Source organism: Pseudomonas sp. BAY1663, assembly GCF_000582595.1.
GTDB classification, from domain to species: domain Bacteria; phylum Pseudomonadota; class Gammaproteobacteria; order Pseudomonadales; family Pseudomonadaceae; genus Stutzerimonas; species Stutzerimonas stutzeri_AF.
In genome coordinates, this window is sequence record NZ_AZSV01000033.1 from 1 (window position 1) to 43,779 (window position 43,779).

The 43,779-nt window shown below is 64.8% G+C and carries 42 protein-coding genes and 9 pseudogenes; 3 read left to right on the top strand and 48 right to left on the bottom strand.

The features are described 5' to 3' along the window. The 30 genes and pseudogenes from BAY1663_RS25220 to BAY1663_RS11455 all read right to left on the bottom strand — a co-directional run. Window positions 1-80: pseudogene (locus BAY1663_RS25220) on the bottom strand (lytic transglycosylase domain-containing protein); the annotation flags it as partial. Further along, entirely contained in the window at window positions 65-784 is a 720-nt protein-coding gene (locus BAY1663_RS11315; RefSeq protein WP_037040754.1) for a TIGR03759 family integrating conjugative element protein, read from the bottom strand. The gene BAY1663_RS11315 and the pseudogene BAY1663_RS25220, both read right to left, overlap by 16 nt. An 86-nt stretch (window positions 785-870) precedes the next feature. Beyond that, a complete protein-coding gene (locus tag BAY1663_RS11320) occupies window positions 871-1,518 on the bottom strand; it encodes a hypothetical protein (RefSeq protein WP_037040756.1) in 648 nt (215 codons plus the stop codon). After that, a complete protein-coding gene (locus BAY1663_RS11325) occupies window positions 1,515-2,081 on the bottom strand; it encodes a PilL N-terminal domain-containing protein (protein ID WP_037040759.1) in 567 nt (188 codons plus the stop codon). The genes BAY1663_RS11320 and BAY1663_RS11325 overlap by 4 nt, the downstream gene beginning before the upstream one ends. A gap of 127 nt (window positions 2,082-2,208) precedes the next feature. Further along, entirely contained in the window at window positions 2,209-3,417 is a 1,209-nt protein-coding gene (locus BAY1663_RS11330) for an SIR2 family protein (protein WP_023657724.1), read from the bottom strand. Between the two features lie 105 nt (window positions 3,418-3,522). After that, window positions 3,523-5,793: pseudogene (locus BAY1663_RS11335) on the bottom strand (helicase-related protein). Between the two features lie 99 nt (window positions 5,794-5,892). Next, window positions 5,893-6,198: a hypothetical protein gene (locus tag BAY1663_RS11340; RefSeq protein WP_017462937.1), complete on the bottom strand. Its 306-nt coding sequence runs from the start codon at window positions 6,196-6,198 to the stop codon at window positions 5,893-5,895. A gap of 102 nt (window positions 6,199-6,300) precedes the next feature. Beyond that, window positions 6,301-7,410, bottom strand: coding sequence for a DUF6094 domain-containing protein (locus BAY1663_RS11345; RefSeq protein WP_037040771.1), 1,110 nt, complete (start codon window positions 7,408-7,410; stop codon window positions 6,301-6,303). A 65-nt stretch (window positions 7,411-7,475) separates the two neighbouring features. Further along, the gene (locus tag BAY1663_RS11350; RefSeq protein ID WP_037040773.1) at window positions 7,476-8,126 is read right to left on the bottom strand and encodes a hypothetical protein; all 651 of its coding nucleotides are present in this window, start codon (window positions 8,124-8,126) and stop codon (window positions 7,476-7,478) included. Between the two features lie 84 nt (window positions 8,127-8,210). After that, on the bottom strand, window positions 8,211-8,576 hold the full coding sequence (locus BAY1663_RS11355; RefSeq protein WP_013721853.1) for a hypothetical protein: 366 nt from the start codon (window positions 8,574-8,576) through the stop codon (window positions 8,211-8,213). A gap of 88 nt (window positions 8,577-8,664) precedes the next feature. Beyond that, a complete protein-coding gene (locus BAY1663_RS11360) occupies window positions 8,665-9,276 on the bottom strand; it encodes a DUF3275 family protein (protein WP_023124351.1) in 612 nt (203 codons plus the stop codon). A 55-nt stretch (window positions 9,277-9,331) separates the two neighbouring features. Continuing rightward, window positions 9,332-9,883, bottom strand: a complete 552-nt coding sequence (locus tag BAY1663_RS11365; RefSeq protein WP_010792166.1) for an STY4534 family ICE replication protein — start codon at window positions 9,881-9,883, stop codon at window positions 9,332-9,334. Between the two features lie 343 nt (window positions 9,884-10,226). Next, window positions 10,227-10,592 (bottom strand): DUF3085 domain-containing protein, encoded by a 366-nt coding sequence (locus BAY1663_RS11370; RefSeq protein WP_023124353.1) that lies wholly within the window; start codon window positions 10,590-10,592, stop codon window positions 10,227-10,229. A 66-nt stretch (window positions 10,593-10,658) separates the two neighbouring features. Continuing rightward, the gene (locus BAY1663_RS11375) at window positions 10,659-11,459 is read right to left on the bottom strand and encodes a hypothetical protein (protein ID WP_023124354.1); all 801 of its coding nucleotides are present in this window, start codon (window positions 11,457-11,459) and stop codon (window positions 10,659-10,661) included. Between the two features lie 283 nt (window positions 11,460-11,742). Continuing rightward, window positions 11,743-12,459: a hypothetical protein gene (locus BAY1663_RS11380; protein ID WP_033986204.1), complete on the bottom strand. Its 717-nt coding sequence runs from the start codon at window positions 12,457-12,459 to the stop codon at window positions 11,743-11,745. Between the two features lie 250 nt (window positions 12,460-12,709). After that, a complete protein-coding gene (locus tag BAY1663_RS11385) occupies window positions 12,710-13,102 on the bottom strand; it encodes a hypothetical protein (RefSeq protein ID WP_011829941.1) in 393 nt (130 codons plus the stop codon). 26 nt (window positions 13,103-13,128) lie between these two features. Next, the gene (locus BAY1663_RS11390; RefSeq protein ID WP_011829940.1) at window positions 13,129-13,365 is read right to left on the bottom strand and encodes a hypothetical protein; all 237 of its coding nucleotides are present in this window, start codon (window positions 13,363-13,365) and stop codon (window positions 13,129-13,131) included. 779 nt (window positions 13,366-14,144) lie between these two features. Continuing rightward, window positions 14,145-16,160 (bottom strand): DNA topoisomerase III, encoded by a 2,016-nt coding sequence (locus tag BAY1663_RS11395; RefSeq protein WP_037040786.1) that lies wholly within the window; start codon window positions 16,158-16,160, stop codon window positions 14,145-14,147. Window positions 16,161-16,454: 294 nt separating this feature from the next. Then, window positions 16,455-16,838 carry a single-stranded DNA-binding protein gene (locus tag BAY1663_RS11400; protein ID WP_004362284.1) on the bottom strand — a complete coding sequence of 128 codons (384 nt, stop codon included), beginning with the start codon at window positions 16,836-16,838 and terminating at the stop codon, window positions 16,455-16,457. Further along, on the bottom strand, window positions 16,835-17,383 hold the full coding sequence (locus BAY1663_RS11405; RefSeq protein ID WP_004362273.1) for a DUF3158 family protein: 549 nt from the start codon (window positions 17,381-17,383) through the stop codon (window positions 16,835-16,837). Before BAY1663_RS11405 ends, BAY1663_RS11400 begins: the two co-directional genes overlap by 4 nt. Next, window positions 17,380-18,168 (bottom strand): PFL_4669 family integrating conjugative element protein, encoded by a 789-nt coding sequence (locus BAY1663_RS11410; protein WP_023657733.1) that lies wholly within the window; start codon window positions 18,166-18,168, stop codon window positions 17,380-17,382. Before BAY1663_RS11410 ends, BAY1663_RS11405 begins: the two co-directional genes overlap by 4 nt. A 188-nt stretch (window positions 18,169-18,356) precedes the next feature. Next, on the bottom strand, window positions 18,357-19,217 hold the full coding sequence (locus BAY1663_RS11415) for an OST-HTH/LOTUS domain-containing protein (protein ID WP_256206697.1): 861 nt from the start codon (window positions 19,215-19,217) through the stop codon (window positions 18,357-18,359). Window positions 19,218-19,347: 130 nt separating this feature from the next. Further along, complete coding sequence (locus tag BAY1663_RS11420) at window positions 19,348-20,541, bottom strand: STY4528 family pathogenicity island replication protein (protein ID WP_014819580.1); 1,194 nt, start codon at window positions 20,539-20,541, stop codon at window positions 19,348-19,350. 3 nt (window positions 20,542-20,544) lie between these two features. Continuing rightward, window positions 20,545-21,104: pseudogene (locus BAY1663_RS11425) on the bottom strand (DUF2857 domain-containing protein). A gap of 17 nt (window positions 21,105-21,121) precedes the next feature. Further along, window positions 21,122-22,765: a ParB family protein gene (locus BAY1663_RS11430; protein WP_037040813.1), complete on the bottom strand. Its 1,644-nt coding sequence runs from the start codon at window positions 22,763-22,765 to the stop codon at window positions 21,122-21,124. Next, complete coding sequence (locus tag BAY1663_RS11435; protein ID WP_003294162.1) at window positions 22,758-22,994, bottom strand: hypothetical protein; 237 nt, start codon at window positions 22,992-22,994, stop codon at window positions 22,758-22,760. The genes BAY1663_RS11430 and BAY1663_RS11435 overlap by 8 nt, the downstream gene beginning before the upstream one ends. Continuing rightward, complete coding sequence (locus BAY1663_RS11440) at window positions 22,978-23,844, bottom strand: ParA family protein (protein ID WP_014819578.1); 867 nt, start codon at window positions 23,842-23,844, stop codon at window positions 22,978-22,980. Before BAY1663_RS11440 ends, BAY1663_RS11435 begins: the two co-directional genes overlap by 17 nt. Window positions 23,845-23,884: 40 nt before the next feature. Continuing rightward, window positions 23,885-24,103 (bottom strand): AlpA family transcriptional regulator, encoded by a 219-nt coding sequence (locus BAY1663_RS11445; RefSeq protein ID WP_010792181.1) that lies wholly within the window; start codon window positions 24,101-24,103, stop codon window positions 23,885-23,887. Between the two features lie 124 nt (window positions 24,104-24,227). Beyond that, window positions 24,228-24,983 carry a hypothetical protein gene (locus tag BAY1663_RS11450; RefSeq protein ID WP_010792182.1) on the bottom strand — a complete coding sequence of 252 codons (756 nt, stop codon included), beginning with the start codon at window positions 24,981-24,983 and terminating at the stop codon, window positions 24,228-24,230. Window positions 24,984-25,537: 554 nt separating this feature from the next. Next, entirely contained in the window at window positions 25,538-26,449 is a 912-nt protein-coding gene (locus BAY1663_RS11455; RefSeq protein WP_010792183.1) for a LysR family transcriptional regulator, read from the bottom strand. A gap of 467 nt (window positions 26,450-26,916) precedes the next feature. Here BAY1663_RS11455 and BAY1663_RS11465 point away from each other — a divergent pair, with 467 nt between their 5' ends. After that, entirely contained in the window at window positions 26,917-27,351 is a 435-nt protein-coding gene (locus BAY1663_RS11465; RefSeq protein ID WP_014819576.1) for a LysR substrate-binding domain-containing protein, read from the top strand. A 111-nt stretch (window positions 27,352-27,462) separates the two neighbouring features. Here the strand turns inward: BAY1663_RS11465 and BAY1663_RS11470 are convergent, their stop codons facing one another. The 12 genes and pseudogenes from BAY1663_RS11470 to BAY1663_RS11525 all read right to left on the bottom strand — a co-directional run bounded on the left by BAY1663_RS11470 (window position 27,463) and on the right by BAY1663_RS11525 (window position 39,574). Continuing rightward, entirely contained in the window at window positions 27,463-27,816 is a 354-nt protein-coding gene (locus BAY1663_RS11470; protein ID WP_128576250.1) for a cytochrome c, read from the bottom strand. Between the two features lie 167 nt (window positions 27,817-27,983). Continuing rightward, a complete protein-coding gene (locus tag BAY1663_RS11475; protein WP_010792185.1) occupies window positions 27,984-29,183 on the bottom strand; it encodes a lipid A deacylase LpxR family protein in 1,200 nt (399 codons plus the stop codon). Then, window positions 29,180-30,046, bottom strand: a complete 867-nt coding sequence (locus tag BAY1663_RS11480) for a TIGR00730 family Rossman fold protein (protein ID WP_037040798.1) — start codon at window positions 30,044-30,046, stop codon at window positions 29,180-29,182. The genes BAY1663_RS11475 and BAY1663_RS11480 overlap by 4 nt, the downstream gene beginning before the upstream one ends. After that, complete coding sequence (locus BAY1663_RS11485; protein WP_037040801.1) at window positions 30,046-31,455, bottom strand: MBL fold metallo-hydrolase RNA specificity domain-containing protein; 1,410 nt, start codon at window positions 31,453-31,455, stop codon at window positions 30,046-30,048. The genes BAY1663_RS11480 and BAY1663_RS11485 overlap by 1 nt, the downstream gene beginning before the upstream one ends. A 7-nt stretch (window positions 31,456-31,462) precedes the next feature. Further along, window positions 31,463-31,672 (bottom strand): DUF2892 domain-containing protein, encoded by a 210-nt coding sequence (locus tag BAY1663_RS11490; protein ID WP_015476688.1) that lies wholly within the window; start codon window positions 31,670-31,672, stop codon window positions 31,463-31,465. A gap of 20 nt (window positions 31,673-31,692) precedes the next feature. Then, window positions 31,693-33,231 (bottom strand): efflux transporter outer membrane subunit, encoded by a 1,539-nt coding sequence (locus BAY1663_RS11495; protein WP_037040804.1) that lies wholly within the window; start codon window positions 33,229-33,231, stop codon window positions 31,693-31,695. Further along, a pseudogene (locus BAY1663_RS11500) lies at window positions 33,228-34,345 on the bottom strand (ABC transporter permease). Before BAY1663_RS11500 ends, BAY1663_RS11495 begins: the two are co-directional and overlap by 4 nt. 4 nt (window positions 34,346-34,349) lie before the next feature. Beyond that, window positions 34,350-35,519, bottom strand: a complete 1,170-nt coding sequence (locus tag BAY1663_RS11505; RefSeq protein WP_014819570.1) for an ABC transporter permease — start codon at window positions 35,517-35,519, stop codon at window positions 34,350-34,352. Beyond that, on the bottom strand, window positions 35,516-37,288 hold the full coding sequence (locus BAY1663_RS11510; protein WP_037040806.1) for an ATP-binding cassette domain-containing protein: 1,773 nt from the start codon (window positions 37,286-37,288) through the stop codon (window positions 35,516-35,518). Before BAY1663_RS11510 ends, BAY1663_RS11505 begins: the two co-directional genes overlap by 4 nt. 1 nt (window position 37,289) lies before the next feature. Then, on the bottom strand, window positions 37,290-38,330 hold the full coding sequence (gene hlyD / locus BAY1663_RS11515) for a secretion protein HlyD (RefSeq protein ID WP_010792193.1): 1,041 nt from the start codon (window positions 38,328-38,330) through the stop codon (window positions 37,290-37,292). Between the two features lie 27 nt (window positions 38,331-38,357). Further along, complete coding sequence (locus BAY1663_RS11520) at window positions 38,358-38,783, bottom strand: hypothetical protein (RefSeq protein ID WP_014819567.1); 426 nt, start codon at window positions 38,781-38,783, stop codon at window positions 38,358-38,360. Between the two features lie 184 nt (window positions 38,784-38,967). Further along, a pseudogene (locus BAY1663_RS11525) lies at window positions 38,968-39,574 on the bottom strand (TetR/AcrR family transcriptional regulator). Between the two features lie 283 nt (window positions 39,575-39,857). Here BAY1663_RS11525 and BAY1663_RS11530 point away from each other — a divergent pair. Beyond that, window positions 39,858-40,753, top strand: a pseudogene (locus BAY1663_RS11530) (LysR family transcriptional regulator). A 369-nt stretch (window positions 40,754-41,122) separates the two neighbouring features. Here BAY1663_RS11530 and BAY1663_RS23765 read toward each other — a convergent pair. The 6 genes and pseudogenes from BAY1663_RS23765 to BAY1663_RS11550 all read right to left on the bottom strand — a co-directional run bounded on the left by BAY1663_RS23765 (window position 41,123) and on the right by BAY1663_RS11550 (window position 43,225). After that, window positions 41,123-41,776: a hypothetical protein gene (locus BAY1663_RS23765; RefSeq protein WP_218186661.1), complete on the bottom strand. Its 654-nt coding sequence runs from the start codon at window positions 41,774-41,776 to the stop codon at window positions 41,123-41,125. 62 nt (window positions 41,777-41,838) lie between these two features. Continuing rightward, window positions 41,839-42,128, bottom strand: a pseudogene (locus BAY1663_RS11535) (helix-turn-helix domain-containing protein). Window positions 42,129-42,133: 5 nt separating this feature from the next. Further along, complete coding sequence (locus BAY1663_RS11540) at window positions 42,134-42,448, bottom strand: type II toxin-antitoxin system RelE/ParE family toxin (protein WP_037040809.1); 315 nt, start codon at window positions 42,446-42,448, stop codon at window positions 42,134-42,136. Window positions 42,449-42,492: 44 nt separating this feature from the next. Beyond that, a pseudogene (locus tag BAY1663_RS25230) lies at window positions 42,493-42,627 on the bottom strand (integrase); the annotation flags it as partial. Window positions 42,628-42,632: 5 nt separating this feature from the next. Beyond that, window positions 42,633-42,971 carry a DUF5447 family protein gene (locus BAY1663_RS11545; protein ID WP_037040811.1) on the bottom strand — a complete coding sequence of 113 codons (339 nt, stop codon included), beginning with the start codon at window positions 42,969-42,971 and terminating at the stop codon, window positions 42,633-42,635. 39 nt (window positions 42,972-43,010) lie between these two features. Next, window positions 43,011-43,225: pseudogene (locus BAY1663_RS11550) on the bottom strand (DNA-binding protein). A 206-nt stretch (window positions 43,226-43,431) separates the two neighbouring features. On the opposite strand from BAY1663_RS11550, the gene BAY1663_RS23775 reads away from it, so the two are divergent. Then, window positions 43,432-43,614 (top strand): hypothetical protein, encoded by a 183-nt coding sequence (locus tag BAY1663_RS23775; protein ID WP_256206702.1) that lies wholly within the window; start codon window positions 43,432-43,434, stop codon window positions 43,612-43,614. The last annotated feature ends 165 nt before the right edge of the window (window positions 43,615-43,779 follow it).

Consider the following 43,779-nt stretch of genomic DNA (forward strand, 5'->3'; position numbering starts at 1 on the left):
AGCAGCGCGGCGCTGGCGCAGCGGATGGCGACGCGGGATGGCCGACGCGCCCGGCCCGGAGTACCTATTGCCGCTGCCATTGACCGTTCACCTCGCGCACCACGGCCGGCAGCTCGCCGGGCAGGCCCAGCGACAGCCAGCGCCCCGCATCGTGGTTGAGCGTGATGGTGCGAGCGCGCACCCTGGCCGGGTCGATGCCCGCCTGGGTGGCCCACTGCCGGATGCGCGCGTCGTCCTGACGGCTGCCGACCATGTAGAGATCGAAGGCCGTGCCGGCCGCCTGCAACTGCCGCACGCGCTGCGCGCACGGTGCGCAGTCGGCCTTGACGAAGACCGCCAGGCGCCCGGAGCCGGTGTTGCCGGCACCCTGCGCCTTGGCGCCGGGCAGGCTCACGCGCGGCTGGCCGGGAAACAGGCGCTGCCACGCCGCGTCGTAGGCCCGCTGGTAGGCCAGCGTCTTGCCGACGCGCCGGGCCTCGGCCTGCACCTGCAACTCGGCGTAGCGCCTGCGCTCCTCCTCGCTGCGGGCCTCGATGCCCAGCGCCGTGAGCGGATCGAGCTGGGGCGAATAGACCCCGAGCGGCCCCTGCATCAGCTGCCGGTAACGCGCCCACTCCTCGGGCTGAAGCCCCCACTCCCGCGCCCGCCTCTCGTCGAGCGCGGCATCGGCGCCCGGCTGCACCTGGGCGGGCACCATGCGCGAGTTCGTCACCGGGGCCGGCTGGGCGGATGCGCCGAAAGCGGCGAACAGGACGATGGCAGCGAGCAACGGCCGCAGGTTCATGGTCAGCCTCCGCCGAGCCGCCTCAAGGAGGCTGAAGCCCCCTCGGGGGGCTGCGAACGAAGTGAGCGTGGGGGTCATGGCACCTCCTACGGCACCGCAACGCGCTGCGTCTGGCCGTTCACCTGGAACACGCCCGCCTGCGCCTCGATGGACTGCAGTTGCCAGCCGCCCTCGGCATCGCCCTCGCGCAGCAGCCGGGTGCCCGCGAGCGAGGCCGCGGCGGTGGAGGTGATCGACAGAAAGCGCTCGCCTCCCCGCAGCTCCACGCCGAGCACCCGGAACGGCGGCTCCGGCACCTTGGGCTTCGTCGCAACCGGAGCGCGCGGGCGAGCGGCGGATGCCACCTGCCGGGTCTTCTCCAGGCGGGTCTCGATCCCGTTCACGCGCGCCTGCAGCGTCTGCAGGTCGACGGCCAGGGCCCTCGCCTCGTCGGCCTCTTCGAGGCGCGTCATCCGTTCGTCCAACGCCTGCCGCGCGGTGGCGAATTCGGCCTGGCTGATCGGCGCCGGCCGGCGCTTGTCCGCATCGGCCTGCCTTTCGAGATCGGCCACGCGCAGGCCCAACGCATTGATCTGCGCATCCTGTGCGCTGCTCTGGGTCTGTTCGGCGAGCCGCGACAGGCCGACGCTGTTGATGAGTGCCACGGCACTGATGAGCAGCAGCCAGAAGACCGCGGCGACCTTGAGCCAGCGCGTGCGGGAATGGCGCTCGGATGGCGCTTGGGGAAAGGTCATGGCCGCATCTCCTCGGGCCGGTCGGCGTCCGGCACGGGCGTGGTGGTGCCGGGCGGGTTGGCGGAAAGGAAGGTGGGAGCACCGTGCCGGCTGAAGCAGACCTGGCGGCTCAAGTCATCGACCGACAGCTCCCAGGCGGGGCCGGCAAGGGTCAGCAAGGCATCGCGCAGCATCAGCGGACCCAGGCGCAGGTGTGCGGCGGGCAGCGGCAGCGCGTAGAGCGCGGCGGCCTCGGCCGTATCGCAGAGCCGGTAGCCGGAGCGCAGGAGCACATGGCGCATGGCATCGCCCATGCTGGCATCGAGCATGGGCGGAATCGAGACCTCCACCGCCTGCTGCAAGAGATCACGCTGCGCGGGCTCCGGCACCAGCTCGACCAGGGTGTAGCGGCCGTAGCGGGCCACCGGAACGAAACCTGGCTCCGGCGCGACGGCGGTTGGCGATGCGGCCGGCACCGCTGGCACAGACGGCGTGGCGGTCGTGGCGCAGCCGGCGGCCAGGACGGAGCTGGCTATCGCGCCGTAGATTGTGGGAGGGCTACGAAAACGGGCGAACAGTCGCATGGTTCGGCTCCCCAGAATGTGGAGCCGTCACCATCGCTGCCGTGACGAGCGCTGGCAGCAAACAAAGGGAACTGGACGCCGACCGATTAGTGCGGTGGGTCAAGAAATCGTTGCCCTGGACAGGTACCTACGTGGCAGCGACTTTCAGCAATACCTTCGTGAATGCTTCTGGTGCAAGGAGGAACGATTGGAAGCCATCAGCCCACACCGCCGCTTTGCCACGGGCATCCACAGTCCAGCCGTCGTCCGCTTTGAAGCGTGCTTCAGCGACGTTTACCAGATCGATGCCTAGTTCATGGAACAGCGCGATGTCACGATCTTCCAACTCGAAATGGATGGTGCTGTAGAAGTCCAGCGCCTCTCGCCCCCAATAGCCGACGTAGAGAATCGGCACGTCGGGTCTGGCACGCCGGGCAGCCTTCAGGAACGTGTTCAGATGGAGATCCGCTAGCCCGCTGCCTAGCACCAGAATCAGGTCTGCCTCCATGGCCTCCCGGTTGAGCGCCGAGTAGTAGAACGCATAGGGCGACTGCTGAAGGCGGCCGAGTTTGTCCAATCCGGTGATGATCGCGCCCCGCTCGACGTGGGTGCCATCCATCCTGTCAACGCCCGAGCCATTGAATCTGGCTTGCCGACGTGCCACGGCCTTGTCATCGAACCAAACGATGTCACCGATCTGATGCTCGCCGGGCACGGAGAATCCCATATGGACTGATCCGTGTAGATGGAACAAGGCCGGCTTGCCCCACTCCGCCCAGAAAGCCTTTCCGTCGAAGTCCGAGTGATCGCCATGTCGCTGCGTAAAGCCGGTGAAGTAGCGCCCTTGGGTCGCCTGGGCGACGAAATCATCGTAGTTGGTCGTGTACACGCGAGGGACGTACTGCTGCTCCAGCACCTCGAAGAACGCAGACAAGGGATTCAATGGTAGGGCTGGGTTGTCGCAGACTTCCGAGACCTTCGCATAGATGAAATCAAGCATCGCGCTGCAGGCGGCCTTGAGTGCTTGCTCAGGGTGCGTCACAGCGGTGCCCAGGAACGGATACATCACGGGTAGGAACTTGGGAACCGCGCCTTGCTTTGCGCGCAACTGGCTGAGTTCGTGCATGACGTGATAGATGCGCTCAAAGTGGGCTTCGGCCTCGCTGGCATAGTAGGTGCGCAACTTGTCTCGAATGTCGAAATAGACCTCCGTTCCTCCCACATGGGCACAGTATTTGTCGGCCTTGATGGCGTCATCGATAAGATTCCCGAATCCAATCGTAGCGGGGATGCCCAGCTCCACCGAGGCTCCGGCCCCCATCACGACCAATGCCCTCTGCTTACCGTTCTTGTTCATTACCCGCCTCATAAAGAGATCGAAGATAACCTAACAGAAGGCAGCCCCGAAGGGCCGTGGAAAGAAGCCGGCGACCCCGAGGGGCCGCCGGCATGAGCACATGGATCAGACCGTGACAAGCTGCCGTGCCAGTGCCACCTCCACCGAGTCGCCGTCCTGATTCAGGACATCGAGCCCGGACTCCGGCACGTCGCCCGACGTGCTTTGCGACACCATGATCTTCCGGGCCATCAACCCCAGGCAGGTCATCTGCGAGGAGTTGGCGTAGCCGAGGTAGATCACGCGCACCGGCTGCTTCTGGCCGATGCGCCATGAGCGCCGCGCGGCCTGCTGCAACGAATACACGTTGTAGCCCGACTGGAGGAACACGATGGTCGGGAACTCCAGCAGGTCCAGGCCGGTTTTCACCAACTCGGGATTGGTGATGAGCACGTCGATGCCACGGTCCAACTGCTCGGCGATCCAGTCCTCGCGGCGGGAGGCATCCACGCTCGCGCGCAGTACCGCCACCTTGAAGCCTTCCTGCTCCAGCAGCACCTTCAAACGCGACGTGGTGTCGCGCGTGCCGGTGTAGACCGAATAGACCAGGGTCTTGCGACCTTCTGCCTTCTCCTGCTTGCAGATCTCGATCAGCTCGCGTTCCTTGGGCATCACCTCCAACTCGTTGAACTGAGCCGGCACGAACGCCAAGGTGTTGCGCGTGCGCGGATGCACCACGGTTTCCGACCGGAAGCAGCAGTCCGGCCAGGCCAGCAGCACGTTGAGGACCACGCCGAGCAGCGTCGTGTCGCGCTTCGCCAGGGCCTGCTTCAGCTCCTGGGTCAGGCGACCCGCCAGATCGCGGTAGGCCGCGGCCTGCGCCGTGTCCATCGCGACTTCGCGGAACTCCTCGTCGTAAGGCGGCAACACATTGCCGCCGATGTCCTTCAACTTGAGGAATACCGTGAACGGCAGGACGCACCGCAGTACGCCCTTGGGACCGAAACCCGGCGCCTTGACCGTGCGCACCGATACCTTGGTGCCCTTGGCCGTCTTGTGCGCCGTGCCCGTGCTCTCGGAATAGATGTCCTTGAGCACGCCGTGATCGCGCATGAACGCCATCGCGGCCGACGTCATGCTGCCGTTCTTCGTCGGCCGGTAGCCATCTTCGATCATCCGCCCCGGCAGGCTCGGAACAGCAGGTGGAACAGGTCGTCGCCGTAGCCGCCCATCAGTGTGCCGGTGAGCAGCAGCGTCTTGCGCGCTTGGCCGCCAACACCCCCATGGCCTGGCCCTGAGCGGAGCCGCCGTTCTTGTACTCGTGCGCCTCGTCGGCGATGAGCAGGTCGAACGTGCCTTGGGGAAGCTGCCTCTTGATGAACTCGGACGGCTGGTAGCCGCCCTCGCCGAAGCCGAACTCCATGTTGGCCATCGCACGTTCCATGCGATGGGCTTGCCGGTCCGAGAAGACCAGCTCGCCGTTGCCATCCATCAGGTTGATGAACTCGTGGATATTGTCCCCGAGCATCGACGCGAGGAAGGCGTCGCCGAACTTCTGCATCAGCTTCTGCGCGGTGACTTCCCCGATGGTTGGAATACGCTTCAGCGCCTTGAGCACGGTCGAGGACTGGTCGCTGGCGGACAGACCTCTGGGACGGATCAACGACCACAGCGGTGCACGGCAGTGGCTGCATTTGCGGCGGGACTCCTCGGCTTCCAGCTCGACCGGGTTGATCGGCTCGCCGTCGAGGTCGGTGATGACGTGCCCGCAAGCCGGGCAGGCCCCCACGTCGCCGTGAGGCGTGCGCCGGCGAACGAAGACAGGTTTCCAGTGGAACCCCATCCGCATCCGCACGCGGCCGAGGACGAAGAACTCCTGGCCCTGCGCCGGCACGCCCAACTGCTCGCGCAGTTTCAGCAGCTTGACCAGCGTGTCCGGGCCATTGAGCACCCAGACCTTGGCACCGGCCACCGTCTCCTGGATTTCGCGCCGCCACTTGTAGACCAGGTGGGGTGGCGAGAGCACCAGGGTGCGGCGGTAGCCTTCGGCGTTGAGCACGGCGGCGGTGGCAATACCCACCGTCGTCTTGCCGCAGCCCATCTCGCCGTTGACGATCGCGGCGCGTTCGCCGCGATCGACCAACAGCTCGGTGACGGCGTGGACCACATCGCTTGCGCCGGGAACAGCTTGCGCTTGAGCGCGGCGAGGATCAGTTGCCGATGCACCCGCACCTGGCCGGTGTAGACCGGCGGATTGGCGCGGTTGAGCGAATCGAGCAGCTCGTCGCCGAACTCCGATACGAAGTCCTGCAGGCTGAGCGTGAGAGGTGAAGCGGCCGCTTCGAGCAGGTCGCCCTGCACAGCGGTTTCGGGAACAGTTTCGAGATCGAGGGACATGGTGATGCTCCAAAGCAATGGGGCATGCACCTCCCCCACGGGGCGGTGACATGCCCCTGGGTGGGAAGAAAGAAGCGGCGCGAGACCGCTGGATGCGGATCAGTATTCGCTGGGCAGCAGCAGTGTGGTGACGCTGCGATCCCATTCGGTGATGATCCAGAGCTTCTGGTCGGACGTGACCTGGTAGGACGAGAACAGACGATCCTCGCCGGACTTCAGCGCGGCGTCGTTCTGCCGCCGATCGCTGTCGCTCAGGTCGCCCCATTCGCCATGAAGATGGCGGCGCAGGTACGGCGTGGGGTTGAGCCGACCCTGTCGGACCAGCTCGTCGACGCCGGCGGTCATGACCACCTGCCCGGGCGAAAAGCGTGCTTGTGACGCGAGGTTGAGGACTGCGAGTGCCATGGTGGTTTCTCCTTCTGGAAGAAGGGGCCACGGCACCCCCATCGGGGCAACGTGACCCCGGTGGGTGGATGAAAGCGACGGCGAACCGTCAGGGAACAGCGATCAGCGGATGGTCAGCACTTCGCCCCACGTGGGCGAGCCCAGCGTCAAGTCCCATGCACGAATGACCGGCACGAACTTGTCGGTGAGGATGCGTGTCTCGGCCACGGAGCCGTCGTCGCGTTCGGTGTATTCCGTCTGGAGCATCTTCTCCTTGTGGGTGTCACCTTTGACGACGAGCACGCGCCCGCTCTTGGACGTCACTACGCCGGAAATCGCGCCTGCGGCCAAGGCCAGGGCGAGATGCCAGTGCGACAAGGCCCGCGCGGGCGGACGCAGCGACTGCTGCGCGGCGCCCAGATGCGTATCGAGCGCGGGCCAGAGTCCTTGCAGCCGGCCGACTTCATCGGCGAACTGCTCGGGCTCCATCGTCACGCGATAGAAGTGCTCCGGCTCGGCCGGGCTGGCAGGGACGGTGTACGGCAGGAACGGCCATTCGAGTGGCAGCTCCTCGGCTTCGGCGTCACCCTGTCCGATCTGCAGCAGCAGACCGCGCACGGCTTTGGCCGATTCCGATGCCTGGTCGCGCTGACGAATCCTGCGACCGAAGATCACCACCTGCTTGAACTGCGTTTCCACCGCACGGTAGATGCGCAGGTCGGCGAAGTGGCGCGTCAGCCATCCGACCAGCTCGGCGTCGAGCACGTAGTGCGGCACGATGAAGATCAGCACGCCACCGTACTGCAGCAGCGGCAGCGCGCGCTGATAGAACAGCTTTTCTAGCCGCGCACGGCCCTGGCCTTGATAGCCGATGTTGCCGTTCACGTCCTTGCTCAGGTCGCCATACGGCGGGTTCAGCCACAGCAGCCCGAATGACTGGCGCGAGATCAGCGTGTCCATCAGGTCACCGTGGATGCAGCGATCGACCAGTTGCCGTGCGTGGCGGGCACGCTCGGCGTCGTACTCGACGACGAAGGCCTGGACCTGCTCGCGCCCGAGGGCGTGGGCGGCTTCGGCAATCGCCACGCCTTCGCCGGCGCAGGGATCGAGGATGGACATGGAGCCGGGAGACGGCGCCAGTGCGGACAAGGCCCGCTCCAGCGTCGGTTCGTCGGTGGGGAAGTAGCCGTTACGAATGAAATTGCGCGCCAGGCGCGGAAACATGAGTGCCATGGATTTCTCCTGATGATGGATGAGGGAAGGCGGGCACGCGCGGCGCGCATGCCCGTGGGGATGGTTCACGCCACACGCCGAAGCGGTGCGTTCGCGGCCAGTTCGTACTGCGTGGCGCCGAGGGTGCCGTTGCGAATCAGTTCGCCCAGCGCCTTCGTCAGCGCCGGGACATCGAGGGCCAGCCGATGGCCTTCCAGTGGCCCGAGGGCCAAGGGAAGACCGGTCAGCATCCGCCGTGTCTGCAACAGCTCCAGCACGGTGTCGCGCCAGTGGTCGAGCAGTGGCAGCGGGCAGGTGTCCTGCACCAGCGTCCACAGCCGGTCGAGCCGGAGCGCGGAATCCCTGGGCAGAAGCGCCAGCGCGCTGGCGTTGGCCTTGTCTGGCTTCACGCAGCGACGATCGAACAGCCACACATTCGTCAGCGAACCGAACAGCGTTCGCCGATAGGCGCGGGTGATGCGCTTTTCCAGGTTCTCGACGTTGCCGACGAAGACCGGGATGGAAGCGCCCTGCTCGGTGATGACGTGGAACTGATCCAGTCCCTGTTCATCCCGGCCGAGGGTCAGGCGGGCGAGGAACTCCTGAACGGCGGTGTCGCGCGCCCAGATCGACAGAAAGACGAGATTGCCCTGCTCGTCACCGACGCAACCGTCGGCCATGAGGTCGGGGCATTCGTCGATGCGGTACAGCGGTTTCGCGGAAGAAGGTGCAGGCATGGTGATGTCCTCTTGAAAATGAAGGAGCAACCACAGCCCGCGGGGCCATGCTCGCCCCGGTTGGGTGAAGGAAGATGCGTGCCGCTAGACGGCGCGTCCCGCGTGGAAGCGGTGAACCCGCTCGCGCCACTCGGAGCTTTGCACCGGCGCCATGTCGAGATAGCGCAGCGGACACGAGTAGTAGTACGGATGCACGGACTCATCGAGGGACTTGTAGCCCCAATCGCCGCCCGAGCTTTCCAGCAGATTGCAGCCGATGTAGCAGACGGACTCACCGGCCGCGAGGCCCATGACGCCCGCCTGCATGGCGGTGACGCGAACCACGGTCCACAGAACGTCGCCGTCCAGCGTGTGGTCGATGACTTCGCAGCAAGCGCGTTCGGACGCCTGCGGAGCGAGCAGCTCGCGGATCAACTGATCGCGCGTCTGACGAACGAAGGTCCAGCCCATGAGGGTCTCCTTGAAGAAAAGGCCGGACCCCTCCCCGTCGGGGGAGAACCCCGGCGGGTGGCGGAATGCCGCGCAAGGCGGCGATGGATCAGGCAGCTTTGAGGTGCCAGTCCTGGGACAACGGAGCGAACTCGTAGCCCAGCTTGTCGAGACGGTCGCGCTGCTGACGCAGCACACGACGATCCACGGTCGCATCGAGCTTCACGGTCTCGCCCAGGGGCCACAAGGCACCAAACAGCACCGCGTCGTCTGCCTCGGCCGAGGCCGCAGCGGACACGGGAGCCGATTCGCTGCCGAACGGCGTGGTATCGACCAGGGGATCACGCGGACTGCGCGACTTCGCCTTCGGCTTGGCCGGGGGCGTTGCCGGCGCGGGCGTCTGCGCTTCCTCGTCGATCGGATCGACTTCCTGCGGACTCAGCCGGCGGGCCTCGTCGCGGCTCAGGGCGTCGATGTTGGACAGCGTCATCCCGCCCAGATGGGCGCGGATCTCGATGACCATGCGGCCGTTGGCGTTGTACGTGGAGGGGCGAATCTCGACGATGACGAAATCACCGTCGTACTTGCCCTCGCGGTACTGATCGAGTTCGGCGTTCTTCACGACGAACTCGCCGATCGAGGTCGCCAGGCGGCCGACGTTGAAGTCGCCGTTCCTGCCGTGGATGGTCTTGATGGCCAGTTGGCCGGGAATGGTGATCATGAAGGTCTCCTGCGGACGAAGAGAAGACAAGGCCCCGGGGATGGGGCCTTGCGGATCAGAACGACTCGGCAACGGCCAATGCGGGGGCATCGGCAGCGTCGTCGGCAGCATCGGCGACGGGCCTGGAAGGCTCCGGTGCCGAGGCTTGCTGCGCGGCGGGCGCGTCGGACGTCACAGGGACTTCCGGGTCGCGCTCGTCGGTCTCGGTCGGCTTGGGTTCGGCCTTGTAGACGAGCTTGCCGTCGACCTTGATCCAACTGACGAACAGCAGGCGGGCCTTGAGGCTCACACCCTGCTCGCCGGCACGCTTCCCCTTGGAGTAGGTGAAGGTGTCGGTCCACAGGTCGCCCAAGCGGAAGCCGATCATCACCTTCTTCTCGGCGTCGACCGCCTGAATGCAGCGGCGCACCAGGTGCTGCGCTTCCGAACCCGATACGCGCGTGTCGAAACGCACATACGAGACGTCGTCGCTGGGACCGTTCAGAGCCGCGATGTCGCAGGCCAGGAACGCATCGCCCTTCTTGGGCTTCACTTCGCGGATGCGATTGAGATACCCGAGGCCGGTGATGTGCAGATCGAAGTAGGACTTTTCGGTGGAAGTGGTCATGGTGAATCTCCTGAGAACAATGAGGCGGAGACACACCCGACCCAAGGCGGGGAAGGTGTGGAACCCCGCGTGGGTTGATGGAACAGCTTGGTGGCATCGCCATCGAGAACCGATGGCCGTTCGCGCATGGATGCCGGTGCGAACTGGGGTGATCAACGCGGTCGGAACCGCATCGCAGCCTTGAAGATCGTGGCTGCCTGGGCATGTCGCTGACGGACGTCAGCGGAACATGGGCGGAAGCGTGGCGCCGGGGCGGCGCGCATGCGAGCGGTAATTGGCACTCGCGGCTGTCCGCATTGCCGGGAAGAAAGAGGCCCCCGGAGCGGGGGCCAGGGATGGGCGGTCAGTTACCGCTGGGCGCGGAAGGAACCGCCTGCAGCGACAGGTGTGTCGCGGTGGCGGACACGTCGAGATCGTCCTCGCTGTGCAGGATGCACGCAAACACGCCCTCCTTCGGATCGAAGAACTCGCCAAAGTCATCGCCGCCGAACTCGGCGCGCGCCAGCTCCCACCAGTCATCGAACGCATCGACATCCGGGTTGCAGCCAGCGGCATAGGCGATGGTCTTCTGGCGACCATCGGGTCGGCGCTCGCCGCGCTCGGCCAGGAAGTACACGCCCTGATCCTTGACCAGGATGACGCGGCATTGATTCGCCACCGCTTCGGCGAGCACGGGCCGCAGCTCCGTGCCTTTGAATCGAACAGTCATGGGTGTGATCTCCAGGGATGCAGGAAGAGAGGCTTCCCGCCGCGAAGGCGGGAAGCTGCTGGGAGATCAGTGCCGGACAGCCTTGCGACCCGACAACAGGCACTGCACTCGGATGCGGCGCCAGCTCCCGTCGTCGATCAGCCGTTCCAGCGTCTCGCCGAGGGTGTCGAAGAACACCTCATCGACCCGTTCAATCAGCTCGCCGTCGCGGCGCAGCTCCACCGCGTAGAGGTCGAGGCCACGCTCATACAGCACGGTGACGCAACCCTGGAACTTCGTCGTGGCGACGGTGAAGCCGATGGCCGGCGGCGTGCGGATGATGTCGGCGGGCAGCGGATCGACCCAGGTGATGTCCCGCGCACCGGCATCCACCAGCATGTGGGTGATGCGCCGGAAGCCGTCGGGAGCGGGCAACTGCTCCAGTTGGTCGATCAGTTCCTGCAGCTCGGGGCAGCGCGGCTCGGGGATCGGCAGCTTCGCCGGTGCGGAACCGAGCACGAACCGCTTCACCGTGTAGGGCTGGCCGTCGGCGGTGAACTCGGTCTGCTCCTCGGGCGTGTCCGCCCGCTGACCGTCGAAGCGGCGTCTGACATAGGGTTCGACCTGCACCTTGGCGCCCTCGTCGGGCACCTCGGTCACGAGCGTTCGATCGAGCACCGCGAACTCGGCTCGTCCCGTCTTGACGACGATGGCCTCGTCGGTGGTGGCGATGACCTTGCCCTCGAAAGGCTTCGGGTCAATGTGAAAGCCCAGCGTCGAAACCTTGGGCTGGCCGTCGAAGATGTTGAACTTGAACGAACGGACGTTGGAAGGCACATGACCGACAACGAGCGTCGGCATCTGTGCGCGGATGGCTTGGGTATCCATGGGGAGACTCCTTGTGGCAACCAAGGGACTCCCGCCCGCAAGGGAGGTCTGTCCCTTGAGGGTGAGGTGGATGGACGCGGGTGCGCCCGGAGAACGAAACAACCAGCACGGCGAACCGCGCCGCAGTCTCGAAGGTCTCGACTGCCTGGGCATGCTGCCGGCAACGCCAGCGAACATGCGGCCAGCGTGCGGCACATGACGGCGGCCGTCCGCCTGGAATCGGCAACGCGCCGGTACCGCGTTCCGCGGAAAAGAAGAGCCCCGCACGGGGCTCAAGAGGGGGTTACTCGTCGTCGTAGAGCGTCAGTCCGTCCAGCACGGGCGCGCCGGCATCGAACACCAACATGCGAACGTCGGCGAGCGCAGCCAGGTGCAACACTTCCACGAGGGACTCCGGCATGCCCTTGGCCCGGTGCTCCTGCCGCAGTTCTTCGGCGGTGATGCCCTCGACCTGCTGCACGTTCGCATCCGTCCAGGGCGTGGCGATCAGCTTCACGCCGACCGCCGGGCTGTAGGGAATGCGGAAGGCGATGAACAGAAAACCGCTCGGCGTGGCGATGTCGGCCAGGTTGGCCAGATAGCGGCCGGCCTCCTCGGTGATGTGCGCCGAGCTGATTTCCCAGGCACGGCTGTAGAAGCCGGTCTCGAAGCGCAGGCGCCGCACCACCTCGCGTGCGGCTTCCTCGGAGTAGGTATCGCCGACGTGCAGCGGCTGGCCGGCTTCTTCGGCCATGACGGCGTAGACGAGGTTTCGGGCGATGCCGTGGCTGCGGCATTGCGCGTCCAGCTCGGGCGGCACGTTCTGGCCTTCCGTGATCAGCGCGAAGTCGTCGCAGAAGACGCAGGCATGGCGCTCGACCTGGCTGTCCGGCAGGTGCGACTGCGAGACGTGCAGCGGCAGATAGCTCAGCGGGCAGTCGTCGTCGTAGGAAATCGCCAGCAGCCGTTGCACGGACAGGCCATCGTAGCCGCGGACGAAGGGGTTGTTGGAATGGGACATGGGATTCCTCCAGCAGAGGATGGCCGAGGCAATCCCCTGCCGGGGATTGAACCCCAGCGGGTGGATGAAGTGGCAGCCGGTCAGCCGGCCGCGGCGTCGGACCGCCCTGGTGGCGGGCGGTGCGGGTCAGTGGAAGATGCTGATTCGGGACATGGCCGCTCCTGCGAAAAGAAGGAGGGACATGGCCCCGAACGGGGACGCATGTCCCTCGTGGGGTGGGATGAAAGGACGGTGGGTTGCCAGGCGCGGCTCACCAGCCGTTGTAGTGCAGCGTGAGGTCAGCGATGACCTGGCGCCGTTCCAGATCGAGGCCGCCGAAGTCGGACAGCCCCTCGAAGCCGCAACGCTTGAGCATCGCGCCACCCTCGCGGGCGTTGTAGAAGCTCACCATCGCGGACAGGAACATGCGTTGACCGCTGCTCAGCACGCCCAGGGCGTCGTTGAGCATCAGCATGTTGGGCCGCAGATCCCACTTGGTGGTGGCACGCTGCAGACCTTCGCGTGTGCCGTCGCCGAACCACTCGTGGCCGGCGATCTGCGCGCCGCGCTTCCAGGCCTCGAAGAAGGCCTGCGGTGCAGCGTCGAAGTGCGCCTGTTCCAGCGCCATCTGATCGAGCACGTCTTCGGGCAAAGACAGATTCATGAGAGGACTCCTTGAAGGGTGGGGAATCAGGGCTGAGCGCGCTGCGTCCAGGCATGGGTATCCAGGGCGCGCTGTGCTGCGAGGTGGGTGGGGAAATACTCGACGGACTCCCGCGATACCGGGCCTTCGTCGTCTTGCGTGCCGATGTATTGGCCGGCCGCGCTGCGCAGCACCTGTAGCGGCAGACGCTTGCCGGTCCAGGCCAGCGCCAGCGCACCACTGCGCACTGCGGTTGCAGAGGAAGATGCGGAAGGTTCAGACATGCCGTGCTCCTTGGTGGGTCGGGGAGCACGCATCCCACAGGGGATGGGGTTCCCCTCGGGTGGTTGAGAAAAGTGCATCGTCGCCAGACCGGCGAGCGTCCGCGGTGGGCGATGCGAAGCGGACTGGATCGGTCAACGCGGCGAACCGCGTTGCAGTCTTGAAGACCGAGACTGCCAGGGCATGCCGCTGACGACTGTCAGCAACGCATGGGTGAGGATGGGCGCGAAGCATGGCTGCCGTCGCAGGGAAAACCGAATCGCGGACGGCCCGCTTTAGGGCAGGCCCGCGTCACGGGACAAGGCAAGGACCAGGGCGCCGAAGGCCACGCGGGCCTTCGGCTGGAGAGGAAGGAAAACCACCTGTGGGCTGCGTCAGCGCAGGCCGTCGTCAAAGCCGTTCGCTGCGTCAGCAATCGCACCCGGCCCGTTTCGTGGCTGGGGCCGGAAACCTCTGGCGTGCATCCACACACAAAGGGAGCCCGTTGTTCCGCCGGCGGGCACCGGCACGGAATACCCTCGGCCCAAGTGGCCTCCTCACGGCTCGCGCGGCGGCAAGGCGTCAGGAAGCCCCTCGTGGCCGAGGCAAGGCACACCGATCAAGGGAATGGCGGCGGGCGCGATTCGTGGAGCAATGACCTTCTCGCCCCGTCGCCCGATGCCGGGCAGACGGGGCGCGCACACCGTTGCAGAAGGAGACGCGCGCTTTGGAGTCCCGCGCGGTGCGGGACGTTTGCCTCGCCGCCAGTGAAGTGGCCGGCGCGGCAGGGGAAAAGCGAGGATCAGGACGCCTTGGAGGCAGCGCGCCGCTTGCGCGGTGCGCTGCGCCGGCCCGTCGGGGACTCGATCGGCAGCGTGCCCTTGCAGTCCGGGTAGCGCGAGCAGGACCAGAACGCGCCGCTCTTGCCCGTGCGCTGCTGCATCGGTGTGCCGCACTGCGGGCAGGCCGGCGCCGGCGGCAGCTTGAGCGAGAGCGTTGCGCCGCGGTACTGCTGCACGAGCTGGCCGACCCACACGGACTGCTTCTCGATGAAGGTGTCCAGCGCCATCTGGCCGGCCTCGATCATGTCGAGTGCCTGCTCCCACACCGCCGTGGTGCCGGGGTCGGCGATGGCCGAGGGCACCGCGTCGATGAGCGTGAATGCCGCGTCGGAAGCGCGGACGGCGCGGCCTTTCTTGACCAGGTAGCCGCGACCGATCAGACCGTTGATGATGTTGGCGCGTGTCGCCTCGGTGCCGATGCCGGTGGTATCTCGCAGCTTCTGTTTCAGCCGCGGGTCGGTCACGAACTTGGCGACGGTCTTCATGGCCTTGATCAGCTCGCCCTGCGTGTAGGGTTTGGGCGGCAGCGTCTTCAGCGCCTTGAGATCCACCTTTCCGACCGGGCAGGACAGGCCCGCATGCAGGGCGGGCAGCACCTGGCTGCGCTGCGCATCCTCGCCATCGGCATCGTCCGGCCCCGGCGTCGCCAGCACCTCGCGCCAGCCGGTGACGGCGATCTGCTTGCCCACGGCCGCCAGCGACTGACCGCCGCACGAGAACTGCGCCATCGTGCGGTCGAACTCATGGTGTGGGAGGAACTGCGCGAGGTAATGGGCGCGGATCAGCCGGTAGACGGCCAGCTCCTTCTCGCTCATGGCCGACAGGTTGGCGGGTTCCAGCGTCGGGATGATGCCGTGGTGAGCCGACACCTTGCCGTCGTTCCATGCACGCGAGCGCAGTTGGCGATCCAGGCGCTCGATCAGCGGCCGCAGGCTGGGGTCGGTCTTGACCAGGCTGTCGAGTACGGTCGGCACCTCAGCCAGCATGCTCTCGGGCAGGTAGCCCGAATCCGAGCGCGGATACGTTGTCGCCTTGTGCGTCTCGTACAGCGCCTGGGCAATGTCCAGCGTCTCCTGCACGTCGAGGCCCAACTGCTTGGAGCACACCTCCTGCAGCGTGCCCAGGTCGAACGGCAGCGGCGGCCCTTCGCGAACGCGCTCGGTTTCTACCGACAGCACCTGGGCGGAGCCGGCCGTGCGCAGGCGCTCGGCGGCCTGCTGCGCCACCGGCTGTTGCAGGCAGCGGCCCGCATCGTCGGTGCTGCCTTGCGGCGGCGTCCAGCTTGCGACGAAGGGCTGGCCTGCATGCGATAGCGCAACCTCGATGGCCCAGAACGGTACGCAGACGAAGCGCGCGATCTCGCGATCGCGGTCCACGACCAACTTCAGCGTCGGCGTCTGCACGCGCCCCACCGACAGCACGCCGCTATAGCCGGCCTGGCGCCCCAGCAGTGTGAACAAGCGGCTCAGGTTCATCCCGATCAGCCAGTCGGCGCGCGATCGGGCGAGTGCGGAGAAATACAGCGGCAGCGTCTCGGCGGACGGCTTGAGCGCACCCAGCGCCTTGCGGATCGACGCATCGTTGAGCGCCGACAGCCACAGGCGCTGAATCGGCCCGCGGTAGCCGCATAGGTCGATGATCTCGCGGGCGATCATCTCGCCCTCGCGGTCGGCGTCGGTCGCAATCACCAGCTCGCCCGCCTTGGCGACGAGCTGCTGCACGACTTTGAATTGCGCTGCGGTCGCCGCCTTGGGCTCGACACGCCAACGCTCAGGAAGAATGGGCAGTTGCTCGATGGCCCAGCGCTTGTATTGCTCGCCGTAGCCTTCGGGCGGAACCGCCTCCACCAGATGACCGATGCACCAGGTCACAACGACACCCGCGCCGCTGTAGCAGCCGTTGCCGCGTTGACCGGCACCCAGCACACGGGCGATGTCCTTGCCCTGGGACGGCTTCTCGCACAGGAACACGCGCATGAAGCCTCCTTGGAAATGTGCGGTTCATCGGATGGGCGTCAGCTTGGCGGGGCCAGGAGATGCCGGCAGCAAGGAAGTCGATTGATGCAGACACCGCTTTGTGATTGGCAGGCGGTTCGTTGCCGCAGCGGTGTGCATAGATCGTAGGAGCTGGCACAGCAAGAGCGTCGTTTCGGGAGGGCGGCTGGAACTCCGTGGACGACCTTGGAGCTATCCCCTGGGGATAGCTCGCTGGTGCATCGCGGGCGTATGACGGTTGCTACAGCCGCCCTCGGGGGAACGGCGATGGGCGAATTACTGTCCGCCGGCCGGCTTGGCGCTGAGCGCCACCGACTCGATGCGGTACGGCAGGATGCCCACGCGCCGCGCCTCGACCTTGAACGTCACGCGCTCGTTCTCGTCGGCGTCCTCCCATTCGTCGCGCACGGTGCGGCCCTCGACCAGCACCCGCATACCTTTCTGGTACAGCGTCTTCCAGTGCTCGGCGTCGCGGTGCCACAGCTCCACGGGCGCCCAGAAGCCGCCGCGATCTTCGTACTCGCCGTCCTTCTTCGGGATCGGGTTGTCGAAGTAGACGTTCAGGCGAAGCAGCCGGCGCGGCTCGTCGTTGCCGTTCGGAAATTCGCGGTAGTCCGGCGCAGAACCGATGTTGCCCTCGCCGACGAAGTGCGTGCTCATGGTGACTCCTTGGTGGTGGGTGGAACGGACGCGGTATGCCCGTGGACGCGCCGCAGGTAAGCCGCTTCGGCCTGCGCGGCCTTGTTGGCGCATTCCAGGGCTTGGCGAGCGATGCTGTGGGTCAGACTGATCTGCATGTTCAGCACGATGCGCTGCAGTTCGATCGCGTACAGCTCGTCGATCAGCGAGGCCGGCGTCGCGGGGTTGGCCAGCAGGGCCTCCCACAACGCCACGCCCATGGAGGAACGGTCGAGGTTGCGCCAGCGCAGGAAGGTCGTCCCTGCGCCAGTGGCCTGCTGGGCCAGTTGCACGTCGAGCAGACTGAATGGATAGGCGCGCGCCTGGGGCAGCACGCGCCGCTGCGCCAGGCCAATCACGTCGTCGCGCAGCGCTGCGCACTGGCTGGCCCAGGTCTCCAGACTCCCCTTACCCTTAAAAGGCTGTAAAAGGCCTTTTAGGTAGCCTGCGTGTTCCAGCCGCTGGAAGTCCGCCTGTTCCAGCGCCACGAAGCGCGTGGAGTGGCTGATAGGGGGTGATGCTGTCATGCGCCAGCACCCTCATCGCCCGCCGCACCATCGGCTGCGCCACCCGTGGAAGCCTGCGCATCGGGTACGATGGCAGGCGCAGCAGGCGGCGTGTCGGGCTTGTTCGTCCGCCGCGCGATGGGTGGCGCGAAGCGCGAGCGGCGCGTGCCTTCCAGCACGTCCTGCGGCAACTCGCCGAACTTCTCCAGCGCCGCTCGCGCCGCCGCGTTCTTCGCCGCGAAGTCGTCGCGCGTCGTGCCCGAGTAGCGGTACTGCTGGGCCAGCGAGAACAGGCTGCGCAGCGCGTGCGCACCATCATTGAGCCAGCGCTCCAAGGTGCTGCGGTCGATCAGCGCCGTGTGGTGCGCCAGGATGAGTTTGCGTGCCAGGTCGTCGTAGTCGGCCAGCAGATACACCGCCATGAAGCCGAGCTGGGCGTTCACGAACAGCGGCAGCTTCACCGGCTGCACGTTCATGTTCTCGCCCAGCGACAGCGCCGATGGCACGTCGGCCAAGGCCTGATCCACCTGGTCGCGCAGGGTCTGCAGACGGGTCTTGGTGTCGGCGAGCTTGTCCTCGATCCGCAACATCCACCAGTCCGAGTACGGGTCGTCCTGCTCGGCGCCGCGCTTCATCTTGTTCATGGCGCCGATGAAGCCGTTGAGACCGATGATGCCTGGGCGCCCCTCGGTCGGCGCGCGGCCGTGCCAGATGCGCGAAGCGTGGTGCGTGTGCAGCGTCAGCGACATCGCGCTGCGCAGCGATCCGAGATTCAGTTGCAGGGGTTCTGTGCGTTCGTTGGCCATGGGAGCGACTCGCGGTGAATTGGCGAGTCGCCAGCATCGGCATCGGCCGGAAGGCTGTCAGTCAACAAACCGCAGCCCATGCGCGCCCGGTTTGTTCCGCGCGGAAGGCTGTGTGTGCCGGCTATCCCCTGGGGATAGCTCGGCGGATGTGTTCGCGGCTCGCGCGGAGGTGAGACCGCGTTGCGGGGCTATGCTTCGCGAGGTCTGTACCAGGCGGCCCGTTGCCCCTCCACCTCACGGTAGCGAAGCTCGAACAGGCGGCACTCATGCACCACCTGCCGCCAACTGCTGCAGCCGTACTTGGCTGGAAGCTGCTCGGGATGCCGGTCCGCGATCCAGCGGCCAGCGGCGGCGATGGGTGTCCAGCCCTCGACCGCCAACTGCGCGGCGGCCTCGCGCAGCGCGCGGACGATGCCGGCGGCCGGCCAGTCCACCGTGCCGTCCGGCGCGATGCCATTGACCACCAGGTCGTGGAACACATCCGACTGGACGAACTCCGCTGCCAGGCGCCGCGCCTGATCCATGTGCTCGGCCCAGCCGCGCAGCTGCTCGAAGTGTTGATCGATGCGCGTGTAGGCGGAACCGAGTTCGTCCTGTGCAACGCGGCACCCGTCCACGGTCCATAGATCGTGCTGATCGATGAAGTGGTGCACCAGGGTGTTGCGCAGCGATACCAGGTCTTTGAGGTCGGCCTGGGTGTTGGCGTAGTCCTGCGCAGACAGGCTCAGTTGCACGCGCGTGCGAAAGGAAATCACGTCGCCGGGAAGATCGTCGTCGCGTTCCTCGCCGCCATTTCCATCGGTGACGACATACGAACCAAACAGTTGTCCGACCAACGTGCCCAGGGTCTTGGTCGCGGCATCTTCAATCCGCGCTGCGCGAATGGCCTCCAGCGAATGCGCCGGGCCTGAAATCTCGTGGTGGGCCACGATGGCTTTCATGAGGCGCTCGTATTGTTGAAGGCGCAACAGGCATCTGCCCAGCAAGCGCTGAACGTCTTGCTGTAGTGGTTGCAGTGCGTTTGTGGCGGGGGAAGTCGTCATGTCCATCGTCGGCCGGGCTCGTGCGTGGCTGTCCTCGTCTGATTCACAGGCAACAGTTTCGCCTGTCATTCGGCGGGCGACAATCGAGCGCGGCGGAAAGATGTCTGTTCCAGCTATCCCCTGGGGATAGTCAACATCAGCGATCACGCAAGGCTTCTCGGAGCTGAGCCAGGTAGGCTCGTGCGACCTCGGGGTCAGCCGCACGGGATGCCGGCGGTGACGAGGGCGCAGGTGACGGGGGCGCTGGCGGTGCCGATGCACTTTCTCCGGCCCAGGCCTTGAACTCCCCGCGGATCGCCTTCTGGATGATGCCAAACAGGTAGCCGGCCGGGTTGCGTACCGCGCTGTTGTGGCAGCGTGCCGCCCACTCGTCGAGAACGGCCTGCCGCTGCGCCTCGTCCACCTGCTGCAGCGCCACCAGCGCGCCGGCCTGCTGCTCGTCCTTCAAGCGCAGGAAACGCTCGGGCAGTCGCAGGTTCTGCAAGGCCCTCGCGCGCGGTACTGTACGTACTTCATTTATACGATCATTACGTACTGTACGGTCCTCCTTCGGAATCCGAAGAGAGCTGTCCGGCGCGGGTTTCGGCCCTGCTTCGGATTCCGAAGACGGGCGCGCAGCATTCCGAAGAAGGGCTTCCTGGCCTTCTTCGGATTCGTGGTCCGCACCCTCCTGTGGATAACCTGGCGTCGTCCAGCCATGCCGCGCCATGCGCTGCGCCAGCACTTGCAGACGGGTCGGCAGCGTGCGCCCGCTGAGCAGCGGGTCTTCGGCGATCTCCCGCAGCGTGTTCATGCCCACGACCTGCACCGCCTTCGCCGCGTGCGTGAGCGCCTGGCTCACCAGGCCCAGGTAGTCCGGGTCGAGCTGCATCGCCTCGAAGGGTGACAGCGGTTCGTCGTGCAGCACGTAGAGGTTGCCTTGGATACGGCCGGTCTTGGGATCGCGCCGCCGCCGCACCAGGCTGAGCCAGCGCGTCAGCCGCAGCAGCGTCAAGGCGCGCGCCACGGTCTCGTGCGAGGCTTGCGCCGCACAGGGCATGGACGCCAGATATGGGCGGAGCTGGTCGTAGGTGGGAAAGGCGGTCACGCCGTCGTCGTTGAGCTGCAGGCGGAACACCTGCCAGGCATTGCGCTCCAGCGGCGTCAGGCGCCGGTCGAGGAACAACGCGCGCGGCACGCTCTCGTGCCGGTTGCCGCTGTAGAGAAAGCCGTCCTGGCTCGGCGCCGTGCCCTGCGCCGGTTCCTTCGGCTCAAGGTGCCGCAGCGCCTCGTCGAACAACGCCGACAGCGCAACCGGGCCATCACGCCGTGGAGCGTCGCCCGTCGTCATGACCTACACCAGCCCCTGGTCGACCCAGTTCCGTATCGCCGACCAGATCACCGACATGGGCAGGGTCATGGCCTCGGCCAGGTCCATGGTCAGCGCCAGCATCGCCATGTCGTCGTTCAGTGCGATGTGCGCTCCGTGATGCCGGCCTTCCAGCGTTCCCACAGGGCCACGTCCTGCGCCTCGTCGAGCACCGGATGCCGACCCTTACGCTTGGGCAGCCCGAGGATGTCGCGGCGCAGCGCCACTTCCTGATGCGTGAGGCCGTAGAACTTGCTGACCATCTCCGTGCTCGCCCCCAGGCGCAGCATGCGGTCTACCGTGGCGATCTCCCGCTCCACGTCGTGCACCTGGCTCAGCAGCCGCTTCAACACTTCCCGGTTCACCGACACCGAACACCACGACACCGTGGCATTCACCAGCATGCTCACGAGTTCTGGGTGCTTCAGCGCATCCAGCTCCTCCTCACCGAAGCCCATGGCCTTGCAGCGGCGCAACTGGCCGTTGCGCAGGTCATGCAGGGCCTGGGCGATCACGGCCTGGTTGAGCGGGTGCGGTGCCGACATACGGGAGCCTCCTGCGCTCAGGAATCCTGGCTCGCTACGCCGGCTTCCAGATCCAGCAGCCGGCGCGCCAGGCGCAGCAGACGGAACAGCTTTACCAGCCCGGCATCGCTCAGGCGCGTGACCAAGCCGCCGTGACCATGCAGCAGCGGCCCAAGGTCATCGGCCAGCCGCGCGCTGTCCAGCCCGGTCGCGGGTGCCGGCGCGGTGCTCAGCGCGTGCAGCAGGGTCAGCATCGCACGCGCGAACGCCGGGAGCGCCTTCGCCTGGCCCACGGCCGGCGTCACGCAGACGAAGCCGATGCCGCCATCGCTGGCTTCGATGTGGTCGCCCACCGCCGCTTCCCCCGCGATCTCGCGAGCGAACTGCGCGATATGCACGCGCAGGCGATCCGGCACGTCCAGGCCCGGCTCGATGTACCAGACATCCGAGATGGGAAAGAGCCCGCCAACCTGCACCGGGATCGCACGCAGCGCGTCGGCCTCGAAGTCGGGTAGCTTGTCGCCGAGCTGATCCGCGACCATCCTCTGGATGGACTGCAGGCGCTCGGTGGTTGGGGCCGGCGTCACGATGTGCCCCTGCAGGCGCTCGTCGCGCTGCCCGTCCCGGGCGTTTGGTGCAGCGGCAGGTGGTGCCGAGGGTGTCTCTGCCGGTGGCGCGACGGGCGAGGTGTTCCGTGGCGTTGGCGCCGCGGGCGACAGTTGCGGCGTGATGGCTGGCGCCGCAGGTGCGACAGGCGTTGCCGGGTTCGGCGCGGCCGGCTCGCTGGTCAATACTCGCTGACGGCTTTCGCTGTCATCGACCTCCAATGCCAGCGTGTCGTAGTCCGCTTCCAGCAGCTCGGCCATCTGACCCACCAGTTCGTCCTGCACGCGCTGGGGCGAGAAGCCCTCCGGCTGCGTGTCGAACTGCGACAGCACATCCTGAAACAGCGAAGCGAAGTCCACGGTCAGCGGCCGGCCCAGCGCACGCCGCTCCCAGGTGCGCTCGCACGCCTTGCGCAGCACTGCGAGCCGGTCCACCTGATGCCGGCCCAATCCGCCGTACAACAGCGTCGGGATCGCCGGCAGCAGATAGCGCACCGCATCGTTCATGCGGCTGATGTGTGACTGCGGCACCGGATAGCCGTCGGCCGTCAGTCGCCGCGCGAGTTCGCTTTGCGACAGCGCCTGGCCGCTTTCCTGCTCGTAGAACTCGCGCGCCTTCTCGATGCCCAAGGCCCGCTCGATGAAGGTCAGGCCGCCGCGCAGCTCGTTCTCGGCCAGATGCCCGGTCAGCGCCACGATTTCGCCGCGCGCCGGCCACGGGCGGAACAGGCACGCAATGCGGAAGAAGCGTTCCTCCTTGGTCTCGCTCCACAACTCGCGCAGGATCGCCAGCCGCGTGTTGCCGCCGTTGCGAATGATGTAGTGCGCCTCGCCCGGCCTGCGCGTGATCGCGGGGGGCGCGTCCAGCCCACGTTCGCGGATGGACGCCTTGATCTCCGCATAGGCCGGGTTGCGCGTCACGCGTGGGTCGTGGTCGTAGGGCCGCAACTGGTCCAGCGTCACCACCATCGGCGTGTCGGCGATGGGGTCGCTCAAGGTCGCGGCCGAAGGGCCGCTGCGCTCGAAGCCGGTGGCCAGCAGCTTGGCAGCCATGTCCTGCGGCGTCAGCTCAGCCACGGCCATTCTCCTGCGCTTGCCGGTCGGCGCGGCGAAGCTGTGCGCGGGCATTGCGGTCGGCACGGTGGTCGCTCGCCGTCGAGCTGGTGTAGATCGACGCGCAGCCTTGCTTCGTGAATTCCAGGTGCCCGCCGGACGTGCGAACCACGCGCCAGCCTTCGCCCAGCGCGAACTCGATCAGCGCGCGCAGCCGTTCGCGGCCGCGCGCCAGTTCATGCGCGCTCGCCATGGCCGGCCCCTCCCGCATCGGCCCGACCGGTGACCAGCGCGAAGCGCTCCCGCCACACGGGGAACAGCTCGCCGGCCAGCGTGCGCATGGTCTCCAACGCCGCGGGCGCCGTGCGCCCAGCCGGCTGCCGGCGCTCCACCCGGTGCACCGGCAATCCTCGTGTCGCAGCGCGCGGATAGGCTTCGATGGCCGGTACGTCGGTGCCCAGCACCTGCACGCCGGCCTGTTCCTGAAACACCTGTCGCAGCGCCTGCTGGACCAGCCGCGCATTCGACGACACAGGATGTACACGGTTGATGAGCAGACGCAGCGGCGGCGGCTCGATGCCCAGGTGCCGATACGGCGCGATGTCCTCGATCAGTTGCAGCGTGCCGCGCCGCAGCTCGCGCGCCGCGAGGATTTCCGGCGTCACCGGCGACAGCGCCAGGTCGGACGCCAGCACCGCCATCTCCAGCAGCACGCTGCGCGCGCCCTGGGTGTCGATCAGCAGCAAGTCGTAGTGCGTGCGGAAGACGGGAAGCAGATGGCGCAGTCGCAGGCGCCCATCCGGAGCGTGCAGCAGCAGCGTGTTCAGTTCGCCGCGGTCGTCGTTGGAGAGCACCAGGTCCAGGCCCGCGATCACGGTACGCGACACCAGTTGCTCGATGCGCCGCTCGTTGAAGGCCAGCATCTGGTAGATGCCGCCGGGCGCGCGAACGTCCAGCGTGAAGTAGCTCGACAGCGTGGGCTGCACGTCCAGGTCCAGCAGCAGCACGCGCAGCCCGGCATCGGCGATGAAGCCGCCCAGGTTGGCCGCCGTCGTGGTCTTGCCCACGCCGCCCTTGGTCGAAATGATGGACACCACCTGCATGGGCTTCTCCTCGTCGAATGGCATGAACCGAGAAGAAGCGTCAGGCGCGTTCTTTGAGGCGATCGGCGATCCACTGTTCGATCTCCACCGAGTCCCAGCCCACCGCGCGCACGCCCAGGCGCAGCGCCTTGGGGAACTTGCCTTCCTTCATGAGGCTGTAGATGTGCGCGCGCTTGAAGCCGGTCTTGGCTTCGACCTCGGCGCGGCGCAGGACGCGGTGCTCGGGCGGCAAGGCCGGCGCGATGGTCTGCGAAGACATGAGAGGCACTCCTTGACGCTCGATGGCGTTGTTCAGAAAGTGCCTCGCATTCCATATGCTGCTGCTGCGAGATTCACTGCAACTGCAGAACACGCAACTGCAATTGCAGTCTGCTGTTACAGGCTCAGCGCGATGCCTCCAGGTGGCGACGCGCCTGTGCCAGCTTGCTCCACAGCGTTCGCTCGCTGATGCCGGGCCGCCCTTCATGGTGGGCCAGTAGCGCACTGATCACCGCATCCATGTTGCGGAAGGACGAGTAGGCAGAGCCCGCGGGGGACTTGCCCAACAGCAATGTCAGCAGGCCGCCAATGATGTTCAGGTAAGTCGATTCGCTGCGCAGGCCCGGTTCACTCGCATCGCCCTCACGAATGCTACTGGCATGCTCCTTCGCCAACGCTTCGTGCTGTGCCTTCAGCGCCGCATGTAGTTGTGCGAGTTCGGCAAGCTGCAGCTTGGCGGCCTCGCGATCGGCCAGCAACACGTTCAGCATGGCGACGCTCACCGAAGGATGCAGTTCGCGCTCGATGCCGTCGAACAGGAATGGAGGCCGCTCACCGGGGTAGTAATGCGACATCCACGCCTTCAGGTCGACGTGGCGCACGATCAACGCAGGATCGTCGAGTGCGGGGCGCTGAGGTTCCTGCGCCATGCCTGCCTTGCCGTAAGAAAGCTCATCGTGTGCCAATGCGTCGAAGATGCGCTCGGAGAAAAGGCGCAGCAAGGGCCAGCGCGGAAAGTCGTTCGGCTCAGGCATGGCACGTGGCCCGAGCGTTTCCAGAATCCGCGGCTCAAAGCGCAACAGTCCCGCCCAACGGACGGCCGCCTCGATCGGCCGGTAGTAGATCCTGGCGCCAAAGGCAAGGCAACTCGATTTCTCCATGTCGCGTGCGTCCCATCGTCGGATCGAACTCTGGCAGACGCGCACCGCCCAAGTGGGCGAGGCGATTGCCCAGAAATCCGGATGAAGCGCAGGACCGGCCGGGATCGTGGAAGGAAGCGTTGCATCGGCGCTGACGGCCGGCTAAGGGCGAACTACATCTTGCTACGCTTGAAACTCCTCAACCATGATGCGGGCACTTTGCCTTTGGACCGACACGCGGCTTGGTGGTCGCGCTCCCCTGGAGTCAAGCATGGGTGCCGCGCTTTACCCGAAACCTGGCCAAAGTTTTCCGTAGGAATTCCAACGGCGTAAAGTGCCAATGCGTCAACAGGATGAGCCGGTTTGCAACCAGCAAAAGCTCATGCGTTCCGCGTCAGTGAAATGACCGCGGCGGCGAGCCCGCAGGCGAGTGCCGGAGGACGGAAGGGCGCAGCAATTGCGTCGAAACTGGCATCAGTACAGCGCATGAGCCATGCAGATCGGGTCAGCCGCAAGACCAAAGATGAATCGCGCAATCCGAGAAAACTAGCCGCGCACCTTTCGATAGATCTGCGTCAGATCGCGCGTGATGTGCTTGCGTCCTGATGACATACACGTTCGGCGCGTTCGATGAACCGCTGCAACGGCTCCGTCATGCCACCCTCGGTTCGTAACAGATAGGTGGTTATCGATGCGCTCTGACCGGCCAACGGGCGGACAACAACATCCGCCGGCTGGCAAGTTGCCAAGTGCGCGGCAGTGGAAAAACTTAGCCCGTACCCTGCGGCCACCAACGTCAGCATCAGCCCGTGAGAAGCGGCATACTCAGCCACGATCGGTTGGACATCGACAGAGCGGAACAGTCGTTCGCTCTGCCGACCGCAACCTTGGCATGCCCGTGGATCACAAAGTACCAGCGGATAGCTCACCACTTCCTGCAACGGCACTTCCTTGAAGGCTACAAGCGGGTGCCGTGCGGGCAGGATCACTACCAAGGGGTCGGCCCACAGCGGCTCAGCAATGATCCCGTCCTCCACTTCATTGACCATTGCAAAGCCGGCGTCGAACAGATTTGCGTTCAGCCCCTGCACGAGTTCGGTCAGCGGTACTTCGGAGAGCCGGATGTTTACCTGCGGCGACTCTTCGCGGCACAGTGCAAGCAGTGCTGATAGCCTCGCCCGTCCTATGTCTCTCGACAGCGCGATTCGCAAAATGCCCTGAGAACCGGAGGCAGCAGCCTTCGCGCTGGCCACTGCCTGCTCAACGCTCAACATGATGCGGCGGGCGTCGTCGAGGAAGACTCGCCCTGCCCAAGTCAGGGTTGTGCCCCGCGGCGTGCGACTGAGCAACGTCACGCCTAGAGTTGTCTCCAACTTGCGGATCGTGCGTGATAGGGGAGATTGTTCTATATGCAGCCGCCTAGCGGCTCGACCGAAGTGCAGTTCCTCGGCTACAGCAATGAAACAGCGAAGATGACGTAAGTTCATGCGCAGTCCCTCGTGACGTGACCAGTCCTTATGATCGTAGGGAGCCGCATGCGTGCGGAGAAGAGGCCGGCATGTCTTGCAGCGGCTGCCGTCGCCGGCTCACAGCACGCGGGCAATGGTGTCCGGAGTTATTGCAACGCTGCTTGAACGCGGGCGGCGGTCATGGCGGATGGCTAGCTAGAGCACTCGCGCCAGCGCGCCTCGGCTATCTTCTGTGGCCGCAGCGACCCGAGGAAGACAGTCGCGGCGTCTTACGTCACTCCCCGAGGGCGAGCGATTTGGTCTGTCGACACGGGCGGCAGCGCAGCGTCTGAAGTTCGCGCCAGCGGGCATCGCGCCGGATGAACTGTCGATGGGCATGTTCGGCGAATTCGAGATCGCCACCTGTAACCGCGCCGCTGAAGCACTGCGGCCGGAGCAGTCGCAGCAAGCGGCTGACGCGGGCGGACAAGCAATTCCTGTAACATGTGCCGCGCCTCTTCACTGCCTTGCAGCAAGCCCGCGACAGCGTGAGGGGAGCGGCCAACGGCTTTCACGGTCAGCAACGCATTACGCTGTCCGATGGCATCACCCCGTCGCGCTTGCCGACCTTGCTGGCGTTAAGCTGGCAGGAGGAGCCCGACGTCGAGTTGCGCCTGTTCGAGGTGTCACTGTCGCAGCAAATCAAGGGGCTGCATGGCGATCTGTATGACCTAGGGCCCAGTCTGGTGAAGTGGGTGACGACATCGTGGCTAAGGCGCTTTGGAGCGCCCCCCCTCATGGTCGCGGCGCCGGCATGGCATCCGCTGCTCAAGCACAAACGTATCTCACTGGACGAGGTGCTGCGTTATCCGCTGGTGCTGGTGACCCACATGCATACGGGAGTCATGAACGTCAGATCCAACGAGTGCTGCCGCGGGTGAAGCAGGAACCCGTGATCGCTGCACGGGTGGCTTCCTGGGAACCTGAAACGCGTCGAGGTATATTGATTGGACAGAAGCTAGTCTTCCGTCAACAGGTGTAGCCATCCCTTGCTAGCGGCTTCCATAGAACTTTCCCACGAACGAGCGACGGTAACTCTGGTGGCAGGCTAGGCAGCTTTGCTGGGTCTTGGAGAAAGCCGCGATGACTGCTTGGCCGTCATTCCGCTGTGCAGCCTCGCCCATGGCGGTCGCGGCGTCATGGACCTGTCCATCAAGACCCCGAAACTTTCCAGCGTCTGCCCCAAGCCAAGCAAGGATGCGCATCTTTTCCGACATGGGCGGCTCGGCATGCTTGGCGATTCGTGGTGCTAGCTCGGCGACCAGCGGCCAGTCTTCTTTGGAGATCGCGCCCGTGACGGCTTGCATGTCGCGACCGAGTCTTTCCATTATGGTACGAAGCGCCATTGGCTTTGCCGCCTCTACGGACTGCGCACCGAGTGCCGTGGCGAAGGTTGCCAAGAGCACGGACAGCGGGACGGTGAAAACGATCTGGGTTTCAAGGGCTGGTTCACGAATTTCTCCATTGATGTTGTGACGAATGCTTTGGGTCTAACGATTGGTTGCAGGTGTCCTCAAAATTCCAGACTCAGCGCGATCGATCCGAATGCGTGATGGCCCGCCTGCTGGTCGAACTCGCGGGTTCTCCAAACGCGCATCACGGCGAGCCGTACGCCACGTCCAGCAACGATCCATTGGCTGCTGATGCCGAGAGCTGCTTGCGCGATCCAAGGCCGCCGGCTGACGTGATGGCTATGCCGGAACATGTTTCCGTCGAGTGAGAAGTCCCAGGCGACGGCTTTACCCTCCAGATTCAGGAAGACATGTGCCCCAGGTTTGGGCGCCAGGACCGATTGCGGCGTTGTCGTGCGCAGATCGGCAACACCAGAGGGCGGGCGGTTCTCTGCGCCAGGGCGGATCGGATAGCTGCCGAAGTCGTTCGGTATGTTCCAGCCCGCGCGAAACTCCACGCCGGTACTGGCGGCGGTTTCGATGTTTCCGACCCGCAGGGCATAGCTGCCGATCACGTCGCTGCCCCATCCAGGGCGGACCGCACCCTCCGTGTACGGCTTGAACTTGCGCTCCATGGCCATCTGAAACGCCGGCTCGTTGCGCAACTGGTTGTCCCAGCCGCGAAATCGCTCAATGCCGCGTGCCCGATGCACCAGATCCTGAGATTGCTCGGCCAGCGACCAGGGGCCGATCACGCCCAGGGTCAGCTCACGCACGTCAAGCATTTCGTAGCTGGCGGCTTGTGGGTGGATGCGGCGATTCCACGCCAAACCCAGGTAGAGCAAACCAGCGTACGGTCGGTCATCTGGAATCACGTCGGTGCGCGTCTTGTTCTCGGGCGTGTACATGGACTGGCCAAAGCGCACGACGAGGTTTTGCGACGACGAGTGGGCGCCGGCGTCGTGCCAGAAGCCTGGATCAGCCCAGCCGATGAAGCGGGCGTACAAGCCAATCGGCTGGGGCAGGCATTCCGGACGGAGCCCGCCTTGCAGATCGCGTGAGACTGCTGTTAGCGCGACACCGTTGGTGTAGTTGCGATCGGAGCCGGTGAACAAATCGTTCTCCAGACGCAGAGTGCCGCCCCGCCAGCGCAGGGATTGCTCTGGTGAGCAGGAGGGAGGATTTGCAGAGAGCGAGACTTCGGAACCGAAAGCAGCAATCGGGCTGAACAATGCACCCGTAATCAACAAGGCGGCGCACTGCATCGGCTGCCGCACCTTGGTGCCGCGCAGGCTCCAGAGATACCCGTCGATGCCAATCATGTTGCCCCATCGCCTGCCGCCCTGTTGACGTAAAAGCGTTCGAGGGCACTGACGATTTCCTCCGCTTCGTCTACGCAGGTGAACAAGTCGAGATCGGATGGAGAGACATAGCCTTCGTCGAGCAGAAGGTCGAAATCAACTACGCGACGCCAGAATGCACGGCCGACCAGCACTACCGGAATACGCTGCATCTTTCCGGTCTGGATCAAGGTGAGCACCTCGAACAGCTCATCGAGCGTTCCATAGCCACCCGGGAATGCCACCAAGCCCTTGGCGTGCAACAAGAAGTGCATCTTGCGCAGCGCGAAATAGTGGAATCGGAACGCCAAATCCGGGCACATGTAGGGGTTGGGTGCCTGTTCGTGGGGCAGCGTGATGTTGAGGCCAATCGAACGTGCGCCAACCTCGAAAGCACCGCGGTTGGCGGCCTCCATGATGCCGGGCCCACCTCCGGTGACGACGACGAAATCACGGCGGTTTTGCTGCTGGAAACGCGCCGAAATAAGGCCCGAGAAACGCCTCGCTTGCTCGTAGTGACGTGCCTGTTCGACCCGGCGATTGGCTCGCGCAAGCTCTTGCCGCAGCCCGACATTCTCCGGAGTGACGAGCGCCTGACGCTCCAGCGCGCCAAGGCGGGCTTCTGCCGTCTCGGCATCGCTCACGCGTGCGCTGCCGAAGACCACTACCGTCGAGCGGATGCCTTTCTCGTGCAGGATGCGCTCAGGTTTGAGTAGTTCGAGCTGCAGTCGCAGCGGCCGCAGTTCTTCCTGGCCAAGCAGCTCGATGTCTTCGTACGCAAGACGGTACGTTGGCGACTCGCGGATGGCGCGCAGGCGTTCATCGAGATCTTCGGCGGGCTTCATCACTCGTGCGCCAGAAAGTCCGGCCAGCGCAGCGCATGACCATGCTCGGGCACCGTGACCTGCCAGCCGAGTTGCTGTTGCAAGAGTTCGGCGAAGGTCTGGGCGGCGGACAGTTCCCCATGCACCACGAAGGTTTGCGCCGGGGGGTGAATAAAACCCCGAGCCCAATCCAGCAACGCCTTTTGGTCGGCATGCGCCGAGAGGCCATCCACGCTGTGGATCGCAGCACGTACCGGAATGTCCTCACCGAAGATGCGCACGCGTTCGGCCCCCTCGATCAGGCGCCGGCCAAGCGTCCCCTGCGCCTGGAAACCGGGAAACAAGATGCTGCATTCGCGGCGTGGCAAGTTGTGCCGCAGGTGGTGCCGGATGCGTCCCGCATCGCACATGCCGCTGGCAGAAATGATGATGGCTCCGGAGCGGATCCGGTTCAGCGCCATGGACTCCTCAGCGCTCGCTGTGAAACTCAGGTATGGGAGGTTCTCGCCGCGCGCGTGCCAGCCGGCCAACCGCTTCGCCTGTTCGTCGAACAATTCGAGATGCTCGCGCGTGATGCGCGTGGCCTGCGTGGCCATCGGCGAATCGACGAATACCTTCGGTTGCCGCAGCCGCCCCTCGCAGGTGAGTCGGTGCAGGTGATAAAGGATTTCCTGGGTTCGGCCGACCGCGAAGGCCGGCACGATGACATTGCCGCCGCGTTCGAACAATGTCTTTTCGACGATGCCGATCATTTCCTCTTCGGTCGCCGAGAAATCCTTGTGCTGGCGGTTGCCGTAGGTGGACTCGATGACGAGGATGTCGGCGTCCTCGATGGTTGTCGGGTCGCGCAGTATCGGGCGCCCCGGCTGGCCGAGGTCGCCACTGAAAACGAGCTTTGTCGGGTCGCCATGTTCGGTGACCCAGACCTCGATGATGGCCGACCCAAGAATGTGCCCGGCATCGCGGAATCGGGCGCGCACCCCGACGCGGGGCGCGAACTCCCGGTCGTATTCGATGCCTCGCACCTGCTGCAAGCAGTCGCTGGCATCCTGCAGCGTATACAGCGGCGGCAGTGCGTCCTTTCCGCGGAGTCGCTGCGCATTGCGTTTTGCATCGCTCTCCTGGATGTGGGCACTGTCGGGCAGCATCACGCCCAGCAGATCAACCGTGGCGGGAGTGGCGTAGATGGCCCCCTTGAACCCGGCGCGCGTGAGTTTGGGCAATAGCCCACTATGGTCGATATGGGCATGGGTCAGGAGCACGAAATCAATCGACGCCGGGTCGAACGGGAATGGCTCATGGTTGCGCGCCGCCGCCGTGCGGCCGCCCTGAACCATGCCACAATCCACCAGGAAGCGTACGTTGAGCGCTTCCACCAAGAAACACGACCCGGTGACTTCGCGCGCAGCGCCCAGAAAATGCAGTTTCATGGGATGCTCACTCCGGTTTTTTCTTTTGTATCGGGCAAGTGCTCAGGCCAAGCAGACGGTAGCCCGGACAGCGGCCAGCCAGGCCGGTGATGAGCGGCATGAATCCAATGAGTCCCAGCCAACGCCAGGATGAATCCAGCCACAGCGGGAGGCTGAGCAGAACCAGTCCGACGACGATGCGGACAATGCGGTCGAGACTTCCAACGTTGATTTGCATGACGGTCTCCTTGTGTTGAGTCAACGGCTTGAAAACGCGACGGGGGCGGCAGCGCCCCGCAGCGGATGGGTTGCGGTCGATGCCGTCGTGGATACGTCCCAGCCGCCACCAAGGGCCTTGTACAGCGCCACCAGTTGCACGGCGGCGTTGGTATGTGCGCGCGCGGCTGCGGTTTCGGCTTCGTGCAGGCTGCGCTGGGCGGCCAGCAGTTCGACCAGCGCAATGTCGCCTGCCGCATAGCGCGCCTTGGCGTGGCCGTAGCTGGTGCGCGCGGCATCCAGTGCCATACCGCGGCGCTCAAGCGTGTCTAGCCCGCCGTGGTAGTCGCCCAGCGCGCGCTCGGCGTCGCCCAGCGCCGTCAGCACCGCCTGCTCATAGGCCAGCGCGGCCTGCCGCTCGGCCGCCTCGCGTGCCCGAATTTCGGCGCGCACACGGCCGCCGTCGAACAGGCGCCAGGAAATCAGCGGCAGGATGGAAAAACGCGAGCTGGATGCATCGAACCAATCGCCCGTACTGAGCGCTTGGAACCCGCCGCCGACACCGATGGAGAGTTTGGGGAACAACTCGGCCGTGGCCACGCCGATGTCGGCGGAACTCGCTGCCAGGCGACGTTCCGCAGCCAGCACGTCCGGGCGCCGGCGCAGCATCTCTGCGCGCTCGCCCACCGGCAGCGCCCGCAGCGTGCTCGGCGTCAAGGGGCCATCCAGTAGTGCCAGCTCCCGCTCCGGCGGCGCGCCCAGCAGCACGCCCAGGCTGAGTATCGCGGCGCGCTGACGCGCCTGGATATCCGGGATGAGCGCGTTGACTGCTGTCCATTGGGCGTACGCCGCCTCCACGTCGGCGGCCGACGCGTCGCCCAGCGCATGCCGCAGGCGCACCAATTCCAAGGTCTGCTGCAGCGTATCCAGTGTGGCCTGTTGTGCGTGCAACTCGTAGCGGGCGCCGACGGCGGTGAACCAGGTGCGCGCGACCTCGGCCACGATGCGCATGCGTACGCCCTGCGCCTCGGCTTCGGTCGCCTGCAGGCGGGCGCTGGCGCCTTCCAGCGCCCGCCGCTTGGCCCCGAACAAGTCGGCCTCCCAGGCCGCGTCGAAGCCCGCGTCGTAGATGGTCTGCGTGGCGTCAAGGCCGGGGATCGAACCTACGGGCAGGGGTCCGTTCTCGCTTTGACGGCGCCGGTTGACGCTCGCGCCAGCGGCGGCGGTGGGCAAGGCCTCGCCGGCCACACGATCGCGCAGGGCGCGTGCCTCATCGATGCGTGCCGCAGCCTGGCGCAGATCCAGGTTCTGTGCCAGCGCCGTGGCCATCAGGCGATCGAGGATGGGATCGTCCAGTGCAGACCACCATTGGCTCAAGTCTGCGGACTGGGATTCGCTTGCCAACGGCAAGCTCCAGCCGCTGCCGACGTCGACCGGCGGCGGCTCGCGGTAGTCAGGGCCCACGCTTGCGCAGGCGGTCAGCAGCACGCAGGACAAGGCCAGCGCGAGCGGACGCGCGCGGCCAGGGGTCAGGCCGGTGATGGTTGCGCGAAGAAGGGAAGTGCGGGGCTTGGATTTCATTGCAGGCGTCCTCGGACGAATACGGTGGCCATCGTCAGCGTGGCCAGGGCGATGACCGCCAGCGGCCACAGGCTGGCGAGAATGTCGCCGGGCGGCATGGCCTTGAGAAAGCTGCCTTCGACGATGATGAGGAAGTGGGTCAGCGGAATGGCCTGGGCCAGCCATTGCAGGACGACGGGCATGTTTTCCACAGGCGTCGCAAAGCCGGACATCAGCACCGCCGGCACGCCGATGGCGAACGCCCCCAGGATGGCCTGCTGCTGCGTCATGCTGACCGCGGAAATCATCAGACCGATGCCGACCACCGACAGGATGAACAGCACCAGGCTGGCGAGCAGGAGCGCAAACGAGCCGTAAACGGGATGCCGAACAGGAATACGCCCGCGCTGATCATGAACAGGCCCAGCGCGGTGCCAATTGCGAGTGCCGGCAGTGACTTGGAAATGATGATCTCTGGCGTCGAGGTGGGGGACACCAGCAACTGGTCGAAGGTGCCGAGCTCGCGTTCGCGTGCAATCGACAGCGAGGTGATGAGCAGCGCGCTGAACAGCGCCAGGATGCCCGTGAGGCCGGGCACGATGAACCAGCGGTAGACCAGATTCGGGTTGAACCAGTGGCGCACGACCACGGGCGTTGGTGCCTGGGCGTCGGGCACGACCTCGGCGCCGACATCGGCGGCGATGGTGGACAGATAGGCTACGGTGATCTGCCCGGAGTTGCTGCGCCGGCCATCGACCAGTACCTGCGCGCGGCCACTTTCGCCGGCGGCGATGGAGCGCGAAAAATCCACCGGAATGGCAAGCGCGGCGATCACCTCGCCACGGTCGATCAGCTCGTGTAGCTGCTGCTGGCTGTCGACATGCCGGACGTGGGTGATGAAGCGGGCGCTGTCCAGGCGCTGTACCAACTCGTGCGACCACCGCCCCGCATCCTGATCGTAGACGGCGATATCGACGTTGCGCACTTCCAGCGTCGCGGCAAAGGCAAACACCAGCAACTGCAGGATCGGCGGCACGAACACCACCATGCGGCTGCGCGGGTCGCGCAGGACGCTGAGTACTTCCTTGATGAACTGGGCGCGCAGGCGGGTGAACGAGAATGCGGAAGTCAACATCGCGTCACTCCAGGTTCTTGCGCGTGGCGCGCTTGGCGATCACGAAGAACAGCACCCCGATCGCCGCCATGGCCGCCAGGTTGGGCAGGAACACGGCCCAGATGTCGCCGGCCAGGAACACCGTCTTCAGCGAATCGACGAAGTAACGCGCCGGAACCAGCCGGGTGATGGCGCGGATCGGTGCCGGCATGGCGTCGATCTCATATAGAAACCCCGACAACATGAAAGCTGGCAGGAAGCCCGTGAACAGCGCGATCTGCGCGGCCAGGAACTGGTTGCGTGCCAAGGAGGAAATCAGCAGACCCTGACCCAGCGCCGGCACCATGAACACCGCCGACAGCAGCAGCAGCGCCGCCAGCGAGCCCCGCATCGGGACCCCGAACACGAACACCGCCAGCGCCGCCGCACCCAGCGTGGACAGCATGCCGAGCACGAAGTACGGCAGCAGCTTGCCGATCAGGATTTCAGCCACCGAGGCCGGCGTGGACAGCACCGCCTCCATGGTGCCGCGCTCCCATTCACGCGCCACCACCAGTGCAGTCAGCATGGTGCCGATGATGGTCATGACGATGGCGATGGCACCGGGAATCAGTGCGCGGCGGCTTTCCAGCTCGGGGTTGAACCAGTAGCGCGGTTCCAGCATGACGGCCTGCGCTGGTGCTCCGACGTCCAGTCCGGCACGCCAGGACTGGACCACGCCGCGGGCGTAGTTCTCGACGTAGTTGGCGGTATTGGGGTAGGAGCCGTCGGTGACGATCTGCACCAGCGGCTCGCTGCCACGCTGGGCCAGCCGCTGCTCGAAATCCTGCGGGATCACCACGTAGCCGCGCAGGTCGCCTGAGACCAGCTGGTCGGCCACTTCGCGCCGGTCATGGGCGAAGTGGGCATCCAGGAACTTTGTGCCGGCAAAGGCCGCCGCAAGCTCCTGCGCTGCAGCGCCGGGCGACTCCAGCACCACGCCGACGCGGACATCCTTCGCATCCAGCGACACCGCATAGGCGAACAGCAGCAGCAACACCACCGGCAGCACGAACGCGATCAGCAGCGTCGAGGGGTCGCGCAGCGCCTGGTAGCTTTCCTTGGTGACCAGGGCGATCAAGCGCCGCAGATCAAAATGGCGCAGGTCGGTCTGCTGTGGTCCATTCCCGTCCTTGTGCTTTGTGGTGCCGTTCATGTGGCGGCCTCCAGCTCGCGGTCCGCCGACTCCACCAGGTGAATGAAGGCGTCCTCCATCGTCGGGTCGGGTCGTTCGGGGCTGACCGCCGAACGTTTGAGCGCGTCGGGCGTATCCAGCGCGATCAGTTGCGCACGCGAGAGCATGGCCACGCGGTCGCAGTATTCGGCCTCGTCCATGAAGTGGGTGGTGACCATGATGGTCACGCCCTTGCGGGCCAGTCCGTTGATGTGGGTCCAGAATTCGCGCCGGGTGATCGGGTCCACGCCCGAAGTGGGTTCATCCAGAAACAGCACGGGCGGCCGGTGCATCAGCGAACAAGCCAATGCCAGGCGCTGCTTGTGGCCCAGCGGCAGGGAATCGGGCGTGGCGGACAGCCAGTCGCCCAGATCGAAGGTTTCGATCATCTCGGCAATGCGCTCGCGCCGGGTGTTGCCTTCCAGTCCGTAGACGCCGGCCGAGAATTCCAGGTTCTGCTGCACCGAGAGCAGGCCGTAGAGCGAAAACTTCTGCGCCATGTAGCCGAGCCGGCTCTTGGCTGCGCCGGTGGCGCGGCGCAGATCATGGCCCACCACATGCGCTTCGCCAGCAGTTGGTTTCAACAGGCCGCACAACATCTTGAAGGTGGTGGACTTGCCGGCGCCGTTAGGGCCGAGCAGGCCGAAGATTTCGCCCTTTTGCACCTCGAAGCTGACGTTGTCGGTGGCGGTGAACTCGCCGAAGCGCTTGGTGAGGTTTCGGCACGACACGGCAATGTCGGTACCCAGCTCAACCGGCGGCAGACGCTCGGCCAGCGTCGAAGTGCCGCCGGGGCCGCCACCGAGCAGATCGATGAAGGCGTCTTCGAAGCGCGCGGGCACCTGCGCCAGCTCCACTCGCGCCTGATCGGACAGGGCCTGGAGCTGCTCCGCTTGAGCGCCCTCGCGCAACACCACGCGCACGCCGGCGCCCTGGATCACGCCATCGCTCACGCTGGGCAGGTCGAGTGCCTGGGTCAGGACCGCTCGGCGCTCGGCACCGACGTCTTCCAGACGGAAACTGCGGCCTTCGAGCTGTGCGGTCAGCTCCTGCGGCGGGCCATCGAACAGGAGCTGCCCTTGGTTCAGCAGCAGCACGCTCTCGCAGCGCTCGGCTTCGTCGAGATAGGCGGTGGACCAGACCACGGCCATGCCTTCATCGGTCAGCGCCTGCACCATGCGCCACAAGTCCTGGCGGCTGACCGGGTCGACACCCACGCCCGGCTCGTCCAGCAGCAGCACCTTCGGCCGCGCCATGAGCGCACAGGCAAGGCCCAGCTTCTGCTTCATGCCGCCGGAGAGCTTGCCGGCCAGGCGTTTGGTGAAGGGTCCGAGCCGCGTGAAGTCCAGCAGCTCGGCAAACAGATCGGCGTTGCGGTCCGCATCCATGCCGCGCAACTGCGCATACAGGCGCATGTTCTCCATCACCGACAGGTCTTCGTACAGTCCAAAGCGTTGCGGCATGTAGCCGCTGGCGACGTGAATGGCGTCGTTGTCCTTGACCACGTCATAGCCTGCCAAGGTGACGTGGCCGGCGTTCGGCACCAGGAGGCCGGTCAGAATCCGCATCAGCGTCGTCTTGCCGGCGCCGTCCGGGCCGACCAGACCGGTCAGCCGCCCATAGTGGATGCGCGCGCTCAAGCCCCGCAGCGCCTTTATGTCGCCGAAATGCTTGTCCACACCCTCGATGACGACGGCAGCGTCTTCGCCCGCACCCGCAGGCACGGCGGCGATAGCAGGGCTTGCCTGCATTTCAACGCTCCCCCGCCGGGATACGGGTGCCGGCTTTCGCATCGACCTCGATCGTCACCGGCATGCCCTGGCGCAAGGCACTGTCGCTGTCGGCTTCGTCGATGACGATGCGCAGGCGGTAGACCAGATCCGTGCGCAAATCCGTCGTCTCCACCGTCTTGGGGGTGAACTCGGCGCGCGGCGAGATGAAGCCGATCTGGCCGCGATAGACCTTCTCTGATGAATCGCTTTTGACGCGCACCACAGTACCGGGCGCGATGCGCCCCAAGTCCGACTCGCCCACGTAGGCGCGCACGTAAACCGGCTTGTCCAGGCTCAGGCTGTAGACCGCGCTCTGGCTTGCGACCATGCTGCCGGGCTCCCGCACTCGTGCGATGACGGTGCCGCTACTGGGCGCCATCAACTCGGTGTCCGCCAAGGCTGTCGTGGCTTGCGCTGCGGCAGCCTGTGCGGCCGCAAGGCGAGCTTCTGCCGCGGCGATGTCTTCCTTGCGAAAACCTTCGGATGCTTGCGACAGGGCCGCCTTGGCCGCTTCGACGCCAGCGGCTGCCTGGTCGCGCGCCGTGCGGGCTGCATCGACCGTGCGCTGGCTGCTGGCGCCCGATGCCAGCAGGCCACTCTGGCGCTGGAAATTGCGCTCGGTCTCGGTGGCGAGCGCCTGGGCCTGCCTGAGGGCTTCGCGCGCCTGGGTGATTTCCTGCGGTCGCAGGCCGCGGCGCAGCTTGGCCAGTTCCGCCTGCGCCACCTGCACCTGGGCCTGTGCTGCCGCAAGTGCTTCCCGATAGGGTTGCGCGTCAAGCGCCGCCAGGCGCGCGCCCGCGCTGACGGCATCGCCCTCATCGAAAGCCATTTGCATCACGCGCCCGGGCTGACGGAAGGCCAGTTGCACCTCGCGGATGTCGACGTTGCCGTAGAGGCGCAATGCATCTTGTTGTCCATGGTCGCGCGACAACCAGAACGCCAGTGCGCCGCCAAGAGCGAGCACGACGACGGCGATCACGACCCAACGGGTTTTCTTGAAGAGGAGGTTTGGAGTTTTCATCGATGGGTTTCCGCTGGATAAAGGTGCTCAGTGCTCGCGTGCGACCGGCGCATTCGCCGCTGACCGGCGCCAGGCGATGGCCGCTATGCCAGCCCACACCAACGTGCGCAGCGTCATGGCGACCACCGTGCGTCGCTCCCAGGCGCCACCCAGAGCCACATGCACTCCGAAAGCGAGGAACACGAGTGCGGTCGCCACCGTGATGACAATCGCCAACCACGCGGCCCAGCGCCGGCGCATCCACAAGCCGACGCCGGCGACGATGTAGGCGAACCCGGCCAGAAAATTGAACCAGAGCACGAAGGGCACATAGTGGCCGGCGGCTTGGCGCGCCGCGCCGTCGACAAACAGAACGGCGCCGCCCTCCCGAAGAGTGAGCAGACCGAAGCCGATCGCAAGCAGGGAGATCAGCCAGTGCCAGATGCTGCGTTGTGGATGAGTGGTCATCTTCATGGCCTTTACTTGATCGGGGAAACTCCCAGGCCTTCGTCGTCGCGGCGTGCGTGTGCATTCCGCCGGGCGGTCGGGCTGAGTGTTGAATGACGCGGATTCGCGCTGGAGGCGCAACGCGATCGCATGACCGTGGTGTGCCTCTCGGCTGACCGAGGAACTGCGTGGCGGCAGGATGGAAGGCGTTTCATCGGGTGTGCGTGATGCCACGGAGATAGATGGCAAACACGGCTGGCGCGTCGCGGCGGATGCGTGCTACATCGCCCGCCAGCAACGACTGCATCACCAGCTTGAATTGTGCCGATGAACAAGACGACGGCCGCGTCCACATCCAGTTCTGAATGCAGCTCGCTTCGCGCCTTACCGGCTTCGAGCAGTCGACGCAACCGCTCACCATATTGACGGGTCAAGGTCTGCACCATTTGCTTGGGCAGGGTCTCCCCCGGCCGCTGTAATTCGCCGAAGAGCATCCTCGGCACCCCCGGGTGCTCGGCCACGAAGTCGATGTGCGTCTTGAAGATCGCTTCAAGAGCTGCGAGGGGGGACGTAGCACCTTCTGCGGCCTTGTCTACTCGAGCCAGCAAGCGTTCCGTAACCCAGGACATCACCGCCTGCAGGATTGCGTCTTTAGTCGGGAAGTGACGGAACAGTGCTCCCTGGGTCAACCCCATGCGCTGCGCGATGGCCGTGGTCGTGATGTCGCTGGGGTTCTGTTCGGCAGCCAAGTCGACCACTGCCTCGACGGTGGCCGCGCGCCTCTCATCAGCCGGTAGATGCCTGGAGCGTCCGCTCATTGCTTGCATCCCAAAAAGTGAGTAATCTATTACTATCTTACCACTGTGCAGCCAGGCCGCAAGAGGGGAAGCACGAAAAAGAGGTCTCGATGAACAGCAGAACTGCTATCTCAGACGGCTGCCAACGGTCGATTTCTAGCGGGCGCAAACGTCGCCCTCCGCACCTCATTGGCGGAAGGGCGCCGGCACATCGCAAGCCTGGCGGGGCGTAAGTGGGCGGGATGTGGATGGAGATGCTGGCGCCCGAGAGGCCGAACCAGAAGAAGACGAACAGGAGGTGGCCTTGGATTTCAGATTGCTGCGCTACTTCATCGCAGTCGCGGAAGAACTGCATCTGGCCCGGGCAGCCGAGCGTCTGGGCATCGAGCAATCGCCTGTGTCACGTGCGATGCGCGACCTAGAAAGCCAGCTTGGCGTGCAGTTGTTCGACCGCAGCACACGCCTGACGCGGCTGACCTGGGCCGGCCAGGTGTTCCTCGGCGAATGCCGGCGCGTGCAGGCCACCGTGGAGCAGGCAGTCAAGAGCGCCAAGGCGGCGGCACAGGGCTACCAGGGCCATCTGCGCATCGCGATCTGCGACGGCCTGGCGCAGCCCCGCATCGCCACCTTGCTGGCACGCAGCCGCGAGGAGGAGCCCGAGATGGAGATTCGCGTCTTCGAGCTGCCGTTCGCGCAGCAGCTCAAGACGCTGCACGACGATCTGCTGGACATCGGCTTTGCGTTGTCAAACGCGGTACATGATGGCCTCGTCGCCGAGCCGGTGTGGACCGATCCGCTGTCGGTGATCGTGCCCGCACGCCACCCCTTGCTGGCACACGTGCAGGTGCCGCTGGCCGAAGCCTGAAGTTCCCGCTGGTTCTGTGCCATCCCGAATCGGGATCGGGCTGCCGCCATCAGATTCAAGCGCTGCTGCAGGACGCAGGCACGCCGCTCAAGCTGGTCGATGAAGTGACCAGCCTGGGCGTGATGCTGACCCTGGTCGGTGCCGGCTACGGCATCGGCTTCGCCATCGCCTCGCAGGTGCAGACGCTACAGCGCCCGGACATCTCCATTCGTCCCTTGGCCGGCAGCCCACCGGTGCTCTCTACCTACCTGCTGCGCCGCCGGGGCGAACCCTCGGAGCCCATGAAGCGGTTCATCGAGCGGGCGAAAGGCGGGCGGGACCGGGCCTGTCGATGATGAGTCAATCCTTTGAGGACGCAGCTCACCTGTCCGTAGCGGCCTGTGGCGTGATGTGCCAGTGGACAGATAGACTTCGGTATGAAATCCGATGCTCTGGCTGTTGATGGATGTGCTTGGCTCGCTTTGGATCACCCGCAACGGCCTGCGTTGACCAGGCCGAAGACTTGAGTCCACAATCGAGTCCATTCCGTGACGCTTGGATCGGAAAAAACGTTCGTAATAAACGAGTTAGCGACCGGGTGCTGTTCCCTTCGCCCGCTCCAGATACCGTACGATAAGGCCCTGTTTTTACAGGGCTTTTTTGTTTCTGGCTTTTGGTGGTGTCGAAGAAGTGTCGAAAACACCCTTCCACGAATTCCGGTCAGCCTAATGCGATGGCTCAGTCGCGGCTGGGCGCGGAACGGCAGGAAGTGGCAAACAGTCTCCAAATTCTCGTTGAATTTTTGGGATCTGATCAGTAGGCGGGGCGCCAGAAACAATTAGTCCAAGGTTGGCCGCAATCGTTAATAGCCCGTTTGAATGGGTGACCATGGCGTGAACAAGCGGCGCCGGAAATCCTCGGCTGAAGCGATTCACCGCATGAATTCCACCATGGACGTATGAGCTTAAAGGCTTCCAAGAGTAATGCTTGAATTCCTTTAGCATCTCAATCGGTGCGTGCGGTGCCTTTTCTTCGATGGCAACGAGCATCTGACTGAGCATCGGAATAGTGGACCCCTTCTTTGCGCTATCGTATGTAAGGTCTGAAATGATCAGCTCCGCCTGTGAGTCGGACGCTACATAAAGCACCCACATAGAGCGAACCAGCGACTCATATTGCACCCTTAACAACGCTGCCGCAGACGTATAAAGGCCGGCGGCTATTAAGTGTTTAATCGCCTGTGAGTGCTCGAAAGCAAGGGCAGACAATGTCTTGCTAGCAACCAGTCTAGGAGACGAGTCATATACAGGTACTGAAAAGCACTTATATAGCGACTGCTCTAGAGCAGCAGATCTTGAAAGAAGCACGTCTAAATCCATGTCAGCGTCCTTGCCCAAAGTGTGGAATTTCCGTAGCTAGCGTCTAGCCGACTAGGCGGTGATCAGACGGAAGAAAGCGCTTGGATAACGTGCTTCGGATCGTTATGGATGGCGCGCAGCAGCGCCTTTGCCGGTCCGGTCGGTTCGCGTCGACCTTGTTCCCAGTTTCGCAGCGTACCCAGTTGAACGTCGATCATCGCTGCGAACTTGGCCTGGGTCAGACCGGTTGCCTTGCGGATCTCCTTCACCTGCAGCGAGTCGACGACGAATTCCCGCGAGGCTGACGTTCACCACGGTGAATCTCGTCCATCTGCTGGACGCTTTCCAGAAGGTCTTCGAAGAATTTGCTCATGGTGATTACCTCCACCGCTCGATGATTTGCTTGAGCACCTTACGCTCGTCTGCCGTCAGGTCATCCTTCTCGTTCTTCGGATAGATCAGCAGTAATGCGATCTGCGAAGCCGCCGTGAAGTGGTAGTAGATGACCCTGGACCCGCCTCGCTTACCGTGACCGCTAGACGCAACGCGAACCTTGCGAATGCCGCCAGTACCTTCAATCACATCGCCCATATCCGGCCGGTCAGCCAGTTGCCGCTGAAACTCCGCGTAGGCGTCATCGCTAAGCAGATCCCGCAGACGCTTGGTGAAGATCGGTGTCTCGATAAAGATCATAAACGAATAGTACGCCAGTGGCGCACCTCCTTCAATTGATCCGATTACTGGCTGGCGAGCGGTAACGTGATGCCGGCCAACGGTCCTAACCTGATCGCATCGCTCAAATGCTCAGGCGCGAGGTGGGCATACCTCATAGTCATGTTCAGCGAGGCATGGCCCAGGATCTCTTTCAGCTTACGCCCTACCCCACCAGCTCGAACGGTTCGTGGATCGGCACGTAGGGCGTTGGCTTGCCCGAGTCGTAGATAACGCTCCACCACTTCGCGGGGCGCTCGGGTGGCGTGTGCTTCTCGCAGATAAAGGCCGGTTCCACTGTCCACTCCGAGAGCAGAGCCTTCCAGATTCCACCGACGCAGCCCATTTGCAGCGTGCGAATCGGCCGCGCATACGCGGGGCGGCATAGGGCACAGGGTGTGAACCGGGAGGGATCGGGTTTCGCCATTTCGCGTCTGGACCAGCAGACAGAGCAGTCGCAGTCCTGGGCGTGCGGAAGGCGTTGATAACTGGCCGGCTTCTGCATAGGTCATCCCCTCCCCTGGCTTTCCGTAGACGGTGCGGATCATGCGGTCCACTCCTGTTCCAGCAGCCAGCTACGCAGCAGCGCACTGTTAATCATGCGGCGCTTGCCGAGCTTTACGGTGGGGAGTACGCCCCGGTAGACCCAGGCGCGGGCCATGGAGCATGTCAGGCCGTTGCGTTCAGCCCAGGCTTCGACGGTTTCCACGTCCTGCTGTGGGCGATCAGCTTTGAAGGTTCTAGCTCTTCCAGTTCCATGCTCGTTCCGTCACTATTCGTGGCAGTAGCGCTTAGGCGCTGATGAATTATTTATCAGACGGCGATGCTACCAGTAATGAACTATTTAAATTATTCATCATTTTTAAGAGCTTTTCGGAATGATAGAAGAGCGACTTAGAACGCTTGTTCGCCACCTGGGGCGCAACCAAGCTAGCCGAAACCACCGCTATCACTGAGCGACAGCGATGGCAGACCGTAGCGACAAATCGCAAGGTAAAAGCCGTATTGAAGATATGGAGGAGCTGCTGAAAGCCTTTCCTCAATATGAGCTTTGGCTTTGGAAGGGTGAGATCGATCCAACAAAAGGGCAGATCTCTCCTGGCTACGAAGAAGCACACTCAAACTTGCCCAGTCAAAACGCGGGATAGCGATTACAACGGAAGTAGCTAGGCGATGGTATGCCCGTGAATGAAATAGAACTTGAGGCTTTAAATGGATAAGGGAAAAGCCCTCTCAGTGATAAAAGTCTTTAAAGATTTTCCGCTCGCCGAATACGCCGAGCTAGCGATTGACACGTCCCTAGGGAAACCCTG

What these genes read in the sequence shown, in the direction of transcription:
- BAY1663_RS11380 (WP_033986204.1), bottom strand. Translation starts at nt 12,459, where the DNA reads ATGTCCCATTCCAACAACCCCTTCGTCCGCGGCTACGATGGCCTGTCC.
- BAY1663_RS11520 (WP_014819567.1), bottom strand. Translation starts at nt 38,783, where the DNA reads ATGAAGATGACCACTCATCCACAACGCAGCATCTGGCACTGGCTGATC.
- BAY1663_RS11445 (WP_010792181.1), bottom strand. Translation starts at nt 24,103, where the DNA reads ATGTCTTCGCAGACCATCGCGCCGGCCTTGCCGCCCGAGCACCGCGTC.
- BAY1663_RS11405 (WP_004362273.1), bottom strand. Translation starts at nt 17,383, where the DNA reads ATGACAGCATCACCCCCTATCAGCCACTCCACGCGCTTCGTGGCGCTG.
- BAY1663_RS11395 (WP_037040786.1), bottom strand. Translation starts at nt 16,160, where the DNA reads ATGCGCGTGTTCCTGTGCGAGAAGCCGTCCCAGGGCAAGGACATCGCC.
- BAY1663_RS23765 (WP_218186661.1), bottom strand. Translation starts at nt 41,776, where the DNA reads ATGGATTTAGACGTGCTTCTTTCAAGATCTGCTGCTCTAGAGCAGTCG.
- BAY1663_RS11455 (WP_010792183.1), bottom strand. Translation starts at nt 26,449, where the DNA reads ATGAACTTACGTCATCTTCGCTGTTTCATTGCTGTAGCCGAGGAACTG.
- BAY1663_RS11320 (WP_037040756.1), bottom strand. Translation starts at nt 1,518, where the DNA reads ATGACCTTTCCCCAAGCGCCATCCGAGCGCCATTCCCGCACGCGCTGG.
- BAY1663_RS11470 (WP_128576250.1), bottom strand. Translation starts at nt 27,816, where the DNA reads ATGGCGCTTCGTACCATAATGGAAAGACTCGGTCGCGACATGCAAGCC.
- BAY1663_RS11475 (WP_010792185.1), bottom strand. Translation starts at nt 29,183, where the DNA reads ATGATTGGCATCGACGGGTATCTCTGGAGCCTGCGCGGCACCAAGGTG.
- BAY1663_RS11365 (WP_010792166.1), bottom strand. Translation starts at nt 9,883, where the DNA reads ATGACCACTTCCACCGAAAAGTCCTACTTCGATCTGCACATCACCGGC.
- BAY1663_RS11330 (WP_023657724.1), bottom strand. Translation starts at nt 3,417, where the DNA reads ATGAACAAGAACGGTAAGCAGAGGGCATTGGTCGTGATGGGGGCCGGA.
- BAY1663_RS11450 (WP_010792182.1), bottom strand. Translation starts at nt 24,983, where the DNA reads ATGGAGAAATCGAGTTGCCTTGCCTTTGGCGCCAGGATCTACTACCGG.
- BAY1663_RS11495 (WP_037040804.1), bottom strand. Translation starts at nt 33,231, where the DNA reads ATGAAATCCAAGCCCCGCACTTCCCTTCTTCGCGCAACCATCACCGGC.
- BAY1663_RS11485 (WP_037040801.1), bottom strand. Translation starts at nt 31,455, where the DNA reads ATGAAACTGCATTTTCTGGGCGCTGCGCGCGAAGTCACCGGGTCGTGT.
- BAY1663_RS11325 (WP_037040759.1), bottom strand. Translation starts at nt 2,081, where the DNA reads ATGCGACTGTTCGCCCGTTTTCGTAGCCCTCCCACAATCTACGGCGCG.
- BAY1663_RS11400 (WP_004362284.1), bottom strand. Translation starts at nt 16,838, where the DNA reads ATGAGCACGCACTTCGTCGGCGAGGGCAACATCGGTTCTGCGCCGGAC.
- BAY1663_RS11360 (WP_023124351.1), bottom strand. Translation starts at nt 9,276, where the DNA reads ATGATCACCATTCCCGGCCAACTGGCCATCAAGACCATCCACGGCAGG.
- BAY1663_RS11545 (WP_037040811.1), bottom strand. Translation starts at nt 42,971, where the DNA reads ATGCAGAAGCCGGCCAGTTATCAACGCCTTCCGCACGCCCAGGACTGC.
- BAY1663_RS11390 (WP_011829940.1), bottom strand. Translation starts at nt 13,365, where the DNA reads ATGTCTGAACCTTCCGCATCTTCCTCTGCAACCGCAGTGCGCAGTGGT.
- BAY1663_RS11435 (WP_003294162.1), bottom strand. Translation starts at nt 22,994, where the DNA reads ATGGCGAGCGCGCATGAACTGGCGCGCGGCCGCGAACGGCTGCGCGCG.
- BAY1663_RS11350 (WP_037040773.1), bottom strand. Translation starts at nt 8,126, where the DNA reads ATGCCTGCACCTTCTTCCGCGAAACCGCTGTACCGCATCGACGAATGC.
- BAY1663_RS11480 (WP_037040798.1), bottom strand. Translation starts at nt 30,046, where the DNA reads ATGAAGCCCGCCGAAGATCTCGATGAACGCCTGCGCGCCATCCGCGAG.
- BAY1663_RS11385 (WP_011829941.1), bottom strand. Translation starts at nt 13,102, where the DNA reads ATGAATCTGTCTTTGCCCGAAGACGTGCTCGATCAGATGGCGCTGGAA.
- BAY1663_RS23775 (WP_256206702.1), top strand. Translation starts at nt 43,432, where the DNA reads ATGGCAGACCGTAGCGACAAATCGCAAGGTAAAAGCCGTATTGAAGAT.
- BAY1663_RS11540 (WP_037040809.1), bottom strand. Translation starts at nt 42,448, where the DNA reads ATGATCTTTATCGAGACACCGATCTTCACCAAGCGTCTGCGGGATCTG.
- BAY1663_RS11415 (WP_256206697.1), bottom strand. Translation starts at nt 19,217, where the DNA reads ATGGACATGACGACTTCCCCCGCCACAAACGCACTGCAACCACTACAG.
- BAY1663_RS11315 (WP_037040754.1), bottom strand. Translation starts at nt 784, where the DNA reads ATGAACCTGCGGCCGTTGCTCGCTGCCATCGTCCTGTTCGCCGCTTTC.
- BAY1663_RS11340 (WP_017462937.1), bottom strand. Translation starts at nt 6,198, where the DNA reads ATGGCACTCGCAGTCCTCAACCTCGCGTCACAAGCACGCTTTTCGCCC.
- BAY1663_RS11420 (WP_014819580.1), bottom strand. Translation starts at nt 20,541, where the DNA reads ATGACGACGGGCGACGCTCCACGGCGTGATGGCCCGGTTGCGCTGTCG.
- BAY1663_RS11440 (WP_014819578.1), bottom strand. Translation starts at nt 23,844, where the DNA reads ATGCAGGTGGTGTCCATCATTTCGACCAAGGGCGGCGTGGGCAAGACC.
- BAY1663_RS11345 (WP_037040771.1), bottom strand. Translation starts at nt 7,410, where the DNA reads ATGGCACTCATGTTTCCGCGCCTGGCGCGCAATTTCATTCGTAACGGC.
- BAY1663_RS11510 (WP_037040806.1), bottom strand. Translation starts at nt 37,288, where the DNA reads ATGCAGGCAAGCCCTGCTATCGCCGCCGTGCCTGCGGGTGCGGGCGAA.
- BAY1663_RS11505 (WP_014819570.1), bottom strand. Translation starts at nt 35,519, where the DNA reads ATGAACGGCACCACAAAGCACAAGGACGGGAATGGACCACAGCAGACC.
- hlyD (WP_010792193.1), bottom strand. Translation starts at nt 38,330, where the DNA reads ATGAAAACTCCAAACCTCCTCTTCAAGAAAACCCGTTGGGTCGTGATC.
- BAY1663_RS11490 (WP_015476688.1), bottom strand. Translation starts at nt 31,672, where the DNA reads ATGCAAATCAACGTTGGAAGTCTCGACCGCATTGTCCGCATCGTCGTC.
- BAY1663_RS11370 (WP_023124353.1), bottom strand. Translation starts at nt 10,592, where the DNA reads ATGACTGTTCGATTCAAAGGCACGGAGCTGCGGCCCGTGCTCGCCGAA.
- BAY1663_RS11410 (WP_023657733.1), bottom strand. Translation starts at nt 18,168, where the DNA reads ATGGCCAACGAACGCACAGAACCCCTGCAACTGAATCTCGGATCGCTG.
- BAY1663_RS11375 (WP_023124354.1), bottom strand. Translation starts at nt 11,459, where the DNA reads ATGGATACCCAAGCCATCCGCGCACAGATGCCGACGCTCGTTGTCGGT.
- BAY1663_RS11355 (WP_013721853.1), bottom strand. Translation starts at nt 8,576, where the DNA reads ATGGGCTGGACCTTCGTTCGTCAGACGCGCGATCAGTTGATCCGCGAG.